The sequence below is a fragment of the Pseudomonas sp. A25(2017) genome (assembly GCF_002001065.1).
Taxonomy (GTDB): Bacteria; Pseudomonadota; Gammaproteobacteria; order Pseudomonadales; family Pseudomonadaceae; genus Aquipseudomonas; species Aquipseudomonas kilonensis.
Genome location: NZ_MUOA01000045.1, coordinates 57,025 through 111,330 on the forward strand (window position 1 = coordinate 57,025; position 54,306 = coordinate 111,330).

The 54,306-nt window shown below is 60.9% G+C and carries 57 protein-coding genes, 1 tRNA gene, 3 pseudogenes and 1 riboswitch (2 of these 62 cut by a window edge); of the genes and pseudogenes, 29 read left to right on the forward strand and 32 right to left on the reverse strand.

Annotated elements, in window-relative coordinates:
• The 6 genes from B0E42_RS06840 to B0E42_RS06865 form a co-directional block, all read left to right on the forward strand.
• Positions 1 to 405, forward strand: partial view of a LemA family protein gene (locus tag B0E42_RS06840; protein ID WP_018607006.1) — the 3' portion only. Its footprint begins 204 nt before the window's first position; the window shows 405 of its 609 coding nt (coding positions 205–609); its start codon lies beyond the left edge, outside the window; its stop codon occupies positions 403 to 405.
• 136 nt (positions 406 to 541) lie between these two features.
• Positions 542 to 1,288 (forward strand): YgcG family protein, encoded by a 747-nt coding sequence (locus B0E42_RS06845; protein ID WP_077506067.1) that lies wholly within the window; start codon positions 542 to 544, stop codon positions 1,286 to 1,288.
• Positions 1,289 to 1,315: 27 nt separating this feature from the next.
• Positions 1,316 to 1,933, forward strand: a complete 618-nt coding sequence (locus B0E42_RS06850; RefSeq protein ID WP_077506068.1) for a TPM domain-containing protein — start codon at positions 1,316 to 1,318, stop codon at positions 1,931 to 1,933.
• A 228-nt stretch (positions 1,934 to 2,161) separates the two neighbouring features.
• Positions 2,162 to 3,379, forward strand: a complete 1,218-nt coding sequence (locus B0E42_RS06855; protein ID WP_077506069.1) for an SAM-dependent methyltransferase — start codon at positions 2,162 to 2,164, stop codon at positions 3,377 to 3,379.
• A gap of 234 nt (positions 3,380 to 3,613) precedes the next feature.
• Positions 3,614 to 4,195: a DJ-1/PfpI family protein gene (locus tag B0E42_RS06860; RefSeq protein WP_018607000.1), complete on the forward strand. Its 582-nt coding sequence runs from the start codon at positions 3,614 to 3,616 to the stop codon at positions 4,193 to 4,195.
• Between the two features lie 81 nt (positions 4,196 to 4,276).
• Positions 4,277 to 4,621, forward strand: coding sequence for a YegP family protein (locus B0E42_RS06865; protein WP_018606998.1), 345 nt, complete (start codon positions 4,277 to 4,279; stop codon positions 4,619 to 4,621).
• 163 nt (positions 4,622 to 4,784) lie between these two features.
• Here B0E42_RS06865 and B0E42_RS06870 read toward each other — a convergent pair whose 3' ends face one another.
• Complete coding sequence (locus B0E42_RS06870; RefSeq protein WP_018606996.1) at positions 4,785 to 5,804, reverse strand: DUF4917 family protein; 1,020 nt, start codon at positions 5,802 to 5,804, stop codon at positions 4,785 to 4,787.
• A 140-nt stretch (positions 5,805 to 5,944) separates the two neighbouring features.
• Between B0E42_RS06870 and yiaY the strand changes: the two genes are divergently transcribed.
• Positions 5,945 to 7,093 (forward strand): L-threonine dehydrogenase, encoded by a 1,149-nt coding sequence (yiaY, locus tag B0E42_RS06875; protein WP_053178400.1) that lies wholly within the window; start codon positions 5,945 to 5,947, stop codon positions 7,091 to 7,093.
• On the opposite strand, the gene B0E42_RS06880 is transcribed toward yiaY, so the two are convergent.
• Complete coding sequence (locus B0E42_RS06880; protein WP_018606992.1) at positions 7,090 to 8,253, reverse strand: MFS transporter; 1,164 nt, start codon at positions 8,251 to 8,253, stop codon at positions 7,090 to 7,092. The genes yiaY and B0E42_RS06880 overlap by 4 nt on opposite strands.
• A gap of 13 nt (positions 8,254 to 8,266) precedes the next feature.
• Positions 8,267 to 9,502, reverse strand: coding sequence for an aminotransferase class I/II-fold pyridoxal phosphate-dependent enzyme (locus tag B0E42_RS06885; protein WP_077506070.1), 1,236 nt, complete (start codon positions 9,500 to 9,502; stop codon positions 8,267 to 8,269).
• A gap of 257 nt (positions 9,503 to 9,759) precedes the next feature.
• On the opposite strand from B0E42_RS06885, the gene fos reads away from it, so the two are divergent.
• A complete protein-coding gene (gene fos / locus B0E42_RS06890) occupies positions 9,760 to 10,176 on the forward strand; it encodes a fosfomycin resistance glutathione transferase (protein ID WP_053186356.1) in 417 nt (138 codons plus the stop codon).
• A 28-nt stretch (positions 10,177 to 10,204) separates the two neighbouring features.
• Here the strand turns inward: fos and B0E42_RS06895 are convergent, their stop codons facing one another.
• Together B0E42_RS06895 and B0E42_RS06900 are read right to left on the reverse strand one after the other, a co-directional pair.
• Entirely contained in the window at positions 10,205 to 10,489 is a 285-nt protein-coding gene (locus B0E42_RS06895; protein ID WP_018606986.1) for a type II toxin-antitoxin system RelE/ParE family toxin, read from the reverse strand.
• The gene (locus tag B0E42_RS06900) at positions 10,479 to 10,718 is read right to left on the reverse strand and encodes a CopG family ribbon-helix-helix protein (protein WP_018606984.1); all 240 of its coding nucleotides are present in this window, start codon (positions 10,716 to 10,718) and stop codon (positions 10,479 to 10,481) included. The genes B0E42_RS06895 and B0E42_RS06900 overlap by 11 nt, the downstream gene beginning before the upstream one ends.
• Positions 10,719 to 10,968: 250 nt before the next feature.
• Here B0E42_RS06900 and B0E42_RS06905 point away from each other — a divergent pair, with 250 nt between their 5' ends.
• Positions 10,969 to 12,318, forward strand: coding sequence for a diguanylate cyclase domain-containing protein (locus B0E42_RS06905; protein ID WP_077506071.1), 1,350 nt, complete (start codon positions 10,969 to 10,971; stop codon positions 12,316 to 12,318).
• A gap of 248 nt (positions 12,319 to 12,566) precedes the next feature.
• Positions 12,567 to 13,070 carry a DUF4142 domain-containing protein gene (locus B0E42_RS06910; protein ID WP_018606980.1) on the forward strand — a complete coding sequence of 168 codons (504 nt, stop codon included), beginning with the start codon at positions 12,567 to 12,569 and terminating at the stop codon, positions 13,068 to 13,070.
• 88 nt (positions 13,071 to 13,158) lie between these two features.
• Here B0E42_RS06910 and B0E42_RS06915 read toward each other — a convergent pair whose 3' ends face one another.
• On the reverse strand, positions 13,159 to 13,563 hold the full coding sequence (locus B0E42_RS06915) for a low affinity iron permease family protein (protein WP_018606978.1): 405 nt from the start codon (positions 13,561 to 13,563) through the stop codon (positions 13,159 to 13,161).
• A 176-nt stretch (positions 13,564 to 13,739) separates the two neighbouring features.
• Here B0E42_RS06915 and B0E42_RS31040 point away from each other — a divergent pair, with 176 nt between their 5' ends.
• Positions 13,740 to 13,886 (forward strand): hypothetical protein, encoded by a 147-nt coding sequence (locus tag B0E42_RS31040; RefSeq protein WP_018606976.1) that lies wholly within the window; start codon positions 13,740 to 13,742, stop codon positions 13,884 to 13,886.
• A 121-nt stretch (positions 13,887 to 14,007) separates the two neighbouring features.
• Here the strand turns inward: B0E42_RS31040 and B0E42_RS06920 are convergent, their stop codons facing one another.
• From B0E42_RS06920 to B0E42_RS06930, 3 genes and pseudogenes are all read right to left on the reverse strand, one after another.
• Positions 14,008 to 14,418 (reverse strand): type II toxin-antitoxin system HicB family antitoxin, encoded by a 411-nt coding sequence (locus B0E42_RS06920; RefSeq protein WP_018606974.1) that lies wholly within the window; start codon positions 14,416 to 14,418, stop codon positions 14,008 to 14,010.
• A 40-nt stretch (positions 14,419 to 14,458) separates the two neighbouring features.
• Positions 14,459 to 14,635: pseudogene (locus B0E42_RS06925) on the reverse strand (type II toxin-antitoxin system HicA family toxin); the annotation flags it as partial.
• Between the two features lie 294 nt (positions 14,636 to 14,929).
• Positions 14,930 to 15,559: a LysE family translocator gene (locus B0E42_RS06930; protein WP_018606965.1), complete on the reverse strand. Its 630-nt coding sequence runs from the start codon at positions 15,557 to 15,559 to the stop codon at positions 14,930 to 14,932.
• Positions 15,560 to 15,703: 144 nt separating this feature from the next.
• Between B0E42_RS06930 and B0E42_RS06935 the strand changes: the two genes are divergently transcribed.
• The 4 genes and pseudogenes from B0E42_RS06935 to B0E42_RS06950 form a co-directional block, all read left to right on the forward strand.
• The gene (locus B0E42_RS06935) at positions 15,704 to 16,186 is read left to right on the forward strand and encodes an Lrp/AsnC family transcriptional regulator (RefSeq protein ID WP_018606962.1); all 483 of its coding nucleotides are present in this window, start codon (positions 15,704 to 15,706) and stop codon (positions 16,184 to 16,186) included.
• Between the two features lie 669 nt (positions 16,187 to 16,855).
• Positions 16,856 to 17,110, forward strand: a complete 255-nt coding sequence (locus B0E42_RS06940; RefSeq protein WP_077506072.1) for a type II toxin-antitoxin system HicA family toxin — start codon at positions 16,856 to 16,858, stop codon at positions 17,108 to 17,110.
• Positions 17,107 to 17,439, forward strand: coding sequence for a type II toxin-antitoxin system HicB family antitoxin (locus tag B0E42_RS06945; RefSeq protein ID WP_053178407.1), 333 nt, complete (start codon positions 17,107 to 17,109; stop codon positions 17,437 to 17,439). The genes B0E42_RS06940 and B0E42_RS06945 overlap by 4 nt, the downstream gene beginning before the upstream one ends.
• A gap of 187 nt (positions 17,440 to 17,626) precedes the next feature.
• Positions 17,627 to 17,725, forward strand: a pseudogene (locus B0E42_RS06950) (Lrp/AsnC family transcriptional regulator); the annotation flags it as partial.
• A 300-nt stretch (positions 17,726 to 18,025) separates the two neighbouring features.
• Here the strand turns inward: B0E42_RS06950 and B0E42_RS06960 are convergent.
• Entirely contained in the window at positions 18,026 to 18,325 is a 300-nt protein-coding gene (locus B0E42_RS06960; RefSeq protein ID WP_053178471.1) for a DUF3077 domain-containing protein, read from the reverse strand.
• Between the two features lie 391 nt (positions 18,326 to 18,716).
• Between B0E42_RS06960 and B0E42_RS06965 the strand changes: the two genes are divergently transcribed.
• Positions 18,717 to 19,457: a zeta toxin family protein gene (locus B0E42_RS06965; protein ID WP_053178408.1), complete on the forward strand. Its 741-nt coding sequence runs from the start codon at positions 18,717 to 18,719 to the stop codon at positions 19,455 to 19,457.
• 5 nt (positions 19,458 to 19,462) lie between these two features.
• Positions 19,463 to 19,642, forward strand: coding sequence for a hypothetical protein (locus B0E42_RS06970; protein WP_018606959.1), 180 nt, complete (start codon positions 19,463 to 19,465; stop codon positions 19,640 to 19,642).
• Positions 19,643 to 19,989: 347 nt separating this feature from the next.
• Here B0E42_RS06970 and B0E42_RS06975 read toward each other — a convergent pair whose 3' ends face one another.
• The 13 genes and pseudogenes from B0E42_RS06975 to B0E42_RS07035 all read right to left on the reverse strand — a co-directional run bounded on the left by B0E42_RS06975 (position 19,990) and on the right by B0E42_RS07035 (position 33,771).
• A complete protein-coding gene (locus tag B0E42_RS06975; protein WP_077506073.1) occupies positions 19,990 to 20,568 on the reverse strand; it encodes a hypothetical protein in 579 nt (192 codons plus the stop codon).
• Positions 20,569 to 20,708: 140 nt separating this feature from the next.
• Positions 20,709 to 20,782 (reverse strand) — tRNA-Gly (locus tag B0E42_RS06980).
• Positions 20,783 to 20,944: 162 nt separating this feature from the next.
• Entirely contained in the window at positions 20,945 to 21,829 is an 885-nt protein-coding gene (locus B0E42_RS06985) for an alpha/beta fold hydrolase (protein ID WP_053178410.1), read from the reverse strand.
• A 311-nt stretch (positions 21,830 to 22,140) separates the two neighbouring features.
• Positions 22,141 to 22,833, reverse strand: a complete 693-nt coding sequence (locus tag B0E42_RS06990) for a pseudouridine synthase (RefSeq protein ID WP_053186375.1) — start codon at positions 22,831 to 22,833, stop codon at positions 22,141 to 22,143.
• A 35-nt stretch (positions 22,834 to 22,868) separates the two neighbouring features.
• A complete protein-coding gene (locus tag B0E42_RS06995) occupies positions 22,869 to 23,087 on the reverse strand; it encodes a cysteine-rich CWC family protein (RefSeq protein WP_018606955.1) in 219 nt (72 codons plus the stop codon).
• Positions 23,080 to 23,697, reverse strand: a pseudogene (locus B0E42_RS07000) (GGDEF domain-containing protein); the annotation flags it as partial. The pseudogene B0E42_RS07000 and the gene B0E42_RS06995, both read right to left, overlap by 8 nt.
• A gap of 251 nt (positions 23,698 to 23,948) precedes the next feature.
• Complete coding sequence (atzF, locus tag B0E42_RS07005) at positions 23,949 to 25,727, reverse strand: allophanate hydrolase (RefSeq protein ID WP_077506075.1); 1,779 nt, start codon at positions 25,725 to 25,727, stop codon at positions 23,949 to 23,951.
• 22 nt (positions 25,728 to 25,749) lie between these two features.
• On the reverse strand, positions 25,750 to 29,391 hold the full coding sequence (gene uca / locus B0E42_RS07010; RefSeq protein WP_077506076.1) for an urea carboxylase: 3,642 nt from the start codon (positions 29,389 to 29,391) through the stop codon (positions 25,750 to 25,752).
• A gap of 303 nt (positions 29,392 to 29,694) precedes the next feature.
• Entirely contained in the window at positions 29,695 to 30,336 is a 642-nt protein-coding gene (locus B0E42_RS07015) for an urea amidolyase associated protein UAAP2 (protein WP_077506077.1), read from the reverse strand.
• Between the two features lie 11 nt (positions 30,337 to 30,347).
• Positions 30,348 to 31,073 carry an urea amidolyase associated protein UAAP1 gene (locus tag B0E42_RS07020; protein ID WP_018606942.1) on the reverse strand — a complete coding sequence of 242 codons (726 nt, stop codon included), beginning with the start codon at positions 31,071 to 31,073 and terminating at the stop codon, positions 30,348 to 30,350.
• Positions 31,074 to 31,087: 14 nt separating this feature from the next.
• Positions 31,088 to 31,876, reverse strand: coding sequence for an ABC transporter ATP-binding protein (locus B0E42_RS07025; RefSeq protein ID WP_018606940.1), 789 nt, complete (start codon positions 31,874 to 31,876; stop codon positions 31,088 to 31,090).
• Positions 31,873 to 32,688: an ABC transporter permease gene (locus B0E42_RS07030; RefSeq protein WP_077506078.1), complete on the reverse strand. Its 816-nt coding sequence runs from the start codon at positions 32,686 to 32,688 to the stop codon at positions 31,873 to 31,875. Before B0E42_RS07030 ends, B0E42_RS07025 begins: the two co-directional genes overlap by 4 nt.
• A gap of 15 nt (positions 32,689 to 32,703) precedes the next feature.
• Complete coding sequence (locus B0E42_RS07035) at positions 32,704 to 33,771, reverse strand: putative urea ABC transporter substrate-binding protein (RefSeq protein WP_077506079.1); 1,068 nt, start codon at positions 33,769 to 33,771, stop codon at positions 32,704 to 32,706.
• A 60-nt stretch (positions 33,772 to 33,831) separates the two neighbouring features.
• A riboswitch (guanidine-I (ykkC/yxkD leader) is annotated at positions 33,832 to 33,933 on the reverse strand.
• 304 nt (positions 33,934 to 34,237) lie between these two features.
• On the opposite strand from B0E42_RS07035, the gene B0E42_RS07045 reads away from it, so the two are divergent.
• Positions 34,238 to 34,648, forward strand: coding sequence for a hypothetical protein (locus B0E42_RS07045; protein ID WP_074849578.1), 411 nt, complete (start codon positions 34,238 to 34,240; stop codon positions 34,646 to 34,648).
• Between the two features lie 243 nt (positions 34,649 to 34,891).
• Here B0E42_RS07045 and B0E42_RS07050 read toward each other — a convergent pair whose 3' ends face one another.
• A complete protein-coding gene (locus B0E42_RS07050; protein WP_077506080.1) occupies positions 34,892 to 36,004 on the reverse strand; it encodes an enoyl-CoA hydratase/isomerase family protein in 1,113 nt (370 codons plus the stop codon).
• 131 nt (positions 36,005 to 36,135) lie between these two features.
• Here B0E42_RS07050 and ung point away from each other — a divergent pair, with 131 nt between their 5' ends.
• Positions 36,136 to 36,828: a uracil-DNA glycosylase gene (gene ung / locus B0E42_RS07055; RefSeq protein WP_018606932.1), complete on the forward strand. Its 693-nt coding sequence runs from the start codon at positions 36,136 to 36,138 to the stop codon at positions 36,826 to 36,828.
• A gap of 100 nt (positions 36,829 to 36,928) precedes the next feature.
• Here the strand turns inward: ung and B0E42_RS07060 are convergent, their stop codons facing one another.
• Genes B0E42_RS07060 through B0E42_RS07075 form a run of 4 tightly spaced genes read right to left on the reverse strand, consistent with a single transcriptional unit; the run spans position 36,929 to position 40,969 of the window.
• Complete coding sequence (locus tag B0E42_RS07060) at positions 36,929 to 37,966, reverse strand: AbrB family transcriptional regulator (RefSeq protein ID WP_077506081.1); 1,038 nt, start codon at positions 37,964 to 37,966, stop codon at positions 36,929 to 36,931.
• On the reverse strand, positions 37,959 to 39,473 hold the full coding sequence (locus B0E42_RS07065; protein ID WP_018606929.1) for a tripartite tricarboxylate transporter permease: 1,515 nt from the start codon (positions 39,471 to 39,473) through the stop codon (positions 37,959 to 37,961). Before B0E42_RS07065 ends, B0E42_RS07060 begins: the two co-directional genes overlap by 8 nt.
• 1 nt (position 39,474) lies before the next feature.
• Positions 39,475 to 39,936: a tripartite tricarboxylate transporter TctB family protein gene (locus tag B0E42_RS07070; RefSeq protein ID WP_018606928.1), complete on the reverse strand. Its 462-nt coding sequence runs from the start codon at positions 39,934 to 39,936 to the stop codon at positions 39,475 to 39,477.
• A 55-nt stretch (positions 39,937 to 39,991) separates the two neighbouring features.
• On the reverse strand, positions 39,992 to 40,969 hold the full coding sequence (locus B0E42_RS07075) for a tripartite tricarboxylate transporter substrate binding protein (RefSeq protein WP_018606926.1): 978 nt from the start codon (positions 40,967 to 40,969) through the stop codon (positions 39,992 to 39,994).
• A 456-nt stretch (positions 40,970 to 41,425) separates the two neighbouring features.
• Here B0E42_RS07075 and B0E42_RS07080 point away from each other — a divergent pair, with 456 nt between their 5' ends.
• Both B0E42_RS07080 and B0E42_RS07085 read left to right on the forward strand, forming a co-directional pair.
• Positions 41,426 to 42,097, forward strand: coding sequence for a response regulator (locus B0E42_RS07080; protein WP_003198779.1), 672 nt, complete (start codon positions 41,426 to 41,428; stop codon positions 42,095 to 42,097).
• On the forward strand, positions 42,090 to 43,481 hold the full coding sequence (locus B0E42_RS07085) for a sensor histidine kinase (protein ID WP_018606923.1): 1,392 nt from the start codon (positions 42,090 to 42,092) through the stop codon (positions 43,479 to 43,481). The genes B0E42_RS07080 and B0E42_RS07085 overlap by 8 nt, the downstream gene beginning before the upstream one ends.
• 148 nt (positions 43,482 to 43,629) lie before the next feature.
• Here the strand turns inward: B0E42_RS07085 and B0E42_RS07090 are convergent, their stop codons facing one another.
• A complete protein-coding gene (locus tag B0E42_RS07090) occupies positions 43,630 to 44,451 on the reverse strand; it encodes an HDOD domain-containing protein (RefSeq protein ID WP_018606921.1) in 822 nt (273 codons plus the stop codon).
• Positions 44,452 to 44,486: 35 nt separating this feature from the next.
• Positions 44,487 to 45,428: a folate-binding protein YgfZ gene (locus B0E42_RS07095; protein WP_077506082.1), complete on the reverse strand. Its 942-nt coding sequence runs from the start codon at positions 45,426 to 45,428 to the stop codon at positions 44,487 to 44,489.
• Between the two features lie 149 nt (positions 45,429 to 45,577).
• Here B0E42_RS07095 and B0E42_RS07100 point away from each other — a divergent pair, with 149 nt between their 5' ends.
• Together B0E42_RS07100 and B0E42_RS07105 are read left to right on the forward strand one after the other, a co-directional pair.
• Positions 45,578 to 45,832 carry a succinate dehydrogenase assembly factor 2 gene (locus tag B0E42_RS07100; protein ID WP_003184348.1) on the forward strand — a complete coding sequence of 85 codons (255 nt, stop codon included), beginning with the start codon at positions 45,578 to 45,580 and terminating at the stop codon, positions 45,830 to 45,832.
• A complete protein-coding gene (locus tag B0E42_RS07105; RefSeq protein ID WP_077506083.1) occupies positions 45,816 to 46,268 on the forward strand; it encodes a protein YgfX in 453 nt (150 codons plus the stop codon). The genes B0E42_RS07100 and B0E42_RS07105 overlap by 17 nt, the downstream gene beginning before the upstream one ends.
• Here the strand turns inward: B0E42_RS07105 and nadB are convergent.
• A complete protein-coding gene (nadB, locus tag B0E42_RS07110) occupies positions 46,237 to 47,853 on the reverse strand; it encodes an L-aspartate oxidase (RefSeq protein WP_077506084.1) in 1,617 nt (538 codons plus the stop codon). The genes B0E42_RS07105 and nadB overlap by 32 nt on opposite strands.
• A 559-nt stretch (positions 47,854 to 48,412) precedes the next feature.
• Between nadB and rpoE the strand changes: the two genes are divergently transcribed.
• From rpoE to B0E42_RS07130, 4 genes are all read left to right on the forward strand, one after another.
• Positions 48,413 to 48,994, forward strand: a complete 582-nt coding sequence (rpoE, locus tag B0E42_RS07115) for an RNA polymerase sigma factor RpoE (RefSeq protein WP_003172477.1) — start codon at positions 48,413 to 48,415, stop codon at positions 48,992 to 48,994.
• Between the two features lie 31 nt (positions 48,995 to 49,025).
• The gene (locus B0E42_RS07120; RefSeq protein WP_053155905.1) at positions 49,026 to 49,613 is read left to right on the forward strand and encodes a sigma-E factor negative regulatory protein; all 588 of its coding nucleotides are present in this window, start codon (positions 49,026 to 49,028) and stop codon (positions 49,611 to 49,613) included.
• Positions 49,614 to 49,625: 12 nt separating this feature from the next.
• Complete coding sequence (locus B0E42_RS07125) at positions 49,626 to 50,573, forward strand: MucB/RseB C-terminal domain-containing protein (RefSeq protein WP_077506085.1); 948 nt, start codon at positions 49,626 to 49,628, stop codon at positions 50,571 to 50,573.
• 234 nt (positions 50,574 to 50,807) lie between these two features.
• A complete protein-coding gene (locus B0E42_RS07130; protein WP_018606856.1) occupies positions 50,808 to 52,238 on the forward strand; it encodes a DegQ family serine endoprotease in 1,431 nt (476 codons plus the stop codon).
• Between the two features lie 59 nt (positions 52,239 to 52,297).
• Here B0E42_RS07130 and B0E42_RS07135 read toward each other — a convergent pair whose 3' ends face one another.
• Complete coding sequence (locus B0E42_RS07135; protein ID WP_018606854.1) at positions 52,298 to 53,731, reverse strand: M48 family metalloprotease; 1,434 nt, start codon at positions 53,729 to 53,731, stop codon at positions 52,298 to 52,300.
• A 98-nt stretch (positions 53,732 to 53,829) separates the two neighbouring features.
• Here B0E42_RS07135 and B0E42_RS07140 point away from each other — a divergent pair, with 98 nt between their 5' ends.
• Together B0E42_RS07140 and B0E42_RS07145 are read left to right on the forward strand one after the other, a co-directional pair.
• Positions 53,830 to 54,069, forward strand: a complete 240-nt coding sequence (locus B0E42_RS07140; protein WP_014337032.1) for a sulfurtransferase TusA family protein — start codon at positions 53,830 to 53,832, stop codon at positions 54,067 to 54,069.
• A 29-nt stretch (positions 54,070 to 54,098) separates the two neighbouring features.
• Positions 54,099 to 54,306 carry the beginning of an AI-2E family transporter gene (locus tag B0E42_RS07145; RefSeq protein WP_018606852.1) on the forward strand. The gene runs 863 nt beyond the window's last position, so 208 of the gene's 1,071 nt are visible here — the first part of the coding sequence; it begins with the start codon at positions 54,099 to 54,101; its stop codon lies off the right edge, out of view.

Here is a 54,306-nt window from a genome sequence, read left to right on the forward strand (position 1 = left end):
CACGAACAGGACACCCTGACTGCCGTGATTGAGGCACGGGCCAAGGCGACGTCGATCCAGGTCGACGCCAACACCTTGAACAACCCGGAACAACTCAAGCAGTTCCAGCAGGCCCAGGACCAGTTGAGCGGCGCGTTGAGCCGGCTGATGGTGGTGGTCGAGCGTTATCCGGACCTCAAGGCCAACCAGAATTTCCTGGCGTTGCAATCGCAGCTCGAAGGCACCGAGAACCGCATCGCCGTGGCCCGTCGCGACTTTATCCTGGCGGTGCAGAAGTACAACACCGAAATCCGCACGTTCCCGGGGCGCCTGTGGCACAGCGTGATGTACAGCGACCTGCCGATCCGCGAAACCTTCGAGGCTACCAGCCCCAATGCCGAAAAAGCCCCTGAAGTGAAGTTCTGAAAAAACGCTGGGAGCGAGCCTGTGGGAGCAAAGCTTGCTCGCGATGAACGATAACGCGGTCATTAGAAAGACCGAGGTGCCTTCATCGCGAGCAAGCTCGGCTCCCACACCCGCTCGCTCCCACACAGGAGTTCCAATGCGCGTGTTGAAATTTGGCCTGGTGCTGTTGCTCTGGGTGTTTGCCATCACGGCCCAGGCCGAGCTGAAGTTTCCGGCATTGACCGGGCGGGTGGTGGACGCCGCGCAGATGCTCGAACCGTCGGTGAGCGCGCAACTGGAAGCGCAGCTCAAGGCCCATGAACAGGCCACCGGCGAACAGGTAGTGGTGGTCACGCTGGCGGACCTGCAAGGCAGCAGCATCGAAGACTTCGGTTATCAACTGGGGCGCCACTGGGGCATCGGGCAGAAGGATAAAAACAACGGCGCACTGCTGATCGTCGCCCGGGATGACCGTAAACTGCGCATCGAGGTGGGCTACGGCCTGGAGGATCGCCTGACCGACGCGCAGAGTTCGGTGATCATCAACCAGGTGATCACCCCGGCCTTCAAGACCGGCAACTTCAACAAAGGCATCAGCGACGGCGTCGCGGCGATGCTGGTGGTGCTGGGCGGCAGCCCGTTGGACGAGCCGGCGCCGGCGTACAGTGCGCACGGGCAGCAAGAACCGAGTGATTTCGTCGAGCGCCATCCCGGGCTGTTCATCTTCCTGGTGATACTGTTTATTTTGACGATATTGGTCTGCCAGATGCTCGGTATCCTGCCGACCGGAAGCGGTGGCTCCAGCCGTTCGGGCGGTTCCGGTGGAGGCTTCGGCGGCGGAGGCGGCGGCTTCAGTGGTGGCGGTGGCAGTTTCGGGGGCGGCGGTTCGTCGGGCGGCTGGTGATAATAATAATGAGCAGGCACTTTTAACATGGCATTACTGACTGAACACGAACAACGCAAGGTCGCCGAGGCCATCGCCCGGGTCGAGCGGCATACCGACGCTGAGCTGGTCACAGTGCTGGCCGCCCGCGCCGACGACTACGCCTATATCCCGCTGTTATGGGCCAGCCTGCTGGCCCTGGTGGTGCCCGGCGTGGTCCATTACCTCTCCGGTTGGCTGACGATGCACAGCCTGTTGCTGGTGCAGTGGGTCAGCTTCATTGTGCTGTGCCTGGTGTTTCGCATCCCCAGGATCACCACGCACCTGATCCCCCGTTCCGTGCGTCACTGGCGGGCCTCCAACCTGGCGCGCCGGCAATTCCTCGAGCAGAACCTGCACCACACCGTGGGCAGCACGGGGATGCTGATCTTTGTCTGCGAGGCTGAGCGGTACGTGGAAATCCTGGTGGACGAAGGCATTTCCAAGCGCCTGGACAACAAATGCTGGGATGCCATCGTCGCAGTGTTCACCCAGCAGGTTCGCCAGGGGCAGACCTTGCAGGGTTTCGTGACCTGCATCGAAGCTTGCGGCGAATTGCTCAAGGAGCACGTGCCGGTGACCCAGGAGCGCAATGAACTGCCGAATCGGTTGGTGGTGCTGGGCTGAAAATTCCCTGCCAGCACAAGCCTGTGGGAACAAAGCCTGTGGGAGCAAAGCTTGCTCGCGATGAACGATAACGCGGTGAGCCTGCACTATCGCGGCGTATTCATCGCGGGCAAGCCTTGCTCCCACAGAGGCTACTGCTCGCCACACCAACTTTTCCGTGCCCTCGCTGCCCATCCCCCCTAAAATACCCGCCATTCCCGATTCGCCCCGCCCCGAGGCCGCTTGTCCATGTCTGCCACCGCAACGCCCGTCCGTCCCGCGCCGGATCACCACGCCCAGTTCATCGAGCTGCTGCGCACCAGCCTTGAACAAAACGCTTTCATCAAACTGGTGCTGGCCAAGTACGTGGGTGACGAAGCGGACCTCCAGCGGCTGATCATCAAGCAGCTGACAGTCAAGGACCAGCCGTGCCTGTCCTTCGTCTACCGCTACAAGACTCGCGACATCACCAAGAATTTCCCGCTGGCCGAAGGGGTGGAAACCATTGCTGCGCTGTTGCCGGCATCGTTCAAGAACGCGCATTTGCTGGCGGTCACCGACGAGGCGCAGTTGGAGTACAGCAAGAAGGGCAAGAGCTCGCTGTTCAAGAGCAAGCCCCAGCAACTGCGGGAAGTGCCGTCTGCCGAGCACAATCGCGAGAAAAATCGCTTCCTCGACCTGAGCCGGCCATTTTTGGCCGACCTGGGCGTGACCAACCACAAGCACGAGCTGATTCCGGCGATGTCGCGCAAGTGGAAGCAGATCAACAAGTTCATCGAGGTCTTCAGTCATGCGCTGACGTCTTCGCCGCTGGCCCTGGACAAACCGGTGCGGGTCTCGGATTTCGGTTCGGGCAAAGGCTACCTGACGTTCGCCATCCACGATTACCTGCGCAACACCTTGCAGGCCGAAGGCGTGGTGACCGGTGTCGAGCTGCGCGAAGACATGGTCAAGCTGTGCAACGAAGCCGCCGCGCGTCTGGAACACCCGGGCCTGAGCTTCCAGCACGGTGACGTGCGCAGCGTGGCGCCGAGCGCGGTGGACGTGATGATCGCCTTGCACGCCTGCGACATCGCCACCGACTACGCAATCCACATGGGCATTCGCTCGGGCGCCTCGATCATCATGTGCTCGCCGTGCTGCCACAAGCAGATCCGCTTGCAGATCCAGAGCCCGGCCTTGCTCAAGCCGATGCTGCAATACGGCCTGCACCTGGGTCAGCAGGCGGAAATGATCACCGACAGTTTGCGGGCGCTGTTCCTGGAAGCCTGCGGCTACGAGACCAAGGTCTTCGAGTTCATTTCCCTGGACCACACCAACAAGAACAAGATGATCCTGGCCGTCAAACGCGCCGAACCGGTGGACCCCACCGAGCTGCTGGCCAAGATCCAGGAACTCAAGGCGTTCTACCACATCACCGAGCACTGCCTTGAAACGCTGCTGCGGGCCGATGGTTACCTCGCCTGAAGCTGGTGCCCCAAATACTGTGGGAGCAAAGCTTGCTCGCGATAAGGGCGACACGGTTTAACTGCTAGAACCGCGTCATCGTTCATCGCGAGCAAGCTTTGCTCCCACAGGACTCGCTCCCACAAGGGCAGAGGTGCAGCCCGTCAGGTAATCAGCGCTTATCCCTCATCCACCGACGTAGCGGGCTACCTTTAATGCGTTAACCACCCACGCATCCCCAAAGGAGCCCACCCCATGCCCGTCAAGAAAATCCTCATGCTGGTCGGCGATTACGTCGAAGATTATGAAGTCATGGTGCCGTTCCAGGCCCTGCAGATGGTCGGCCACACCGTACACGCCGTGTGTCCGGACAAAACCGCCGGACAGACGGTGCGCACGGCGATCCACGATTTCGAAGGCGACCAGACCTACAGTGAAAAACCGGGGCATTTGTTTGCCCTCAACCATGACTTCGCCAACGTCCAGGCCGCCGACTACGACGCGCTGTTGGTGCCGGGTGGGCGAGCGCCGGAATACCTGCGCCTGAATGAAACCGTCCTGCAACTGGTGCGCGATTTCGATCTGGCGGGCAAGCCGATTGCCGCGGTGTGCCACGGTGCGCAATTGCTGGCGGCGGCGGGCATCCTCGAAGGGCGCGAATGCAGCGCCTACCCGGCCTGTGCTCCGGAAGTCCGGCTGGCGGGCGGGACCTATATCGACATTCCCGTGACCCAGGGCCATGTCCAGGGCAATCTCGCGACCGCACCGGCCTGGCCTGCGCATCCGAACTGGCTGGCGGGATTCCTGACGCTGCTGGGCACGGCCATCACTTTGTAATAACGCTGCACAGCGGACTGGCAAGGTAAGCGCAGCGGGTCTTTACTCTCGGGGCATGTCTTCATTGCCAGGAGAAAAATCATGTCCGGATGGTACGAAATCAGCAAAAGCAGCAGCGGCCAGTTTCGGTTTGTGCTCAAGGCGGCCAACGCCGAGACAATCTTGACCAGTGAGCTGTACACCACCCGCAGCGGTGCCGACGGTGGCATTGCTTCGGTGCAGAAAAACAGTCCGTTGGCCGAGCGCTATGAACTCAAGAACACCAAGGACGGCCATCCGTATTTCAACCTCAAGGCGGCCAACCATGAAGTGATTGGCAGCAGTGAGGCTTATTCATCGGACGCGGCCCGGGACAAAGGCATCGCCAGCGTCAAGGCCAACGGCCCGACGACGGTCATCAAGGACAAGACGGTGGCTGCGCTCTGACAGGACGATAATAAGGAGAACTGTGGCGAGGGGATCTGTGGGAGCAAGGCTTGCCCGCGATGCAGGCGCTGCGATTGTGCAGGCTCACCGCGTTATCGTTCATCGCGAGCAAGCTTTGCTCCCACAAATGAATCCCCCTGGTCATGCGGGTTTACCCTGCCTTTTAAACCTCCACCGGCACCGACAATTTCGGATCACCCAGCGGATGGCTCTTCGCATCGAAGAAGCGCAACTGCACCTCCAGCCCCTGGAACACCTTGGCGTAATGCCGCTTCTGATGCTGGATGAACGCCTGGCTACGGGGATAGATCGAAATCGCCACGGTTTTCGGTGCGGCCAGGCGCAGGGCTTGCACGATGTGGTTGTCCTGCTCGCCCAGGGCATGGCCGAACAGGCACAGGTTGTCGCCATGCTGCAGCAACTGGTCGTAGCAGAACGACAGGTAATCGCTGCTGCGGATGGTCTTGAGCTTGTCCTGGCTCGGGCCTTCATTGACGAACAGCGGCACATCGTCGAGGGTCTTGATCGTGTTGTTGATGGCGAAACTGCCCAGCAAGGTGCCTTCGGTGGACGTGAGCTTGCGCGCCGTGCCGTCCTGGTTGCGCACCAGGTGCAGGCCGCCGTGCAGGTACAACAGGCGTGGTTTGTCGGTGGTCGCCTGGCTCAGGTCGAAACTGTGGTCGTCGCCGAAGAACAGGTCGCTGATGCCCTCAGGCGCCTGCTGGATCGCCCAGTAGTTGAGCAGGTCGTAGTTGGTGGTGAACACCGTGCGGTAGCGGCCCAGCTCCTGGTTGAGCGTCGCCAGGGTCGACGGTTGCACCAGGCGCCATGGGATGTGCACCGCATGCACGGTGTTGATCAGCGCTTCCTTGATCGCGTAATAGCGATTACGCGGCGCGGCGGAGCTGACGGCCAGGGCCTTGTTGACGCGACTGGTGGTTTTCAGCGCAGCGAGCACCTGTTCGAAACTGCGCGTCTGCATCGCGTCGAACACGCTCAGCTCCGACGGGCTCAGGGGTTTTTCCTCGACGGTGCGGGCATTTTCGAACAGCGAGTCATAGCCGAAATCATCCCACACCGCGCGGCTGGCGCCGTTGCCCACCAGCAGGCCGTTGAAGGCGGTGTCGGCGCGCAGGGCCTCCCAGTCTTCGAGCCGGGTGTCGTATTCCTGGAAATCGGTCATCGCAAGGATCATCTCAAAACGTGGCAAAGGCAGGGCGCGACTTTATCACGACCCAGTCTTGAGCCAGATCAAGATGCGTCATGACTAGTCGGTCATTCTGTAGGCCCTGCCGATCCGGCCTCAACCAGGAGCGTGACCCCATGAGCAGCACTTTTTTTATTCCCGCCGTGAACATCATGGGGCTGGGCTGCCTCGATGAAGCGATGATCGCTATCCGCAACTACGGCTTTCGCAAAGCCCTGATCGTCACCGACGCGGGGCTGGCCAAGGCCGGCGTCGCCACCAAGGTGGCCGAGTTGTTGGCGATACAGGACATCGACTCGGTGATTTTCGACGGCGCCAAGCCCAATCCAAGCATCGCCAATGTCGAGCTCGGTTTGGGGCTGCTGAAGGAGAGTCAGTGTGATTTCGTCGTGTCGCTGGGCGGTGGTTCGCCCCACGACTGCGCCAAGGGCATCGCCCTGTGCGCCACCAACGGTGGGCAGATTCGTGACTATGAAGGCGTCGACCGTTCGAGCAAGCCGCAGTTGCCGCTGATCGCCATCAACACCACGGCGGGCACCGCCAGCGAAATGACCCGTTTTTGCATCATCACCGACGAGACACGCCACGTGAAAATGGCGATTGTCGATCGCAACGTGACACCATTGATGTCGGTGAACGACCCGGCGCTGATGGTGGCGATGCCCAAGGGCCTGACGGCCGCCACCGGCATGGATGCACTGACTCACGCGATCGAGGCTTATGTCTCCACCGCTGCCAACCCCATCACCGATGCCTGCGCCCTGAAGGCCATCACCCTGATCAGTAACAACCTGCGCCTGGCCGTGCGTGACGGCAATGACCTGACCGCGCGGGAGAACATGGCCTACGCGCAGTTTCTCGCGGGGATGGCATTCAACAATGCATCGTTAGGCTTCGTGCACGCGATGGCGCATCAGTTGGGTGGCTTCTACGACCTGCCTCATGGTGTGTGCAACGCGGTGCTGTTGCCTCATGTGCAGAGCTTCAACGCTTCGGTGTGCGCCGTTCGCCTGACCGACGTGGCCCATGCCATGGGCACCGATACACGCGGCTTCAGCCCGGAAGAGGGCGCCCGGGACGCCCTTGCGGCGATCCGCAAACTGGCCCTTGACGTGGACATTCCGGCCGGTTTGCGTGACCTGGGCGTACGCCTCAACGACGTACCGGTGCTGGCTGCCAACGCCTTGAAAGACGCCTGCGGCCTGACCAACCCACGGGCGGCGGACCAGCGGCAGATCGAAGAGATTTTTCGCAGCGCGTTCTAAGCGACCCGGGGCGGCATGAACCTCACACAGAGCATCGCCGCCGTCCCCAGCACCGCGCACAACGCCGCCAGCGGCCAGGCCTGTTGACTCAACAACAGGCTGGCCATGGCACCGATCACCGAGGCCATCAGTTGGTGCAGGAACCCACTCAACGCCATGGCATAAGCGCCGGCCACCGGTGAGCCTTCGTTGGCCAGGGACAGGCTGATGGGGTAGTTCAACGACTGGCCGAACACCGCAAAGCAATACGGCAACCAGAAAAGCAGCGCGATGCTGCTCAGGGTGAGGCTGCCTGCCAGCATGGTCGTGCTCCCGCCCAACACCAGCGCGATGCCCCAGCCCATCATTCGCCGTTGACCAGTACGCAGTACAAAAGCGTTCACCACCAGCGCCCCAAGCAAGTACGCGGCACTGACCGGCCAGCCCAGCAGGCCGTATTCAATGGGCGACCAGTGGAAGCTCTCCTGCAGGATCAGCGGCGCCGCGGTGTTGAAGGCGACGATCACGCCGTAACCCAGTCCACCGGCCAAGGCCGGCAGCAGGAACGCGCGTTGCCGGAGAATGTGCCCGTAGATGCCCCATGCCGATTGCCCGTTGCCGGCTTGCACCAGCACCGGGAACCTGGCCCGGGACACCGCCGCTGCCATGGCCAGGCTGACGGCGCCCAAACCGTAGAAAATCGCCTCCCAGCCAAAAGCGGCCTGGATCAGCGAACCCAGGTACTGGCCGATACCGAGGGCAATCACAAAGGCGATCGATATCCAGGACAGGGCCTTGGCCAACAGGTCGCCGCTGAAACTGTCCCGAATCAAGACCCGCGCCATCACCGAGATACCGCTGGCGCCGATGCCCTGGATCAACCTGAGCGTCAGGAACGCCTCCACGGTTGTGCCCAGCGGCAGGGCCAGGTTGCCCAAACCGTATAACCCCAAGGCCGCCAGCAAGACCGGCTTGCGCCCCAGCCGCTGGCTCAGGCTGCCCCACAGCAACATCGGCAGCGCCATGCCGATCAGGTACACCGACAAGCCCCAGGAAACCCGGGACGCATCGGCGCCCAGGTCCCGGGCGATATCGGGCAGGGCCGGCAAGTAGATGCTCATGCCCAGTTGGGCCAGGAAAACGGTGGTGCAGGTGACGATCAGGGTTGTACGGGTCTTCATCGAGCGTCCTGTCTCAAGGGCGGATGTCACGCCCGTGGGTCAGCAGCAGTTCGGTGATCTTTTCGCAAAACGAGCGAATCACGTTCGGCTCCATGTCGGCGCGCAGGGTAATGCGAATGGCGGCCTTGCCTTGCGGCACCACGGGGAAAAAAACCGCTGAAGTGAAATACCCCAGTTCGGCCAGTTCGACGGCCAGGCTGTTGGCCAGGGTAGCTTCACCGCAGGGCACCATGCGGATCGCCATGGGATTGCCGTGCTGTTCAGTGCGCACGAGGCTGTCGAAGAAGCGGATATTAGCTTGCAAACGCTCCTGCAGGGCGCTGAATTCTCGACTGCGGTGCAGGCGGATCGACGCCATGCCGGCGCCGATGGCCGCTGCGTTCAGGCTCTGGGACCAATTGCTCGGCCCACCGTAACGCTGCACCAGCGCTTTGTACCGCTCACTGCCAAACATGACCAGCCCGCCACTGGAGCCGAATGACTTGGCCAATGAAGCAACGATCAGGGTACGTTCATCCACGGCCGGGACGCGCGAACGGACCAGGCCTGCGCCGGACTCCCCGACCGCAGACAATGCGTGGGAGTCGTCCAGATAGAGAAACAGGCCATAGCGCTGCTTGAGATACATCAGGCTGTCCAGGTCCGCCAATCCGCCCATGCTGTAGGCGCTGTCGGCCACGTATGCCACGTAGCGCTGGCGTTTGCACAGGTCTTCGATGAAGTCCATGTCGTTGTGCGGGCAGGTGACGACCTGGGTTTCATCGGCGCAGGCGGCCTTGCTGTGGTTCATCGAGTAATGGGCGTATTTGTCGAACACCATGACCGGCGAACACTGGTTGGTGAACGCGCCGCTGGCCAGCAACGGCAGGATTCCGGCGCTTGCCGCACTGCACGACAGGGCACTGAGGCAACTGGCCCCGAACAGCTCCGACAATTGGGTTTCGTACTCGTCCAGGATCGCCAGTTTGCAGCGATTCCTTGAGTTGGCGACCCGCAGGGTCCCGGTTTCCCACAGGGCAGTCATGGCGCCGTCCAGCAACGCGGGGTGATAGTCCAGGCCCAGGTAGGACGTGGTACAGAAGTGATGAAAGGTGCGACCGTATTGGTCGACCAGCACATTGGGTGTCTTGACCTCGACATTCAGCCCTGAGATTTTTCCGGCTTCGGTGCCCTGCCAGTTCTGGTCTGCGAGGGAAATCACCTTGCGGTAGTGGGTGAAGTGATGGGGTGCTTGAGCAGTCTGGTTCATGGTGCGATTACATTCCTTGGTGAGTGGCGCTGTCCGTGGGGTGTTTCGATAGCGGTGTGTTTCCAGACTTTACAGATTGTTGTGCAGGGCTTTGAATCGGCTGTTTCCGGCGTGCTTGAGTGTCACTGGAGATTTCTGCGTAGGACTTTGCCTAGGACCTTGGACGGGGAATCCGTCGGCGATGTCGGAGCTTGAAAGTACCCTGGGTTCGCCCCAAGCCCGCTGGGTTATCACTCTTTTCTGAAGGTTGTTTACTGATGCTCTCAGGCCTCAATCATCTGACCCTTGCTGTCACCGACCTGGATCGCAGTGTGGTTTTTTATGGCGAGCTATTGCAGTTGCGCCTCGAAGCCAAGTGGGACCGCGGGGCCTATTTGTCGCTGCCGGGTTTGTGGTTGTGCCTGGCTTTCGACCCGTTGCGCAGGCCCCTGCCGGCAGCGGACTACACCCATTACGCTTTCAGCATCGCTGCCGAGGATTTCCCGGAGCTGGTGGCGCGGCTGAACGCGGCCCAGGTGTCCTCATGGCGAGACAACCGCAGCGAGGGGGATTCGTTCTACTTTCTCGACCCGGATGGGCACAAGCTGGAAGTCCATGTGGGGGACCTGGCGTCGCGGTTGCAGGCCTGTCGGCAGGCACCGTATGCCGGTATGGTGTTTTTTACCGAGCCGTGATGGGCTGCGTCGAACCGAGTTGCTGCGCCTACCAGGCGTTGGGCGGCAATCGTCGCGTATGGAACAGTCGCAGGATTTGCACGCGCCCGTGGCGAACGCGATAGGGAATCAGGTACGGACGGTCGGGGACAACCCATTCACGGGTGCCAGCCAGGCGGCCTTCACGACCGGACGCCGGGAATTGGGCAAGTTGCTCGACGCTCATGAGGATTGCCTTGACGAAGTGCGCTGCTGCTTTTGGATTCTCCAGCGCAATGTAAGCGGCTTCGTCGTCCAGATTCTTGAGGGCAGTGCGCAGCCACTCAACCTGCATTGTTCATCCATTTTTCGGCAATCGCGTTGACATCCTCGGGACTGGCGAAGTCACCTGCATCTGCCTCATGCAAGGCTTCTTGGATTTCCTTGATCTGCCAGGCTTCACGGGCCAGGTATTCGCGTAGTGCATCGACGGCCAGGAATGACTTGCTGCGCCCGGTAGCCTTGGCCAATACCGCCAGGGTTTCGGCGACTTCATCGGGCAAGCGCAATGACATGACGGACATGATGATCTCGATGTAGTGGTTTGTAATACAACATACTACATCGTCCTTGAAGTGTTGCCAGTCCCGTTGGTCTCCATCGTTTGTGTGAATGTTCGCCCCGATATCGAGGCTCATCCTCTACAGTCTGATCCCCTGCGCTATCCTCATCGGTACTGGTGGGGCGCGTCGGTCTCGCTCGTTGTATCGGCGTCACGAACTGACCATCACCCGCTTCGCTCACCGTTGCATTATCCGGATGACCTCCAGCCCCATGGACACTCGAAGTTCCGCGCCGCTGGCCAGCTACATCGACCTTTTGCTGGACGCCGTGTGTGCCGTCGACGGCCAAGGGCGTTTCGTGTTTGTCAGTGCTGCCTGCGAACAAATTTTTGGCTACACCCCGCAGGAGCTGATCGGCCAGCCGATGATCGATCTGGTGCACCCCGCCGACCGCCAGCGGACCCTCGAGGCGGCCCGGGAGATCATGGACGGCGAGCCCAAGCTCAATTTCGAAAACCGCTACCTGCGCAAGGACGGTCGGGTGGTGCACATCCTGTGGTCGGCACGCTGGTCGCCGGCGGACCAACTGCGCATTGCCGTGGCCCGGGACATCACCGAACGCAAGCAGGCCGAGTCCCGACAGGCGGCGTTGTATGCGATTTCCGAGGCAGCCCATGCCGCGGCGGATCTGCTGGCGCTGTTCAAACGCATCCACCTGATTATTGGCGAGTGGCTGCCGGCGCTGAATTTTTCGGTGGCGCTGTATGACGAACAATGTTCGCAACTTAACTTCCCCTATCACGTCGACGACCGGGAAGGGCAGCCCGAATTGCCGGGCACGGTCACCGGGCGTTTGTGCGCCGAGGTGATTCGCAGTGGCCAGCCAATCCTGCTGACGCCCGGTTGCAGCCACTTGCCGCCGGGGTTCGACGACCTTGTGGCGCAGCCGGATGCGCCGTGTTGGCTGGGCGTGCCACTGAACTCGCAGAGCGGCACGATTGGCGCGCTGATCGTCAAGAGCGCGCCGGACAATGTGCGCTACACCGAGCAGGACAAGGAGTTGCTGCAATACGTTTGCGCGCAACTCACCATCGCCATCGAGCGCAAGCAGTTGCACGCCCGGTTGCAGCACATGGCTCAGTACGATCAGTTGACCCAGGTGCCCAACCGCGAATTGCTCCGTGAACGGTTCAAGTACGCCTTGGCAACCGCCCGTGCTGCGTCCGGGCGCATGGCCTTGCTGTATATCGACCTGGACCGTTTCAAGCAGGTCAACGACACCTATGGCCACGGGGTGGGCGACATGCTGTTGCAAGCGGTGGCCAATCGTCTCAAGGGCTGCATCCGCGACACCGACACCGTGGCGCGTATTGGCGGCGACGAGTTCGTGGTCCTGCTGCACAGCATCCAGGCCCTGGAGGATGCCCACAGAGTGCGGGAAAAAATCCGCCATGCACTGGCCCAGCCACTGCGTCTGGACGGACACTGCCTGAGCATCGAACCGAGCATCGGCGTGGCCTGTTTCCCCGACCATGGCACCGAAGATGTCGCCCTGTTCCGCCATGCCGATGAGGCTATGTACGCCGCCAAACGTCACAATCACCGGGCGTTCGGCATCTGATAGCGCGTCACCGTTCGTCGTGGCGCTGGACGTTTTTTCAACCTTTCAAGCGTGACCTTTTCAGATGTCAGGCGGGCCCCGCTCGCCGGAAACATCGTCCATGATCGAACGAAGATGTCTGGAGCGGGTCGCAGAAGGGGGAGAACCACTCAGCCGTACCTGGGTCAGACGTTTCGTTGATCATCATGGGTGGTTCTGATTCAGAGGCGGGAAACCCGTCAGAACTTTTATCAGAGGAGGGCGCGACCATGAGCCGTATGGCCAGCTTTTTTCGCACCACCAGTGTCGTCGTGCTGATGGGCCTGGGTGCCAACAGTGCCTGGGCCCAATCGCCTGCCGACTTCATCAACGATGCTTCCGCCAAAGGCATGGCCGACATCGAGGCCAGTCGCATGGCCCACGGGAAAGCCGAATCCAGGGAGGTCAAGGACTACACCATCATGGTGATCAACGACCGCACCACGGCCAATCAACACCTGGCGAAGATCGCCAAGAAGCTCGACTTGCCTGTCGCCCCCCGTGAGGAGGTGGCTGACAAGGCCAAGGCCCTGATCCCGCAGGTCAAGGAAGGCGAGTCGTTCGAGGCTGCGTATGCCGCCAGCCAGGTCAAGGCCACCGAGGAGGCCATCGCGCAGATCGAGCAGCAGGCCCAGACCACCGAAGTGCCGGAGATCAAGGCCTTCGCCGATGAAACGCTGCCTAAACTGCAGACCCATCTCGAAATGGCCAGGGCGCTGCAAGCCAGCCGCTGATCCGCTGCGTTTTTGTATTCAGGGCCGGGACGTTCGCGTCCCGGCTGATTTTTGCCCGCCAAAAGGAGAACCTTCCAGCGCATCTGCGTCAGCACTGGTTCAGGTCTACTTTGTTCTTTTCTTCCAGGCCTTCAAGGCTCCTGACTTCGTCCTGGCCCATGGCCTGGTAATGCTTTCTCAGCGCCTCCAGTTGCTTGAGGTCCAGCGACTCAAGGCCGAGCATTGCATTCTGTGCCTCCTTGGTCGCTCGTAATAACTCATCGACCTTGAGGTGCAAGATGTCGGTATCGCGGTTCTGCGTGTTTTGAATCAGGAATACCATCAGGAAGGTAATGATCGTCGTTGATGTATTGATGATCAGTTGCCATGTGTCATTGAAGTCGAAAAGAGGTCCGCTGAGGGCCCAGAGCGCCAACAACACGATGGCCCCCAGAAACGTCTTGGGGCTCCCCGCCCAAAGGGCCAGTTTTTGAGCGATTTTTGCGAAGGTCATTGCTGTGTTCCTTATGGATGCACCTGTCCTTTGTGACAGCAATGAATTGATGAAAATTCTGCTTACATTTTCAGGCGCCGCTGTTCGGCAAGGTTTTTCGTGCAACCTGAAAATCATCGCAACCAATTGCCGTGTTGGCTGGTCACTCCTTAAGGCCCTCAGCTTCGGAGTCCACCATGAACCTCGCACGCACTGTTTGCCTTGCCTGCTGTTTGTTCGCCCTGCAAGGCTGCTTCGACAATTCGGGTAACGAGACCAAGGACAACACCGATGGCACCAAGTCCTCGGTGCAGATGCAAGAGTCGGGAACGGAAAACAAATAGTCGTCTAGCTCAACCCTGTGGGAGCGAGCTTGCTCGCGATGGCGTCGGCTCAGCAATAGCAAGAGTGCCTGACACACTGCCATCGCGAGCAAGCTCGCTCCCACAGGTTATGGCGGCTTTCTTAGCGCCCTTGTTGCAACACCTTCAGCGCTGCCGAAGCCAGGAAGCCGGAACGGCTCTTCTCTTCAGGATGGTGCAACACATATTCATCAATACGATTGAGCAGGTAGCCGGGCAACGTGATGTTGAGTTTCTGCGCCTTGCCCAGGTATTTGGTCACATCGATGTCCACCAGCGCCCAAGTGCAGCCGGCATATGCCGGATTGGCGGCGTGCAAGGTGACGGTGTTGGCCGACGGAATCGGCGAGCCGTCTTCAGCCAGAATCTCGAAGTGACCCTCGATGGCCTCACGCGCCATCGCCATGGCCTCGTCCAGGTCGTCGCCTGCGGAAAAACAACCGGGAATATCCGGTACCTCAACACCCCAGGCGTGCTTGTCATCGCCCATGGAAATCGCAATCGGGTAAAGCATATTCATCGTCCTCCGCGAACGTCGCGCAACGGGCCGGCTGAAGCAGTGCCTGTTGCAAAATACTGATGGCCGTTTTCTTGAGCAGGTCTTTCTTGGGATGAGGAACCGTGACCAAGCCCGGCTTGGTCGGGTGCTTGAAATGATGGTGACTGCCCCGAACCCGTACCAGATACCAACCGTCTGCAATGATCTGGCTTATCAAAAATCGGCTATTCACAACACCTCCGTGTGGTGTGCTTGGTGGGTACTATACCTACTGAAAATGAATGATCAACACTATAACCACCGAGGGTGACCTCGGGAGGTATGCGCAGTCACTGCAACGAAGTCTAGAAGCGGCGTCGCACAAGGGCGGCGGCGAGGCGGGGCGGGTTTATTTCGGGATGTGAAGCCGGACGTAATGCTTGTGTGGCGAGGGCGCTTGCTCCCGCTGGGCTGCGAAGCAGCCCCGGATTTTCGGCTCAGTTTGCCAGGTGCTCACTCGAGAGCCCGATCAGTTTATCCACAGGAACTAGGACTGCTGCACAAACGTCAGCCGTACCGCAAATCCAATCAAAAGACTCCCAAATAACCACTGCTGCACACGCTGGGCCGAAGGCGAACGTTGAAGCCAGCGACCGAGTGCGACACCCACCAACGCGTAGGCGCTATCGAATAGCAGGCCGACGCCGACCAGCACCACGCCCAGGGTCGCGAATTGCCCCAGCACGGGCCCGCCCTGTGGATCGATGAACTGCGGCAATAACACCGAGCAAAACAGCAAGGCTTTGGGATTGAGCAGATTGGTCAGCAGCCCACGCCGAATCGCCTGGTAGCAGCGCCGTTTCCCGACCTCGACGGCGGCACCTTCAAAACTCGGCAACAAGGTGGTCCGCAGGCATTGAAAACCGATCCATAACAAGTAGGCAGCACCGGCCAGACGCACCACGTCGAACGTCCACGGCGCGGTCTTGAACAAGGCCGAAAGCCCCAACGCCGCCAATGCAACATGACACCCACGAGCAACCCCCAGGCCCACCGCCGTCGCCAGCGCCGCGCCCCTGCCCTGACGGGCACCGGTTTGCAGCAGCAGAATCATGTCCGGCCCGGGCAACACGTAGACCACCATCAAGGCCATCAGGAACAACCAGAGCTCTGCCACGTGACACCCCTTTGAGCGACGATTTGATAGCGCCAGTCTAGAGCCGAGGGGGAGGGCAGGTGGTTGCGAAGTCAGCTTCTAAAGCGTTGCTAATTGGCATAACCTGCCACTTATTCGTGCCATTAAATCGGAATCTGCCAATCCATGAAACTGGACGCCTTTGACCGCAAAATCCTCGCCGCGCTGCAACGGGACGGCCGCCTGAGCAACGTGCAACTGGCCGAAGAAATTGGCCTGTCCCCGTCGCCCTGCTTGCGCCGCGTGCGGATGCTCGAAGAAGCCGGTGTCATTCGCGGTTATCAAGCCATCCTGGACCGTGACGAAGTAGGGCTCGGATTAACGATCTTTGTCGGCGTGAAAGTTGAACGGCACAACGACGAACAAGCCGAAGCGTTTCGCCAGGCCGTCACGGCATTGCCGGAAGTGATCTCGGCGTTTCTGGTGTCAGGTGAATCGGATTTTCTGTTGCAAGTGGTGGTGCCGGATTTGCGGGCCTACGACCGTTTTCTCACTGGGCGGCTGCTGAAACTGCCGGGGGTGAGTGATATCCGCAGCAACTTTGCGATTCATACGATGAAGACACCGGGGGCGTTGCCGTTGGGGCATTTGCCGGGGACCGAGCAATGAACGACACAAGTCGGCGGCCAAGATACAAAAAGCCCCGCTGCGAAAAGCACCAGGGCTTTTTGTTTTGTCGTTAGGTGGGAGTCGGTCGGGGACTTGAGAAACCGCCGCCATCCTTTCCTAGATTCGGGTGGCGGCCGTACGTGGGCTAGGAACCGGGAATCAAGGCACCCGGCACACCTGAGGGTGTCCCACGCACAGCTGCCATAAAACATCATCGCAAACACAAAAAGCGCCTGCAATTTCATGGGGCGCTGTGCGCCTTGAATTCAACGGGTTCCTAGGCCCGGTCGCTGAATTTGCAGCGACGTCTGGAGAGTAGCCATCGAAGGACAAGGGCTGCGAGGCGAAAACTCGCCGAAAAGCAAAGTAAGCGCACCCCCTACGCAACTCTCTGATCTTGCCTACAAACGAAGCGGGAGTTACCCGCTATCCACAGCAAGGTAGATAGGAAATAGTGCCCCGCAGAACGGGACTGCACGATGAGTGATAGGCGATTAACGTCCGACATATTTTTCCGGCTTCGCGAAAAGTGGGGTTGAAGGGGAGGGCGGGTTAAAACCGAAAGGATGACCATGTCCGCATTTTGACTTTATTAATCGGTGCTACTCACACGTCGGCGACGTCAAGCGCAGGTGATAAATCTTTTTTTTGGTATCGCGGTGTAATACCATGAACAATAAGCAGCACAGCACGCTCAGCGCCATATTTTCCAGGCCGACGCCTTCAACGCTGGAGTGGGCTCGTATTGAGTCACTGCTTGGCGCAGCGGGTGCCAAGACCATTGAAGGCAGTGGATCGCGTGTACGTTTTGAATTGAATGGCGTGGTCGCAACGTTCCACCGGCCCCACCCAGACAAAGAAGCAAAGCCCTACCAGGTACGTGATGCTCGGGCTTTCCTTGAACAAGCAGGAGTTACCCCGTGAACGTTATGAATTATCAGGGCTACGCCGCCCGAATCGACTACAGCGATGAAGACGGTCTGTTTGTCGGTCACATCGCTGGTATTAGGGATGTCGTCGGGTTTCACGGCGAATCTGTCAGCGAGCTTCGAACCGCGTTTGAAGAGGCAGTCACTGATTATCTGGAGACCTGTGCCAAGCTGGGGCGAGCACCGCAGAAACCCTACTCTGGCAATCTCAGCCTACGCCTAGCCCCTGCGCTCCATGCAACAGTCGCCGTGAAAGCTCAGCTCGCCCACAAGAGTATCAACCAGTGGGTGGCCGATGTTCTTGATCGTGAAGTGCACGCTTGAAGACAGGCTGCGACAGGAAGTCAGATTTCATTTGTCTCCGTTAAACGCCGTTTGCCGACAGTCCACGGTCCACAACTGATCAAGCCGCGTCATGTTCTCCGAGTCATCATCTCCTTTCGTATTCCTCTGCCTGGATTGGTCGGCTCGCTATCCGCCTCGCCATGCCTGCGTCGCGTGTGGATGCTCGAAGAGGCCGAGGGTGGGTGATATCCGGAGCAACTTTGTGATTCATACGGTGAAGACGCCGGGGGCGTTGCCGTTGGGGCATTTGCCTGGGGCTGAATAGTTTTTACGATGGGGATTTACCCCACGTACTAATAATATTCGCTGTTTGAATGCGTCGGGATTGAATGGGTGAGGGGGGCCGCTGGACTCACCGTCTTCAAGGGCCGAGCGAATAGTCTTCAGTTCAGCCTTATGTCTCTGGATGGGCTGATTGGCCACGGTGATGGTTTTTCGAACGGTTCCCATGCTTGAGCCTCCTAGGGACGTCGTATTGCTAAGCCCCGCTGCGAAAGAAGCAGGGCTTAGCGCTGTCTATCGGATGGGGTTCCCTATGTCCCCATTCTCAGGACTTACTGTCGATCTACTGCGCCTCGGATTTTTTCTTGGACTCAGCCGCCGGCCTTGGCGTAATGACCTTCACAACGTCATCAATCACCGCCTTGCTCATCTCCAATAAAAAGTGCGCAGCCCAGGCGTAGCGGTCGGTGCTCTTTTCAAACGCCGCGTCTTCGGCAAGCCGGTGAGCGAGATGCAAAAGATCTGACGCCCGTTCCAATGCCTCTTGGATGGGTACGCCGCCGTTGACACGGAACAGCGCTCGATCAGCGGAATAGTTGAAGGGGGTGTAGCCGATGGTTTTTAGCCCAGTGTCTTCGTTCATGGCCTGCCCCCGTCGATCGAGAAACAGTAGGTTCGAGGCCTGAGCTTTGGCTGGTTTGAAAGTGATTTGATTTGCTGTGAGGTACACATTGTCTAGCTCCCGTGAAGCGCGGTTGCTTGACTCACGGGTTTCCAAGCCCGATCGCCTGATTTGCAGCGACGTCTAGAAGGGTAACCACGGAAGACAAACCCAACAAGTCGGCACACCGCCTAAAAAGCGTAGTTAGCGTGCTCCTTACGCAACGCTCGGAATTTCCCTACAAATATTCGTGAGAGCCAGAGGATACTTTATGTGACGATGTTCAACGAGACACTGATCGTCGTTGCCTTCGTCCGTATGGGTAACGATCAACGTTCTAAGTTTGGATCAAGTAAAACAGGTCGATGTCGGTATGACGCCAGAAGAATCTGCTATCGAGCACGCAGCCCTTGAATTCGCTAGAGTGAATCGAGCCTCTTTGGCTCGGCATATTGCGGACGCCGCTGTGTACCTCAGTGAGGAGGTACCATTCACGGTGTTCATGGCGGGGTCGCCTGGGGCTGGCAAGACGGAAATAGCCAAGGCTATGGCTGACGATTTGGACGAGAGAAATCTTAGCCTTTACTCCAAACGTGTTCTTCGTATCGATCCTGATGATTTTCGAAGTCTGATTCCCGGCTACGACGGAAGCAATTCATACCTTTTTCAGCGTGCGGTTACGAAGATTCTGGAAAAGGTGTTGGACCGCGCGTTCAAGAGACGGCTTTCGTTCATTCTGGATGGGACGATGGCCAACCTTGGGGTAGCGAAGCGGAATATCGACCGCGTCTTGGGAAGTGGCAGGAAAGCCCAGATTATGTATGTCTACCAGAGGCCAGAACTCGCCTGGCAGTTCGTGCAGGCTCGGGAAGTCACAGAGGGCAGGAACATTCCGCTGCAGGAGTTCGCCAGACAGTTTGTTGCCGCACGGTGCAATGTCATTGAGTTGAAGCGCATCTACGGTAGCCAGATCCACATCGATTTGCTTATCAAGGACTTTGATGGCGACGATGCTCAACAGGTTGAGCTTGATGTGGCTGGGGATACGATTGACGCTCTGATTCCCCAGATCTATGATCAGGCTCAGCTCGTTGAGCTGTTAGCAGAGGTTTGAAATCAATGAGTACAGAAAAGATCAAGAAAACCAGCGCTTTGACTGAGTTTTTCACCAACACCCCCGCCGAGACTAGAAAAGAGATTTTGATGGGCATCATTGGCAAGGCTAACGCCTCCCAACGGGATGTCGTGCAGAAAGCAGAGGCTATCAAAGCTGCGCGGGCTTCTGCTCAGGCAAACTGAGATGTTGCCGTCAAATCAGCCCAAGGTTCATTAGGCTCTGTTCCAAGTCTCGTCGAACTCGTGGTTCGTCTTGCGCGAGCTGATGGGCGAAACGCTGTCGCTATATCCGCGTTACGTTGCTGCCGTTCAGCATCGGTGCTGCGTTCGCCCTGACACTGTTGGCCGTCGTCGCTTTTGTCGCAAGGCATGTTTGATTCTTTGCCACTCATCTCAAATCATCGGTGCCCTACCCCCTACGTGTTCAGCGCTATCGCTTCTACTTTGCTGTAAGCGGATCCAAGAGGCTTGACCACCTGCCTAGCACTTTTCCTATGGCGAAGGTCTGATGAAGTTATCTCCATGAGCGCTCATTCATGCTCACTCTTCTTCAAAGCACCTGCTGCACAACGCCGCGCAATAGCCTTCAGCATGCGCCGACGAATAAGCCCGCTGACCGGACGAATCAAATACCAATACGACGTAAAACTTCGCAACGCATCCGCGTCGAGGCAATGCACCCGCGTTTGCGTGGTGACCCTCGTCAAGCCCGGTCGCAGCAACTGGCAGGTGAAGCTAATGACCAGCTTCACATTCCCCGGCTCATTGAATAGCTCGAACGCTTCGGCATCCGCGACAACGACTTGGCCGTAGTCGGCTTTCCACAGCTTGCCGGCGAGCCCGTAAGCGACCTCTACGTCGCCGTTGCGTTGAAGCAACGTGAAATTATCCATGCCGAATGAAGCGCGTTGATCAGCCTCTGGGTGCCGAGATCGACCCAGCAGGCGCATGGGGATTTCGCGAAGCTTGATTGCATACCGAAAAAAACGGTCGTCTTCGGGGCGGTGGGCGAGGATTGCCGCCATGGCATGGGAAGGGTCTACGGGGATGTCCACGGTATGCAATTCACTGAACTGATACGTAGGCAGATATGAGTCAATCAGGTGCATCCTTGCTCTCCTTCATAGGTACTCGGTGTGAACCTCAGGGGCGCAAATCCCACAAAACTCCAGACCAAAAAAAACCGGCCACCAAGAGCCGGTTTTTTAATCCCCCGCCAAAAACATACGACGCAGGACCAGAATTCGATTGGAGCGGGTGAAGGGAATCGAACCCTCGTTATCAGCTTGGGAAGCTGGAGTAATGCCATTATACGACACCCGCTCAGAGCGGCTGACTTTGTACCAGAAGTGGGCACGGATTTGAAGTTTTTCTTCACACAACGTGCGGTCAGTCGTCTACGCGAGCCTCAAACCAGAGCGGTCGTTGGCGGGCAAGCCCCGTTGCTGAAGGCGCAGGACGGGGCTTGCTCGCCAGGACTCGGTTTCAGATGGCCAGTGCATGGTAGCCCTGTACGTAGCTATAGCGCGGTCGGCTTTCGTGGTGTTCCGGTGTGAGGAAACCCATCAAGGCGTTACGGCTGTCGCGGCAGGCGGCTTTGTGTTCCATGTCCAGGAAGTGCCCGGTGGCTTGCAGCGTGCTGAAGCTGCTGTGCTGCACGTGATCGGCAAAGAGCCTGGCGTCGTCGGCCGCAGTGTATTCGTCCCATTCGCCGTTCAGGAACAACACCGGTACGTTGATCTTTTTCGCGGCGTTGACGTAGCACAGCTGGTCGCTGTGGAGCACATCGCTGATGTGGAAATGCATCTGCCCGTACTCATGCTCGGCCAAACTGCTGACATGGCGATAGTTGAAGCGCTTGAACAGCGGCGGCAAATGCTTGCCGATGGTGCTGTTGACCAAGTGCCCGACACGGTCGCCGTCCAGGCTGCCGAGGTAATCCACACCGCGTTCCAGGTAGTCGCGCATCGGCGCATTGAGCACCGGCGAGAACGAACTGATCACCGCTTTTTCGATGCGCCGTGGCCGTTGCGCCAAGGCGGTCAGCGTAGCGGCGCCGCCCCAGGAAAACGACAGCACGTGCTCGGCGGCGAAGTGGTCGATCAGTTCCAGGAGAATCTGGCCCTCGATCTCTTTCGTCAGCATTTGCTCATGTCGGTTGTGAGCTTTTGACTTGCCCGCGTAGGGTTGGTCGTACAGCACAACATTGAATTGCGGGTAGAGGTTTTTGGCGGTCTGTGCAAACGACGCGGTGGTGGCCATTGAGCCGTTGACCAGAATGATGGTCTTTTGTGCGGCGTCTGCGCGATAGAACTCCGTGTAAACCCGATACTGACCCTGTATATCCAGCACAGCGATTTCTGGCCTCATGTCATAAGACTCCTGGCAAGCGGGTATGCGCGCAATGAGATTGCACGGGCAATGTGACAGGTAGGCATACGCCTGAAAGATAAAGCCCATGTCGATCCAAAAAAAACGGTCGACGGGTATTGTTATAGGCGGGCAGTTCGCCGGCGGGACAAGGCGGAACCTGAGGGTTCCAGCCGGCAAAAAGTTTCTTGGAAGTATGTTGTGACTCATCGGTCACATTTCGGCCGACGACCTGATTCAAGCAGGGGGACGACCGTTGCGCAAGTACCTATCGGAAAATTGTTCGACACTTCTGCCCAGCGGTAGCAGGTTCAGATGAGATGGACTTCTTCAAGGCTCAAGGCGCGGTATTGGCCCGGCTCGAGATGGGCGTCCAGTGTCAGCGGGCCCATGCGCTCGCGGTGCAGGCGCAGCACCTTGTTGTTGAAGTGGCCGAACATGCGCTTGACCTGGTGATAGCGCCCTTCAACGATGCTCAAGCGCGCCGATCTCGGCCCCAGCAACGTCAGCTCTGCTGGTTGGGTGGTGAGGTCTTCGAAGGCAAAGTACAGGCCCCGGGCGAAGGTGTCGGCGTATTCGGCCGTGATGATTTGCTCGGTTTCGACGTAGTAGACCTTGGGCAGTTTGGTCTGCGGTTGGGTCAGGCGCCGTGACCAGGCGCCGTCATTGGTGATCAGCATCAGCCCGGTGGTGTTGAAATCCAGGCGCCCGGCGATGTGCAGGTCGTCCGTGTCCGGTTCGTCCAGCCAGTCGAGGACGGTGGGGTGTTGCGGGTCGCGGGTCGCACTGACACAGCCGGGCGGCTTGTGCAGCATGAAGTAGCGCGCCGGTCGGCCCGTTTGCAGCACTTCGTCGTCGACCTCTACACGGCTGAATTCACGGACTTGTGCATGGGGATCGCTGACGGTCTGGCCGTCGATCCGCACCCGGCGTTCCACCAGCAACAGACGCACTTGTTGGCGATTGAATCGCGGCAGATTACTGAGGAAACGGTCGACGCGCATGGGCAGTTCAGGCAAGGCAACGGAGGGCGGGCATCTTACGCGATCGGCTGGGGCTTGGCGCGCAACTGGGCTTCGACCTGGGCGCAGCGTGGGCACAGGCAGGACTGATCACGCAGCTCGGCTGGCAATGCCTCGAGCACGGCCGGGTCGATGCTCACGCCGTAACACCAGCAGGCCCGGTCGGCGGTTCGTGGGTCGGCCAGGGTGCAATCGTTGGCACCGCCGCAGGCCGGGCAAAGGTCGGGTTTATTCATAACTGGAGTGAGGCATTTCCACGCAGGTTCGGTTGCACCCGGTCTGTCGGGCGCGTTGCAGCGCATGATCGGTCCGCGACAGCAGGCTGTGCAAGGTGTCTTCGTCCTGCAAGGTGGTGAGGCCGAGGCTGACGGTGACCAGCAATTGTTTTCCACTGCAGAAATAGCGCTGCTTTTCGATGTGCTGACGAATTTTCTCTGCGATCTTCAGACCGGTCTGTCCGTCGGTGTCCTTGAGCAGGACGACAAAGGCTTCCGTGCTCCAGCGACACACGATGTCCGAATGCCGCAGGCTTTGTGTCAGGTCGCGGGCGAACCCGGTCAGCAGTTGATCGGTGGCGATATGACCATGGGTGGTGTCCAACCGCTTGAAATCGTCCAGTTCCACCAGCAGCGCAGTCAACGGTTTGGGCTCGCGCTGGGCTTCATGCAGGGCTTGCACGGCCAGCAGGTCGAAACCACGGCGATTGGGTAATTCGGTCAGGCTGTCGAGGGTGGCCTGGGCGTCGATGCGTTGTTGGTAGCTGTTGATCAACCGACAAAGGATTGCCAGGACTGCCAGCGTCACGAGCATGCCGATCAGCAGGTTCAGATACAGCGTCTTGAGGATGTTATCGCGTAGCGAGGCCTGGGCAGCGTAATAGCCCAGCAATGCAATGATCAGGAAACCAGTACCGAGCAGCGCCACCACGGCCAGGAGCGGCTTGCGCTGGGAATACAACGGCGAACGGAGCGACATGGCGTTTCCCTTGGCGCAGACCCAATGAAGTCAGTTTAGTGGCCTTGTGGGAAAAGACATTCGGATTTGCAGGTTTGTAGGACCATGGTGAGGGAACAGGCTCCCTCACCACAGGTTCGGCCTTATTCCAGGCTACGCAGATAAGCCCGCCATCCCCCCAGGTGACTGATGTCCCGTGCGCCTTCCAGGCCATACGACTCGCAGATGAATCCGCTTTCCCAGCGACCATCGGCCAGTTGCACCTTGCCCAGCCCCAACGGTGCGGGGATGCCGGTCAGGAATGAACCCAGTTCGCTGCTCGGCAGTTCCCAGACCTCCACCTCGATCGCCACGCCGCCCTCGCTGACCCGAAGCATGCCGGGACGCAAGGGCGGGCCACCGGCCAAGGCGTAGAGGCGGTAATTCGCTGAGCTTTGGGTGGCCTCGATCAGACGCGCCCCGCGTTGCTTGAGTTGCCCGTTCAGCGCCAACCCATCCAGGTGTGCGCCACACACCACCAGCCGCGCCCGGTCGTGGCGCGCCGGGTTGGCGGGCACTGGCAAGGCCTTGTCCTGTTGACGCTGCAAGGCATCGGCCACGCTCAAGAGGTATTGGTCGGTGAAGGCTCGACCGAACAACGTCACGCCCCAAGGCAAGCCGTTGGCCATGAACGCACTGGGAACGGCGACGGCGGCGTAGTCCAGCAGGTTCATGAAATTGGTGTAGTACCCCAGCTCAGAGTTACGCAGCACCGGTTCTGCGGCCAGTTCGGCGAGGGTCACCGGGCGGCCGATGGTCGGGGTGAGGACGCAATCGAGCGTATCCATGGCCCGGTCGCATTGGGCTTTGAGCGCTTGCAAACGGTAGCGGGCGCGGAAGGTTTGTACGCCATCCACCGTAGGCGCTTTCGCCAGGACGGCGCGGATGACCGGCAGTACGGCCTCCGGCTCACGTTCCATCAAGGGGCCGGCAACGCTGTAGCGTTCGGCCACCCAGGGGCCTTCATACAGCAGCCGCGCCGCTTCCAGGAACGGCGACAGGTCCAGTTCCACGGCTTCGCCGCCCAGGCGTTCGAGTCGCTCGATGGCTTCCTGAAACAGCTGCGGACCTTCCTGGCAGCCGAAAAATGCCAGGTCCTGCTGGCGCGGCACACCGAAACGAAAGCGCCGGGGCGCGCCGAACGCGGCGCCGTCGTTCCACTGCGGGTTGTGGCGGCTGTAGTCGTCACGAGGGTCTGGACGGGCCGTCAGTGCCAAGAGCTGGCTGGCTTCCTTGGCCGTCGCCGTGAAGGTGGTGACGCAGTCCAGCGTGCGACAGGCCGGGACCACGCCGGCCGTGGAGATCAACCCCAAGGTGGCCTTCAAGCCCACCAGGTTGTTCAACGCTGCAGGCACCCGCCCGGAGCCGGCGGTATCGGTGCCCAAGGCAAAACTCGCCACGCCCAGGGCCACGGCCAGCGACGAGCCGGCGCTCGAACCGCCGGCAGGATAGTCGGGCAACACGCTGTTGCGGCAGGCGCCGTAGGGCGAGCGAGTGCCATTGAGCCCGGTGGCGAATTGGTCGAGGTTGGTCTTGCCCAGGGGGATCGCGCCCAGTGCCAGCAACTGCTCGACAATGGTCGCCGAACGGTCTGGCACGTAGGCAAATGCCGGACAGGCGGCGGTGGTCGGAATGCCGGCCAGGTCGATGTTGTCCTTGATGGCAAACGGCACGCCGTACAGCGGCAGGCTCTCCAGGTCGTGGCCTTCCAACGCGGTCAGGTAGGGTTCCAGCTCCTCTGCCGTCAGCAGGTGGATGAACAGGTGATAGTCCGGGTTCAGCGCCGCGGCTTTTTCCCGCAGGCCCAACAGCAATTGGCGTGGCGTCAGTTCGCCGCTGCGGTAGGTGTTGCGCAGGTCGTCCAAGCGAAGAGAGAAGTTCATGGTGTTAATCCTTTGATTGAGTTCAGTCACGGTCCAGCACCACGACGCGCTGTCCGGCGCGCACCGCCGAACCGGGTTGGACGCGCACCTCGCGCACCACGCCGGCCGAGGGCGCAAGCAGCGGGATTTCCATTTTCATCGACTCCAGAATAACCAGCACATCACCGGCGGCGACCCGTGCGCCAACGTCTACCTGCACCTGCCAGAGGTTGCCGGCGATGTGGCTGTCGACACTCAGTTGACCGTCAGTCAGTTGCGAATCTTCGCTCGGTGCGATGGCCGCTTCTTCACTGTCGAAGTGCGCCTGGCCGCTGGCGATCCAACGTTCGCGCTCGGCGTCGAAGGCGCCTTGTTGCTGTTGGCGGAACGCGGCGATGCCGTCGGCTTCCTGCACCAGGAAACGCTGGTAGTCGGCGAGGTTGAGCTGGCTGTGCTCGATCTCCAGGTCGAAGCGGCCCAGGGGGAAGTCCCGACGGATGCGCAGCAGTTCGTCGGCGCTGACCGGGTAGAAGCGGATCTGGTCGAAGAACCGCAGCAGCCACGGCTTGCCGTCGAAGGCGGCGACGTCCCGATAACGGTTCCACATCTGCAACGTGCGCCCGACGAACTGATAGCCACCAGGACCTTCCATCCCGTACACGCACATATAGGCGCCGCCGATGCCCACCGAGTTTTCCGCGGTCCAGGTCCGGGCCGGGTTGTATTTGGTGGTCACCAGTCGATGGCGCGGGTCGAGCGGCGTGGCGACCGGCGCGCCGAGGTAGACGTCGCCCAGGCCCATCACCAGATAGCTGGCGTCGAACACCGTGCGTTGCACCTCGTCGAGGTTGGGCAGGTCGTTGATGCGCCGGATGAACTCCAGATTGCTCGGGCACCAGGGCGCGTCCTTGCGCACCGTGGTCATGTATTTTTCGATGGCTAGCTGACAGGCCGGGTCATCCCAGGACAGCGGCAGGTGGACGATGCGCGACGGCACTTGCAGGTCCTGCGCGGCGCACACCGCGTCCCACTCACCGGCGACGATGCTCAGCAGATCGGCCAGGGGCATTTGCTCGGGTTGGTAGTGCACTTGCAGCGAGCGAATGCCCGGCGTCAGGTCGATCACGCCGGGCAGGTGTTTGTGTTCCAACGCCTGCATCAAGGCATGGGCGCGAAAGCGCAACACCAGGTCCAGTTCGGGGGCGCCGATTTCCAGCAGCAGGTGGGTGTCGCCCGATAGCCTTGCCACCAGACGCGTATCGTCCTGGCCGATATCCAACACCACAGGCGACACCATCTCCTGTGGGAGCGGGCTTGCTCGCGAAAGCAATGGCACAGTCAACATTGATGTATCTGACAGACCGTTTTCGCGAGCAAGCCCGCTCCCACATTGATCCCATTTCAAGGCGAGAGATCGGGCGGTGGAGATATCCACCGGCACGAACCGCACCTTGTCCCCCGCCTTGAGTTGCCCCAACTGCCAGAGGTCCGCTTCGATCACCGTCACCGGGCAGACGAAGCCGCCCAGGCTCGGGCCGTCGGGGCCGAGGATGACGGGCATGTCGCCGGTGAAGTCCACGGCGCCGATGGCGTAAGGGTTGTCATGGATATTGGAAGGATGCAGCCCGGCCTCGCCGCCGTCGGCGCGGACCCATTCGGGTTTCGGCCCGATCAGGCGCACACCGGTGCGGCTGGAGTTGAAGTGCACTTCCCAGGCCGTGTCGAAGAAGGTCTGGATGTAGCGTTCGGTGAAATATTCGGGCGCGCCGTGCGGGCCGTAGATCACGCGGATCTGCCGCACGCTTGGCAGTTCCAGGATCGGCGCGCTCGTTGGCGGCAGCGTCGTGTGTTCGTCCAGCAGCGCCAGGTGCAACACGTCGCCGGTACACAGCGCTCGTCCGCCGTGGCCGCCAAACTGGCCGAGGGTGAAGGTGCTTTTACTGCCCAGGTAATCCGGCACGTGCACGCCGCCTTGCAGGCACAGGTAGCTGCGCGCCCCGGCGCCAGCGATGTTGCCAATGGCGAGGGTGGCGCCGGCAGCAATCGACAACGGTGTGTTCATCGGCACCGCTTCGCCGTCGAGCGTGAGGGCAATCACCGCACCGGTCACCGCCACCCGGGCAGCGCAGTTGAAGCGCAGCAGCGGCCCGTTCATGGTGATTTCCAATGCCGCCGCACCTTCTTCGTTGCCCAAGAGGCGATTGCCCAGGCGCAACGAACGGCTATCCATCGGCCCCGACGGCGGCACCCCCACCGCCCAGTAACCGAGGCGGCCGGGATAGTCCTGGACGCTGGTCTGGGTGCCGGGGCTGAGCACTTCAACGGTGTTGGCGCGATAGACCAACGCTTCCAGGCAGCGGGTCCAGGGCTGGCCGCTGGCAAACGGTGTGTCGAGGAGAATCTGTTGCAGGTAGTGGCGGTTGGTTTCGACGCCGTACAGCAGGCTTTCGTCCAGCGCTTGATGCAAGCCCAGGCGTGCCTGCTCGCGGGTCGGCGCCCAGCGAATGACCTTGGCGATCATTGGGTCGAAGTAGGGCGGGATCTGGCAACCGGCCTCGACCCAGGTGTCGATGCGCAACTGTTTGCCATCGGCCTGTGGAAATTTCACGGCGGTCAGCAGCCCCGGGCTTGGCTGGAAATCCCGACCTGGGTCCTCGGCATACAAGCGCGCCTGGATCGCGTGGCCCTCGGCTTTCAAACCTTGGCCGAGCTCGCTCAGTGGCGGCAGATCACCGGCCGCCAATTGCACCATCCAGCGCACCAGGTCCACGCCCCACACCTGCTCGGTGACGCCGTGCTCCACTTGCAGGCGGGTGTTCACTTCCAGGAAATAGAAGCGCCCGGCGTCGCTGTCGAACACGAACTCCACGGTGCCAGCGCTGCGGTAGTTCACGGCTTGGGCCAGTTGGATCGCCGCTGCGCAGAGTTCGTCGGCCATGCCCTCGGGCAGGTTCGGCGCCGGGGTTTCCTCGAGGACTTTCTGGTTGCGCCGTTGCACCGAGCAGTCGCGCACGCCCAGGGCGATCACCTGGCCCTGGCCATCGCCGAACACCTGCACTTCCAGATGCCGCGCGCGTTCGATGTACTTTTCGATGAACACCCCGGCGTCGCTGAAGTTGTTCTGGCCCAGGCGCTTGACCGCTTCGAAGGATTCGCTCAGGTCGGCGGCACTACGACACACGCGCATGCCGATGCCGCCACCGCCGGCGGTACTTTTGAGCATCACCGGATAGCCCAGCTGTGTGCCTGCCGAGAGCGCGGCGTCGAGGCTGTCGAGCAGTTCGGTGCCTTCGAGCAGCGGCACACCGTGGCGGCGCGCCAGGTCGCGGGCGGTGTGCTTGAGTCCGAACACGCGCAGTTGTTCTGGCGTCGGACCGATGAAGGCAATACCGGCAGCTTCGCAGGCTTGCGCGAAGGCGGCGTTTTCCGAAAGAAAGCCGTAGCCGGGATGGATCGCGGTCGCGCCGCTGCTTTTGGCAATCGCCAAAAGCTTGTCCACCGCCAGGTAAGTACCGGCCGCCGCGCCTTCGCCCAGGCAGTGGGCTTCATCGGCCTGGAGGATATGCAAGCTGGCGGCGTCGGCCTGGGAATACACCGCAACGCCTTCGACCTTCAGCTCACGCAAGGTCCGCAGGATGCGGCAGGCGATGGCGCCACGGTTGGCGATCAGGATTTTTTCGAACATGGCATTGCCCCCTCAGGCATGCGTGCTGCCTGAACTGGGATGCGGGCCGTCCCGCAGTTTTCGATGGCCGCCGGGGTCGTCCCTGGCGACAAACCTCCAAACACCACTGCCCCCCTTGTGGGAGCGAGCCTGCTCGCGATAGCGGTGGTACATCCAGCATCAATGTGACTGACAGACCACTATCGCGAGCAGGCTCGCTCCCACAGGGGATGGGTGGTGTTCATAAAATCTGTGTTTATTTGATGCACTGCCCCGACCGGCTCTGGCACAACGCGAACAACCAGCGGCGCAGGCGGGTAAGTTTCAGTTCCATATCAAGAGCTCCGCAGGCGTGGGGTTGTAGGCGTTGCATGGGTTGTTCAGTTGCGGGCAGTTGGAGATCAGGACGATCACGTCCATCTCGGCCCGCAGGTCGACGTATTTCCCTGGTGCCGAGATCCCGTCTTCGAAGGTCAGGCCGCCATCGGCGGTGACGGGCACGTTCATGAAGAAGTTGATGTTCGGCCCGATGTCGCCCTTGCCCAGCCGAACGTCGTGGGCGCAGGCCCGCAGGTAGTTGTCGCGGCAGCTGTGCATGTAGCGTTTTTCCAGGGCGTAGCGCACGGTGTTGCTTTCCTGGGCGCAGGCGCCGCCGAGGGTGTCGTGGCGCCCGCAAGTGTCTTCGACGATGGTCAGCATCGGGTGGCCGAGGTTGGAATACAGCACGCTGCCGGTGCTCAGGTAAACGCTGTTCTGCCGGCGCAGGGTGCGCTGCACGTCGTAGCGCTCCTTGGGGTTGGCCAGGCTGTAGAACAGCGTATCGACCGCCTGGTTGCCTTCCAGGTCGAGGATGCGCAGGGTCTGGCCCTTCTTGACCTCCATCAGCCAGGGTTCTCCGGCGGGAATCGTGGCGCGGTAGACGGCAGTATCGGGTTGCTTGTGTGCGGTAGCGATGGCAAGTGACATGGCAGCGATCCTCAGGCGAACAGGCGGTCGGTGTTGATGAAGCCGCGCTGGTTTTCCGGGCGCGAATGGCGACAGTGCTCGGCGACGCTGGCGTCAGCGTTCATCCAACTGAGCTTGAGCGGTTGCGGGGCGTACTGCGGGTTCGGGTCCATCGGGTGCTGCAGCGCGGTCAGCACCACCAGGGTGTCCATCGGCGCGTACAGCTCGATGTAGTCGCCGGCCTGGGAGTTGCCTTCAACGAAGTGAAAGCCTCCGGCCTCATCGACATCGACCCGGCTGAACAGGTTGAGGGTCATCAGCAGGTCGGACAGGCCCAGACCCCATTTGCCCAGCTCCACCAGCAGGTTGTCGGTGCCGTTGCGAAAGAAGCCGTTGCGCAGTTCCTGGTAGCGGCCCTGACCGTATTTTTCAGCGACTTCCTCGGCGCAGAGCACACCGCCGAGGCTATCGCTCCAGCCGCAGGTATCGGCGGTGATGGCCGCCAGCACCCGGCCCATGTCGGAGTAGAGGCAATGGCCGGTGGTGAGCTTGGCGGTGTGTTGGCATTTGAGGCTGTCGGGCAGGTTCAGGCGTTCGGTTTTTTCGTTGGCATTGAGCAGCGTCAGGCTCACGTTGGCCGCGCCGCGCAGGTCGGTCAGGCGCAGCAGTTGGCCGCGCTTGAGCACGAAGGAACGGTGGCCGCCGCCGGGCAGCAGTTCTTCGGCGAAAGGTGTAAACAATTGGGTCGAATCGGTCATGGGGAAAACTCCTTTCAAGCGATACGCAACGTGCCGGCCAGTTCGGCGGGCAGGGCGTCGACGGCGGCACGGGCGGTGCGGCGGTCGCTGTTCAATGGAATGTCGTAGGTAATGCGTGCGCCATAGGCGCCGGGGGCGTGCGGGTCGGTGCGGACCTTGTCGAACACCAGCAGGCGTGTGCCGAGGCTGAAACCTTCGGACAGGTCATGGGTGACCATGAACACCGTCAGCCGGGTTTCACGCCACAGCTCCAGCAACAGGGCGTGCATGTCTTTGCGAATGCCCGGGTCGAGGGCGCCGAAGGGCTCGTCCAGCAGCAGGACACGCGGCTTCATGATCAGTGCCTGGGCGATCGCCAGCCGCTGTTGCATGCCTCCGGACAGTTGCGCCGGGTATTTATCCAGCGCATGGCCCAGGCCGACCTTGTCCAGCAGTTGCGCGGCGTCTTCGCGGGCTTGGCGCTTGGCGCTGCCAAACAGGCGGCCCAGCAGCGGCGAGCGCGGCAGCTCCAGGCCCAGGGCCACGTTGTCCAGCACGCTCAGGTGCGGGAACACCGAATAACGCTGGAACACCACGCCCCGGCTGGCATCCGGCTCGCCGGCCAAGGGTTCGCCGTCCAGGAGAATCTGTCCGCGACTGGCGCGTTCCTGGCCCAGCAGCAAGCGCAGGAAGGTCGACTTGCCGCAACCCGAGGCACCCACCAGGGTGCAGAACTCACCCTCAGAGACGCTCAGGTTCAAACGCTCCAGTACCACCTGATCGGCATACTGTTGCCAGACGTTGTTCACCGTAATGAAGCTCATGCCTTCGCCCCCTCGTACCAGGGGAACGCTCGGCGAGTCAGCTGCTTGAGGCCCCAGTCCATCAGCCAGGCGAGCAGGGTGATCCACACCACATACGGCAAGATCACGTCCATCGCCAGGTAACGTCGCACCAGGAAAATCCGATAACCCAACCCATCCGTGGAAGCGATGGCTTCAGCGGCGATCAGGAACAGCCAGGCCGAACCGAGCATCAGCCGCAGGGAAATCAACAGGCGCGGCAGCAGTTGCGGCAGCACCACCCGCAGCATCAGGGTCCAGGTCGACGCGCCGAGGGTCTGGGCCTTGATCAGCAGCTCGGGCGGAATTTCCCGGGCGCGCTGTTCCAGGTCGCGCGCCAGGCACGGTGTGATGCCAATCACGATCAGCATCACTTTCGACAGTTCGCCCAGGCCGAAGACGATGAACAGAATCGGCAGGATGGCCAGCGGCGGCACCATCGACACCACGGTGAGCAACGGTGACAGCGGTGCGCCAAACAGTGGCAACGTACCGGCGGCAATGCCCAGGCACAGCCCGGCCAGGGCGCTGATGCCCAGGCCGATGGCCAACCGACGCAGGCTCGACACGGTGTCTTGCCAGAGCAGGTAGTCGCCGCTGCGGGCATCGGCGGTGAAGGCCAGGCGTTTCACCGCATCGGCCATTTGCACGGCGCTGGGCAGGAGCTTGTCGTTGGGGTTGTCCGTCAACCGTTCGGCCGAGCCCATGAAGTAGGCGAACAACACCAGCGCGAATGGCAGGATCACCAGCAACAAGCGGCTGGGACGATCCGGGTAGCGGTTGATCAGGCGCATGCCAGGTCCTCCGGTTTACAGCTTGGCGTCGGCGGCCAGCTGTACGTAGGTCGGGTCAAAGCGCAGCTTGAGGTTGGCCTTGTCGCCGCGGGTCACGCCATTGGCGAACGTCATGCCGACCGCGTCGGTGCTCTTGGCGCCTTCGCCCAACAAGCCGTGCTGGAACGAGAACTCGGCCACCTTGCCCATGGTGGCGGGCAGTTGCTCGCTGGTGGCGAAACTCAGGGCTTCCTTGGGTGTGGCGAACAGCTTGGTGGTGTCCAGTTGCGCCTGGAAACCTTTGAGGTCGGTGCCTGACGCTTTGGCCATGTGTTCCAGCGCCGCCTGGCTGGCGGCGTTTTTCGCATTCATCAGCGCCACCACTTCGAACCAGGCGCCGGTCAACGCTTTGCCCAGGGCGGGGTTGTCCTGGAGCGTCTGGGTGTTGACCACCATCATGTCCATGATTTCGCCGGGAACCTGGCTGGAATTGAACACTTCGCTCACACCTGGCTGGGCCTTGATGTCCGAGAGCATTGGGTTCCAGGTGGTGACGGCCTTGACCTGGTCGGTGTTGAAGGCGGCAGAGATATCAGCGTCGGAGGTGTTGACGACTGTCAAGTCTTTCTCGGCGAGACCAACCGAATCCAGGGCACGGGCCAGCAGGTAGTGGGACACCGACAGTTCCACCAGATTGACGTCCATGCCCTTGAGATCGGCGACTTTCTTGCCCTCGCCCTTGAGGACGATGCCGTCGTTGCCGTTGGAGAAATCGCTGACGATCAGTGCGGTGCTGTCCACGCCACCGGCGGCGGGAATGGTCAGGGCGTCCATGTTGGTCATGGTGCAGCCGTCGAACTGACCGGCGGTGTACTGATTGATGGATTCGACGTAATCGTTGAGCTGCACGACATCGATCTGGATGCCGTATTTTTTCGCCCATTTATCGACGATGCCTTGGCTACCGGCGTATTCCCAGGGCATCCAACCGGCGTAAATGGTCCAGCAGACGCTGAAGTGGTCTTTTTGGGCGGCGGCGGATGAGAAGCTCGCGAGGGCCGAGAGGGCGGCGAGGAGCAGGGCGGACAGACGAAGCTTGAGCATGGTGGTTCTCCAGTTGATCAAGGGCGGACAGGAGCAACGCGGCACCGCGAACGGTGGCTTGTCTCCCGGGCTTTTGTCCCGCCGTGTAACCTCAACTGGAGGTCGCCAACTCTCGGACCAGCCACTCGCCAGAAGCGAGCCGGAACCCTAGTCAGCCATTGCAAATTGTGGTGCCGCGAACCTGTGATGACTCCTGCACGGAGTTTGTTAAAGCGAGAGCCGTGCCAATTCGCGCAAAGGCCCGGGCCAGAGAGGGCAGGTGTTGGGGAGGGGGGATTAAAAGCGGATTTGTGCTTGCTTGTGGTGCTGTCGCGCACTGGAAGAGGGCGACGAGCGACATGTTTCGAGTTGTTGCCAGGGCGCACCAGATTCCGATTTGGCTGTCTGAGTAGGTGTCAGTCACACAACGTTGACTGCCGCCCATCAGCGTCGCTGATGTGGCCCATCCGCGGTCCAGGAGGCCGCCATGTATCGACGACTGCTGCTCATTGCGTTTCTCGGTTTGACTCTTTCGGCCTGCGTGCCTTATTACGACGGAGACTCGAGCTACTACCGTTCCGAGGTCTACACCTCACCGGCGCCGGTCTATTACGGTGGCGGGAGTTATTATTCGGCACCGCGTGGCTATTACGCCCCGCGGTATTACCAACCGGCGCCGCGCTACTACTCGGCACCGCGTTACTACCAACATGGCCCACGCCACTACTCGCCGCCGCGAGCGGCGTACCGGTCTTATCCGAATCGGGGTGGCTGGGACGGCCATAGCCGGGGTGGCTGGAATGATGACCGACGGGGTCGAGGCGGGCGTGATCATCGGGGACGCGGTGATTATGATCGCGGACGCGGCGATCACGATGGACGACGCAACCACCGCTGATCCCAGGGCAGAAAAAAGCGGCGCATTAAGCGCCGCTTTTTTATGCCTGCAATAAACCCGATGGGATAAGGCTTGTGGGAGCAAAGCTTGCTCGCGATGACAGGGGGTCAGTCAGCCCCTCTGTGACTGGCATACCGCTATCGCGAGCAAGCTTTGCTCCCACAGATGTCACTCCCACAGATGTCACTCCCACAGATGTCACTCTCACAGAATGTCACTCCCACAGGGTGTCACCCAGGTTCTTTATTCGTTGGACAAGTCCGCCAACGGATGCCGACCTTCCCACGCTTTGTGAAAGTGCGCCTCGACCGCCGCTTCGGGCACATGGTTGATGTCCGGCCAGTGCCAGCGGGGCTTGTGGTCCTTGTCGATCAGGCGCGCGCGTACGCCTTCGCTGAATTCCGGATGGCGGCAGCAGTTGAGGCTCAAGGTGTATTCCATCCGGAACACACCGGCCAAGGACAAATGCCGGGCCCGGGTGATCTGCTCCCAGACCAGACAAGCGGTCAACGGCGAGCCTTCGGTCATGGTCTTGGCGGCGCGGGCGATCAGGGGATCCGGGTGGTCCACCAGCAGGCTGAGGGCTTTCCAGGCGCAACGCACGTCGCTGACATCCAGCCATTCATCGATTTTCTGCCGGCGTGGCAGCCATTGGGCTTCGGGCAGTTTGCCGACCGCTTCCTGCTGCAAAGCCTTGAGCAGGCTGTTGAGCTGCATCTCGGTTTGTTCCTGCCAATTGAGTTGCAGCAGGCCCTCGATCAGGTCGTCCTGTTGTTCATCCAGCAAAAAGCGGTCGGCCAGGTCCAGGTCGATGGCGTCTCGGGCATTCATGTGGGCGCCGGTCAGGCCGAGAAACAGCCCGAGCTTGCCGGGCAGGCGCGACAAGAACCAACTGGCGCCGACGTCCGGGTACAGGCCGATGCTGATCTCCGGCATTGCCAGGCGACTGCTTGGTGTGACGATGCGGGTACTGGCGCCTTGCAGCAGCCCCATGCCGCCGCCCAGTACATAACCATGGCCCCAACACAGCAGGGGTTTGGGGTAGGTGTGCAGGTTGAAGTCCAAGCGGTATTCCGCCGCGAAGAATTGTGCAGCCAGCGGCGGCACTTCGCCGGGATGGGCACGGCAGGCTTCCACCAGGCTGCGTACTTCACCGCCAGCGCAAAATGCCTTGGCGCCATTGCCGCGCAATAACACACAAACAACTTGCGGCTCCCGGGCCCAGGCATCGAGACGATCACGCAAGGCGTTGATCATCGGCAGGGACAGGGCGTTCAGGGATTTTTCGGCGTCCAGGGTGGCGATGCCAATACGGGCCCCGTCGATGCCGGTGAGCTCTTCGAAGTGCAGATTCATCGTGACCTCGATCAGAAATTGGAATGATCAGTATGACCGCTGCGTAGGAAAGTGCCGGTTCTGCGTCAGATCAATTGACAAGCCATGTAGGCTTTCCTAGGGTGCGCCCATTGTTTTTACCGGATGCAACCATGACTGCCGACGACCGTATCAAACTCGAACCGAGCTGGAAGCAGGCACTGCGTGCCGAGTTCGACCAGCCCTACATGGCAGAGTTGCGCGAATTCCTGCGCAGTGAATACGCCGCCGGCAAGGAAATTTACCCACCGGCTCCGCTGATTTTCAACGCCCTCAATTCCACGCCGCTGGATAAGGTCAAGGTGGTGATCCTCGGCCAGGACCCATACCACGGCCCGGGCCAGGCCCATGGTTTGTGCTTCTCGGTACAACCGGGCGTGCCGGCCCCCCCCTCGCTGGTGAACATCTTCAAGGAATTGAAGCGCGATTTGAACATCGACATTCCAAATCACGGCTACCTGCAAAGCTGGGCCGACCAGGGCGTGTTGCTGCTCAACACCACCATGACCGTGGAGCGCGCCAACGCCAACGCTCATGCGGGCAAGGGCTGGCAGCATTTCACCGACCGGGTCATCGAAGTGGTCAGCGAACACCAGCCGAACCTGGTCTTCCTGCTGTGGGGCGCCCATGCCCAGGGCAAGCAGAAGCTGATCGACGCCACCAAGCATTTGGTGTTGACCTCGGTCCACCCGTCGCCGTTGTCGGCTTATCGTGGTTTCTTGGGCTGCGGGCATTTTGGCCGGACCAACAAATTCCTCGAGCAACATGGCGAGGCGCCTATCGATTGGCGATTGCCGCCGGTTTAAATGGTCGGCGATAAGGGCCCCATCGCGAGCAAGCTCGCTCCCACATAGGGGCACACACCCTCCTGTGGGAGCTTGCTCGCGATGAAGACAACTCGGTCTATCAGGCCGAACCCGGCTCGCGCGTCCAATACCTGAACAACGGCTCCGCCAGAAACAGCACAAACAGCAATCGCATCACCTGCAACGCCGTCACCAATGGCACCGACAGTTGCAACGTCTCGGCCGTCAGGCTCATTTCCGCGATGCCGCCGGGCATCATGCCGAGGGTCAGTGAACGCAGGTCCAGCTGGGTCAGGGTGCTCAGGCCCAACGCCGCGAGAGTGGCGATCAGCATCGTCAACACCGTGCCGACCAGGGTGCGCCCCATGAACGACGGCGCCCGACGAAAGAACTGCCGGTTGAAATGACAACCCAATCCGCTGCCGATCAACCATTGGCCGACCTGGCTGGCACCATTGGGCAGGCCGATGTGCAGGTCCCAACCGACGCTCACCGCCGCACTGACCAGCAATGGCCCGAACAACCAGGGATTGGGTTGGCGCAAGCGCTCCCAGAGCCAGGCGAGCAGGGCGCCCGCCGGGAACAGCATCGCCAGCCACAGCCAGTCCACCGTCGTGGCGTGTTGTACCGGGGCGCCTTCGCCCAACAGGTACTTGAAGGCCGCCGGCACGCACAGCACCACCACCAGCACCCGCAGGCTCTGGCCCGCCGCAACACGGCTGAGGTCCGCGCCGTTGCGGGCGCCGAGGTTGACCATTTCGCCGGAACCGCCCGGCATGCTCGAGAAGAAAGCTGTAGCGCGGTCCTCGCCGGTGCGCCGCATCAGCCAGACACCCACTACGCTGGACACGCTGGTGATCAGCGCGCCGAAGAAGATCAGGCCGAAGTGGCTCAGGACCTGCTCCATCACCACCGGGGTGAAGTGCAGGCCGATGCCGATGCCCACCACCCATTGGCCGCCTTTACGGCCGCCGGGGATTTCCATCAATTGCCACGGCGTGAGACAGCGCACCAGGATGATCGCCAGCAACGAGCCGACCATCCAGGGCAAGGGCCAGCCGATCAGGCTGGCCAGGTAACCGCCGGCCAGACCGACCAGCGGTGTTCCCCACCATTGTCTGAAGGTCGCTTCAGACATTGGCCAGGGCGCGACGTTGTGCGGCGCGGCGACGCCAGATCCGCAGCAATGGCATGAACAGCATGATCGCCGTCAGCACCCAGCAGCCGAAGGTGATCGGACTCGACCAGAGGATCTCCAGTGCACCGTTGGAAATCGACAGCGCACGACGCAGGTTCTGCTCCATCAGGCCGCCGAGGATGAAGCCCAGCAGCACCGGCGACAGCGGGAAATCCAACTTGCGCAGGATGTAACCGAAGATGCCGATACCGATCATCAGGAACAGGTCGAACGTGGTGGCATGCACCGCATAGACACCGATCCCGGTGATGATCGCTATGACCGGCACCAGCGCCCAGTTCGGCACGGCCAGGATCCGGGTGAAGACGCGGATCATCGGGATGTTGAGGATCACCAGCATGATGTTGGCGACGAACAACGACGCGATCAGGCCCCAGACGATGTCTGGCTGCTGCTGGAACAGCAATGGACCCGGGGTGATGTTGTACAGCGACAGCGCGCCGATCATCACCGCCGTGGTACCCGAGCCGGGAACGCCGAGGGTCAGCATCGGCACGAGTGCGCCGCAGGCTGCGCCGCCGATGGCGGTTTCCGGTGCCGCGAGGCCACGCTTGTCGCCTTGGCCGAACGTGCCACTGGTGCCGGCGATGCGTTTTTCAGTCATATAGGCCACGGCACTGGCCAGGGTTGCGCCCGCGCCAGGCAATACGCCCATGATGAAACCCAGTACACCGCAGCGGATGTTCACCCAGAACACCGAGGCCGCTTCCTTGACGTTGAACATCATCCGCCCGGTGGCTTCCACCGCTTCCTGTCCGCGATGGGTTTTCTCCAGCAGCAACAGGATTTCACTGATGGAGAACAAGCCCAGCACCAGCACGACAAACTGAATGCCATCGGTCAGGTGGATGTTGTCACCGGTGAAACGGTAGACGCCGCTGTTGGCATCGATCCCGACACTGGACAGAAACAGGCCGATCAGCGCCGCAATGAATGTCTTGAGCGGTCGATCACCGGCCATGCCGCCGAGGCAGACAATGGCAAACACCATCAGGACGAAATACTCCGCCGGCCCGAAGGCAATCGCCCATTTGGCCAGCAACGGTGCAAACAACACCATGCCGCAGGTGGCGATGAACGCGCCGATGAACGAACTCCACGCCGACAGCGACAACGCCACACCGGCCAGACCTTGGCGGGCCATCGGGTAGCCGTCGAGGGTGGTCATCACGGTGGAGGCTTCACCCGGGATGTTGAGCAGGATCGAGCTGATGCGTCCGCCGTATTCGCACCCCAGGTACACCGCCGCCAACAGGATCAGCGCCGATTCCGGTGGCAGCCCCAGGGCAAAGGCAATCGGGATCAGCAGCGCCACGCCGTTGATCGGGCCCAGGCCCGGCAGCAGGCCGACCACGGTGCCGATCAGGGTGCCGGTCAGTGCTGTGACGAGGTTGTAGGGGGTCAGTGCAACGCCAAAACCCTGGCCGAGATAATTCAGGGTATCCATATCAATTCTCCAGGACGTCGAGCAGGCCCAGGGGCAGCGGCACGTCCATCAGCTTGTCGAACAACAGATAAAGACCGATGGCCATCAGGCTGATGATCACCACGCTCGGCACCCAGCGACCGCCGTAAAGGCGCGCCATCGGCACGCCGATCAGGATGCTGGCGACGATGAAGCCCAGGGGTTCGAAGGTCCCGGCGAAGACCAGCAGCAGCGCCACGCAGATGCCGATCTTCTGCAAGGTTTCGCGGTCCAGGTGCGGGTCTTCGTCGCTGTGCACGATGGGCGTAGGGCGAAACAGCATGTACAGCAATGCCAGCCCCATCAGCCCGAGCATCAGCAAGGGAAAGGCGCGGGGACCGACCGGTTCGTAGGAAAAGGCGGCCTGATAGGGCCAAGCCATCAGCGTCAGGCCGATACAGACCAGCAGCAGCACCGCGGCAAAAATACGTTGGATGGTGAGCATGACTAACTCCTGGGCGGCGCGGACAGTGCCAGCGCCGCCGCGAGAACAGAGACGGTTACTGGATCAGGCCGAACTCTTTGGCCAGCACCTTGTAATCAGCCACTTGCTTCTTCACGTAGGTGTCCAGTTCCGGGCCGGTCATGGCAAACGGGAACAGCTCGCGCTGGTCGCGCAGCTTGGCGAACTCTTCGGAAGCCAGCAGTTTGTCGAAAGCGTCTTTCCACCAGGCGTAGTCTTCGTCGCTGACCTTCGGCCCGAGGTAGAAGCCGCGGACCACTGGCCAGACGATGTCGTAGCCTTGTTCCTTGGCGGTCGGAATGTCTTTCATTTCCGGCTCGTCGATGCGCTTCTCGGCAAACACGGCGAGCAGGCGCATGTCGCCGCTCTGGATGTGCGGCATGGAGTCGGAAATATCCGTACTGCCGACCTGGATGTGTCCACCGAGCAGTGCGGTGGCGATTTCGCCGCCGCCTTCGAGGGCTACGTAACGCAGGTCGCGAGGGTTGATGCCGGCGGCCTTGGCGATGAGGGCGGTCTGCATCCAGTCCTGGCTACCGACGGTGCCGCCGGAACCGATCACCACCGAGCCCGGGTCTTTCTTCAGGGCCTGGACCAGGTCGTCGAGGTTCTTGTAGGGCGAGTCGCTTTTCACGGCGATGGCGCCATAGCTGGTGCCGACGGCCGCCAGCCAGCGCACCGCGCTTTCATCGAAACGACCGAACTTGCCCTGGGCCAGGTTCAGTAGCGAACCGCTGGACCAGGCCACCAGCGTGCCGGCGTCGGCCGGGCGCTGGGCGACCACTGCGTTGTAGGCCACCGCGCCGACACCGCCGGGCATGTAGGTGACGCGCATCGGCTTGGTCAGCAGCTTCTGGTTGACCAGCGCGCTTTGTACCAGCTTGCACGTCAGGTCGAAACCGCCGCCGGGGGACGCCGGGGCGATGCATTCGGGGCGCTTGGGCTCGGCGAGCAACTGCCCGGCGAACATCAGGCATCCGGCGGCCAGGGCTACTTTACGCAGTGATAGGTTCATTATCGTCTCCACAGGAGTTGTTGTTGTGTGTTGTAGATTGGACATTACAGGCTTGAAGCTGTAGCGGACCTGCGCAGCGTTTTCAAAGAAGCGGCAGGTCGCGTTGCGCGCATGCACCTTGTCGTCGATGCAAATCGGCCCAGGCGGCGGCACAGACAAGGGTAGTCTGGTTGGGACGGGAGAGAGGGGCGGGCGTGAAGGCCTGGGGCTGCATGGACAGCATGGTGGTACTCCGCTTTATTGTTCTTATTTGGCGAAAACGCTTCGAGGCGTTTTTCGTTCGCGATGTGCGTCGCGACGGCAGTCGAAACTGTCCGTGGGAGGACTCTAACGGCTCAACCTTTCGCTAACCTTTCAAAAGCTTTCAGCGTGTTTTTTGGCTTCACAGTGGCAGATGCGGCTGTAAACTCCGCGCCAAAGAATGGCGTCGGCCATCCCTGAATCGAGGATTAACCCATGCGTGTCCTGCTCGTCGAAGACCATCTTCAGCTCGCCGAAAGCGTTGCCCAGGCGCTCAAGAGCACCGGTTTGACCGTGGACGTGTTGCACGACGGCGTCGCGGCCGACCTGGCCTTGAGCAGCGAGGAGTACGCCGTGGCGGTCCTCGATGTCGGGCTGCCGCGCATGGACGGTTTCGAGGTGCTGGCGCGCCTGCGGGCTCGCGGCAAGACCTTGCCGGTACTGATGCTCACCGCGCGCAGCGACGTCAAGGACCGCGTCCATGGCCTGAACCTCGGTGCCGACGATTACCTGGCCAAGCCATTCGAGCTCACTGAACTGGAGGCCCGGGTCAAAGCCCTGTTGCGCCGTAGCGTACTGGGCGGCGAACGCCAGCAGCGCTGCGGTGGGCTGGTCTATGACCTGGACACCCGTCGTTTTACCCTCGACGACGAACTGCTGACCCTGACATCCCGCGAGCAAGCCGTGCTGGAGGCGTTGATTGCCCGGCCAGGGCGGGTGATGAGCAAGGAACAACTGGCGGCCCAGGTGTTCGGCCTGGACGAAGAGGCCAGCCCCGACGCCATCGAAATCTACGTCCATCGCCTGCGCAAGAAACTCGACGGCCATGCGGTGGCGATCGTGACGTTCCGCGGCTTGGGCTACCTGCTGGAAAACCGCAATGCATAAGCCCGACAGCCTGCGCTGGCGGCTGCTTCGCAACCTCGCACTGCTGCTGGTGGTATTGATGCTCGCCAGCGGCTTGAGCGCCTATTGGAATGGTCGCGAAGCAGCGGACACTGCCTATGATCGGACCCTGCTGGCCTCGGCCCGGACCATCGCCGCAGGCCTGTCCCAGCGCGACGGCAGTCTCAGCGCAGATGTGCCCTACGTGGCCCTGGACACCTTCGCCTACGACAGCGCCGGGCGCATTTATTACCAGGTCAATGACATAGACAAGAAGCTGATTTCCGGCTACGAAAACCTCCCTGGCCCGCCGCCCGGGACGCCGCGCACGGACGATTACCCGGCCCTGGCGCGCTTTTACAACGCTCGCTATCAGGGCCAGAACGTGCGGGTGGTGAGCCTGCTCAAGGCCGTGAGCGAGCCGAACATGAACGGCATGGCGGAAATTCGCGTGGCGGAGACTGAAGAGGCGCGGGTCAGCATGGCTCGCGGGCTGATGGCCGACACGCTGTTGCGCCTGGGCATGCTGGCCGTGGGTGCGCTGCTGTTGGTGTGGTTTGCGGTCAGCGCGGCGCTGCGCCCGCTGGAGCGCTTGCGCACCGCGGTGGAGGAGCGTCAGCCGGACGATCTGCGGCCGTTGCCGTTGGTGGAAGTGCAACACGAATTATGGCCGCTGGTGCGGGCCCTCAATCATTTCACCGAGCGCCTGCGCGGACAATTCGAGCGTCAGGCGCAGTTCATCGCCGATGCCGCCCATGAGCTGCGTACGCCCTTGGCCGCGCTCAAGGCTCGCTTGGAACTGGGCTTGCGCGCCAGCGAACCGGCGACCTGGCGTGAAACCCTGGAAACCGCGGCCCAGGGGACGGATCGATTGACTCACCTGGCCAATCAGTTGCTGTCCCTGGCGCGTGTGGAAAATGGCGCCCGGGCCATTGCCGAAGGCGGCGCGCAGTTGCTTGATCTCAGCCAGTTGGCCCGCGAATTGGGCATGGCCATGGCCCCGCTGGCTCATGCCCGAGGGGTGGCGCTGGCCCTGGAAGCTGACGAGCCGGTGTGGCTTCGAGGTGAGCCAACCTTGTTGAACGAGCTGTTGAGCAATCTGGTGGACAACGCCCTGGCCCATACCCCATCGGGCGGCAATGTGATCCTGCGGGTTTCTGCGCCGGCCGTGCTGGAGGTCGAGGACGATGGCCCTGGCATTCCGCTGCACGAGCGGGATCGGGTGTTCGAGCGGTTTTATCGACGCAACCAGCAAGTGGCCGGTTCGGGGCTGGGATTGGCGATCGTCGGCGAAATCTGCCGTGCCCACCTGGCGCAGATCACCTTGCACGATGGGCAGGAGAGCGGGTTGAAGGTGCGGGTGAGTTTTATCCCAGGCGCAGACTGATCCTGTGGGAGCAAGGCTTGCCCGCGATGATGGCGACACGGTCTTTATACGAGGCGCCTGTTTCGCGAGCAAGCTTTGCTCCCACAAATCCTGTTGCCACAGGTCACAGATTCAGGCCTGACTACGAGTTCATAGGTGTCCGACCTGTTTAATAGAACATCGCCCGCGCTTCTTCGATATCCGCGCAGCGGGCCTGGTTCTCCAGGTCGATGCCCAGTTTCTTGAAGGCTGGAACGCCGAACACGTCAATCTTGCTCAGGGGATGCTCGGTGTCCTTGTAGCAATACAGCGCAGCGACCTGCACCAGATCGACATAATCGATTTGCTGGGAGTCCCGGGTGAAATCCAGATACAACCCCGGCAGTTTCACCAACCGCTCCGGAAACTCCCAGACGCTGAGTAGTTTGTCCCCCAGCACCGGGTGAATCGTTTCGATGACGTGGTTCAGGCTGACCGGGTCCGAGAGCAATTCATTATTATCTTGTGCATACGTCAGGATCGGTAGCACGCCGATCTGGTGCACCAGCCCACCCAGCGCGGCCTGGTCGGGCTTGAGTTGGGTATAACCGCGACACAGCGCATAGCTGACGCCGGCGATCTCCAGGCTCTTGCGCCAGACTTCGCGCATCTTCAGTTCCACCACCTCGGAGCGGGCGTGGAAAATCTGCTCCATGACCAGGCCGATGGCCAGGTTGCTGCTGTAGTTGACGCCCAATCGAGTGATGGCCGTGTGCAGGTCGGTGACTTCCTGGGTGGCGCGCAGCAGCGGGCTGTTGACAACTTTTATCAGGCGTGCAGAGAGAGCCGTGTCGCGGCCGATCACTTTGCTCAGGTTGCTGACGCTGATTTCCGGGTCTTCGGCGGCCCGGCGAATCTGCAGGGCCACTTCCGGTAATGTCGGCAGAACCAAGTCATCGTTGTCGATGGCCTGTACCAAATCCCGTTGGACCTTATCCGCCAAATCGCTCATTTCGGTTCTCTAGGGTATTGCGGCAAATGCTGCGATCAGCGCTGGATTTCTCGATCGCGATCCAGTTCGTAAGGCAGGTCCAACTGTTGAAGGCCTGGGCCTTCCAAGGTGCCGAGGTGCAAATTGTCGTCTTCTGCTGCTTCGGCCTGCAATACCGCCAGCAGTTCGATATTTCCTTCGCCGCGGGCAGCCATCACCACTTCGCCGATGGAACTGCCATGCGTGGGGGAGAACAGCGCCGTGCCGGGTTCCGGTAGTTCGCTGGCGTCCAGCTGCAAGCGGTACAGGCGTCGCTTGAGCTTGCCCAGGTATTGCATGCGGGCGACGATTTCCTGGCCGGTGTAGCAGCCTTTCTTGAAACTGACGCCGCCGACGGCTTGCAGGTTGAGCATCTGTGGGATGAACAGTTCGCGGGTGGCCGGCATGACCTGGCCGATCCCGGCGCGGATCTGGCCCAGCAGCCAGGGGTTCAGGTCTGTCTCGGCCAATTCTGCGCCCAGGCGGGTTCGCAGCTTCTGTGCCTGTTCGGCGGGTGCCCACAATTCGGCGCGACCGGGCGATACGCGGAGGGCGATCAAGGTTTCATGGCGTGCCACGCTGTCGGTGTCGCTCGGCAGTTCGAGGCCCAGGCCGGCCAGCGCCTTGTCAGCGTTTTCCAAGCCGAAGCGAACCCAGGCCGCGCTTTCGTCGGTGAGCTTGGATTTGGAGAACACGGCGTATTTTTTCAGGTCGGCCAGTTGCGGTTCGAGCAACTCGGTGGCCATGGCCATCAACACGCCGTCGCCTTCGAGCAGGATGCGAAAGCTCGATTGCATCCGGCCTTTCTGGGTGCAGCGGGCGCCGAGGCTGGCCCGGCTGTCGCTCAGGTAGTCGAGGTTGCAGGTCAATTGGCCTTGCAGGAATTTGCTGGCATCCACGCCGCGGACCGCGAGGACGCCTTCGTGGGACAGGGTGCAGAAAAAAGCGGAATCAGCCATGGGTCATCGCAGGGTAAAAAGTCTGGTAGACATCATAAGGGGGCGCCCTTGAAATGGGTAGTTCACAAAGGATCGGTGGTGGCCGACCAAAGCTGTCTGTTCCACTGCGGCGGGGCCTGTATACTTGCGCTCTATTTGAGGAGCGCTCCATGGTCGAAGATGTTGAACTGAATCGCCTCTACTGGCACAGCCGCCGCGGCATGCTTGAGCTGGACGTGTTGCTGGTGCCATTCGTCAAAGAGGTTTATCCCCATCTCAATGAAGTGGACCGTGCGTGCTATGTCCGCCTGCTCGAATGCGAGGATCAGGACATGTTCGGCTGGTTCATGGAGCGCAGCGAATCCGAAGACCCTGAGTTGCAGCGCATGGTCCGGATGATCCTGGACCGTGTCCAACCCAAGTAATCGCTTCGAATGCCGCTGGCAGGCCTCCGGGCAACTGCTGGCGGCCTATCTGCTGGCCCAGGTGTTTGCCCTGGGTTCGTTGTTCCTGTTGTCCGTGCCGTCCTGGTGCGCAGCGCTTGGCGTCATAGTGTGCCTGGCCCATGGCGCTTGGGTGATCCCCCGGCATTTACTGCTGACCCATCGCCGGGCCTTCTGCGGGTTGCGGCGTAGTGCCGCGGGTTGGCAGCTCTGGAGCCGGGCCGATGGCTGGCGCGCTGTGCAACTGCGCCCCGATAGCCTGGCGCTGCCGATGATCATCGTGCTGCGTTTTCGCGTGTCGGGTGAACGGCGCGTCCGCTCGCTGTGCGTGCCCCGCGATGCGCTGGCGCCGGATGTCCATCGGCGCCTGCGGGTGCGGCTCAGGTTCAGTCGGCGTAGGTGGGCGGCACCAGGATAGTGTCCAGAGCCTCGGGCAGCAGGTTCGGGTAGTCGAGGGTGTAATGCAGCCCCCGACTTTCCTTGCGTTCCATGGCCGAGCGAATCATCAGTTCGGCTACCTGGGCCAGGTTGCGCAGCTCGATCAGGTCGCGGCTGACTTTATAGTTGCTGTAGAACTCGTCGATTTCATCCAGCAGCAAGCGCACCCGATGTTGTGCCCGTTGCAGGCGCTTGTTGGTGCGCACGATGCCCACGTAGTCCCACATGAATCGCCGCAGTTCGTCCCAGTTGTGGGCGATGATCACGTCTTCATCCGAATCGGTGACCTGGCTGGCGTCCCACGAGGGCAGGGTGGCTGGAATGGCGATCTGCGGCAATTGCGCCAGGATGTCCGCCGCCGCAGAGCGGGCGTAGACGAAACATTCCAGCAGCGAGTTGCTGGCCATGCGGTTGGCGCCGTGCAGGCCGGTGAAGCTGGTTTCGCCAATGGCATACAGCCCAGGCACGTCGGTGCGGCCCTGTTGGTCGACCATCACACCACCGCAGGTGTAATGCGCGGCCGGCACCACCGGGATCGGCTGCTTGGTGATGTCGATGGAAAACTCCAGGCAACGCTCGTACACCGTCGGGAAGTGGCTCTTGATGAACGCTTCGGGCTTGTGGCTGATGTCCAGGTAAACGCAATCGATGCCCAGGCGCTTCATTTCATGGTCGATGGCCCGGGCGACGATGTCGCGCGGTGCCAGTTCGGCGCGCGGATCGAAGCGCTGCATGAAGCGCTCGCCGTTGGGCAGCTTCAAGTGTGCACCTTCGCCACGCAGGGCTTCGGTGATCAGGAAACTCTTGGCTAGCGGGTGATAGAGGCAGGTGGGGTGGAACTGGTTGAACTCCAGGTTCGCCACCCGGCAACCCGAACGCCAGGCCATGGCGATACCATCGCCGCAGGCGCCGTCGGGGTTGCTGGTATAAAGGTAGACTTTCGCTGCGCCGCCGGACGCCAGGATGACGAAGCGCGCGCCGTAGGTGTCGACTTCGCCGGTGCCGCGATTGAGCACGTAGGCGCCGAGGCAGCGATCGCCGTCCAGGCCCAGGCGTTTTTCGGTGATCAGGTCGACCGCGACGCGCTGCTCCAGCAATTCGATGTTCGGCCGCTGTCGCGCTTGGGCGAGCAGGGTCTTGAAGATCGCCGCACCGGTGGCGTCGGCCGCGTGGATGATGCGCCGATGGCTGTGACCGCCTTCGCGGGTCAGGTGGAACTCGAAACCGCCGTCTTCGGTGCCCGATTGTTCGTCACGGGTAAACGGCACACCCTGGTCGATCAGCCACTGGATGGCTTCCCTGCTGTGTTCCACGGTGAAACGCACCGCTTGCGGATTGCAAAGGCCACCGCCGGCATTAAGGGTGTCGTCGACATGGGATTCGATAGTGTCGGTATCGTCCAGCACGGCTGCGACGCCGCCCTGGGCCCAGAAGGTCGAACCGTTGGCCAGGTCGCCCTTGCTCAGGACTGCAATGCGCAAATGCTCAGGCAAGGTCAGTGCAAGGCTCAATCCGGCGGCTCCGCTGCCGATTACCAGAACATCGTGTTGAAACTGTTGGCTCATTCGAATGGTTTCCGCTCAAGGCGACCCGGGTCGGGGTTGGCGCAAGACACCGCTTCAACGGGTCAGGCAGCCACGCAGCCCACTAGTATATAGAGGGGGGGATCGGCACAATAGCCGGGCATTCATGGCAATGTGAAACCAGCGTGACAGAAAAGCGACACGCTTCGTCGGATCGCTGGTTTTGGTTCAAGGTCGACAAGGCTACCGTTTCGAGGACAGAACGCAGTTTATCTCGTCACGGTTGCCTGATATTCAGTGCATAGCACTATAAATAGAGGGAACTTTTGCCAAGCGCCTACGTTCAATAGACGGTTGTCTGCAAAAGGGAGCAGCATCGGGTGGGTGCAGGATTTCGATTGGAATCGCTGCCAGCAGGCCCGGTGACAGATTATTCGCGCAGCCGGGGAATCTCCTGCTGCGTTTTTCGTGCGTGCCGAGATCAGAGCGCGCCGGAAACTTGCTTGAAAGGGGGAGAACTTTTGCGAAAAGCCCGAGTCTATGTTTGCAAGCCCGGTCAATTAGTAATGCAAGCCTCCTTCGAGCTTATCGAGGAGTGTTCATGCTAACCCAGGAAGAGGATCAGCAGCTGGTCGAGCGCGTCCAACGCGGCGACAAGCGAGCTTTCGATCTGCTAGTGCTGAAATACCAGCACAAAATTCTCGGGTTGATCGTGCGTTTCGTGCACGACACCCATGAAGCGCAGGATGTCGCTCAGGAAGCCTTCATCAAGGCCTACCGCGCACTTGGTAATTTCCGCGGGGATAGTGCGTTTTATACGTGGCTTTACCGCATCGCCATCAACACGGCGAAAAACTATCTGGTTTCACGCGGCCGTCGGCCGCCGGATAGCGATGTAAGTTCTGAAGATGCCGAGTTCTATGATGGCGATCATGGCCTCAAGGATCTCGAATCACCGGAACGTGCGTTGCTGCGGGATGAGATTGAAGGCACTGTCCATCGAACCATCCAGCAACTGCCCGAAGATTTGCGTACGGCTTTAACTTTACGTGAGTTCGACGGTCTGAGTTACGAAGACATTGCGAGCGTCATGCAATGTCCTGTAGGCACCGTGCGCTCCCGGATCTTCCGCGCCCGGGAGGCCATTGATAAAGCCCTGCAACCTTTGTTGCAGGAAAACTAGAGACAGCGGCGACAGCCAAGAGAGGAACGCCATGAGTCGTGAAGCCCTGCAGGAATCGCTGTCCGCAGTTATGGACAACGAAGCGGACGAACTGGAATTGCGTCGGGTATTGAATGCCTTCGACGATGTTGAAACCCGTGAGACCTGGGCTCGTTACCAGATCGCCCGGGCTGTGATGCACAAGGACTTGTTGCTTCCACGCCTGGACATCGCTGCGGCCGTTTCTGCTGCCTTGGCTGACGAAGCCGTACCGGCAAAAGCTTCTCGCGGACCATGGCGCAGCCTGGGTCGCCTGGCAGTAGCCGCTTCGGTCACCGTGGCCGTACTGGCCGGTGTGCGCCTGTACAACCAGGATGAGATTGCCGGCGTGCAGATGGCGCAGCAGTCCAACCAGCCTGGCCTGGCCGCTCCACAGGTCAAGGGCCCAGCGGTACTGGCCGGTTACAGCGAAGGCTCGGAAACCGCAGGCCCGATGGTCAACGGTGTTCTGCAAGGCCAACCTGGCTGGCATGATCAGCGTCTGCCCAGCTACCTGCGTCAGCATGCTCAACAAGCAGCCCTGAAAGGTACTGAAAGCGCGCTGCCTTACGCCCGTGCAGCCAGCCTGGAAAACCGTTAATAAGGAAAGCCATTGCGCGCCATACCTCTATTCACGCTTCTGCTTGGTGGCTGGTGTGCGATTCCAGCCCATGCCGATGAGGCTCAGGACTGGTTGAACCGCCTGAGTCAAGCCGAGCAACAGCAGAGCTTCCAGGGCACTTTCGTTTACGAGCGCAACGGTAGTTTTTCTACCCATAACATCTGGCATCGCGTCCAGGATGGCAAAGTCCGCGAGCGGTTACTCCAGCTCGACGGCTCGGCACAGGAAGTCCTGCGCATTGATGGGCATACTCAATGCGTCAGTGGCTCCTTGATCGCGGGGCTGGGCAATACACCTGACGGCACCTCACGTACACTCGATCCGCAAAAACTCAAGAATTGGTATGACCTGGCCGTCATTGGCAAGTCGCGCGTGGCCGGGCGTGAAGCGGTCATTGTTGCGTTGACGCCCAAGGACCAGCATCGCTATGGCTTCGAGCTGCACCTGGACAAAGAGACCGGCCTGCCGCTCAAGTCCCTGCTGCTCAATGACAAGGGCCAGCTACTCGAGCGTTTCCAGTTCACTCGCTTGAACGTCGCCGCGCCGACCGATGGTGAGCTGCAAGCCAGCGCCGAATGCAAGGCTGTCGCCCAGGATCCTGGCAAGGCCGTCGCGGCGAAAACCGCCTGGCACTCGGATTGGCTTCCGCCGGGTTTCGAACTGACCAGCAGCGCTGCACGCAAGGACCCGGACACCCAGGTCCAGGTCAACAGCTTGATGTACGACGATGGCCTGGCGCGCTTTTCGGTGTTCCTGGAGCCGTTGAACGGTGCCAACGCCACCGATACTCGTACTCAGCTAGGCCCGACGGCTGCCGTCTCGCGCAGGCTCACGACGCCCCAGGGCGAAATGATGGTCACGGTGGTCGGTGAGATTCCTATTGGTACGGCGGAACGGATTGCGCTTTCCATGCGCTCCGACGTCACGGCGACTCAATAGCCTGCTGACTGCATGGGTGGTTCGATTGTGCGAGAGGCTGATGACGCCAGGGCTTGATCGAAGTGCCGAAACTTCCTGTCAGCATTTTCATTTGCAAAAACCCAGCTTTTTTTCTATAGGTCAGAGCCGCACGGCCCTGGCCTTGTCTGTTCCCGGAACAAAAATACCGGCGTATCTTTCCCTGGTATTCCTTGCTCCATATCGCTTAACCATGCTCGTCGTAACGGGAGCCGTATGTCGATACCACGCTTGAAAACCTATCTCTCCATCTTTGCCACCGTGCTTGTGCTCGGCCAGGCCGTTCCTGCCGTGGCGGTCGAATTGCCTGATTTCACGCAACTGGTCGAGCAGGCTTCGCCCGCCGTGGTGAACATCAGTACCACCCAGAAATTGCCGGACCGCCGTGTATCGGACCAGCAGATGCCGGACCTGGAAGGTCTGCCGCCGATGCTGCGGGAGTTCTTCGAGCGCGGCATGCCGCAACAACCACGGTCCCCTGGCGGTGGTCGCCAGCGCGAAGCGCAATCCCTGGGCTCGGGCTTCATCATTTCGCCTGACGGCTACATCCTGACCAACAACCATGTAATCGCCGATGCCGACGAAATCCTGGTGCGCCTGGCCGATCGCAGCGAGCTCAAGGCCAAGCTGGTCGGAACCGATCCACGTTCCGACGTGGCGCTGTTGAAAATCGAAGGCAAGGACCTGCCCGTGCTCAAGCTGGGCAAATCCCAGGACCTGAAAGCCGGCCAATGGGTCGTGGCCATCGGTTCGCCGTTCGGCTTCGACCACACCGTGACCCAGGGTATTGTGAGCGCCATCGGTCGCAGCCTGCCGAACGAAAACTACGTGCCGTTCATCCAGACCGACGTGCCGATCAACCCGGGTAACTCCGGTGGCCCGCTGTTCAACCTCGCGGGTGAAGTCGTCGGCATCAACTCCCAGATCTATACCCGTTCGGGCGGCTTCATGGGCGTGTCCTTCGCGATTCCGATCGACGTTGCCATGGACGTGTCCAACCAACTGAAAAGCGAAGGCAAGGTCAGCCGTGGCTGGTTGGGCGTGGTCATTCAGGAAGTGAACAAGGACCTGGCCGAGTCGTTCGGGCTGGATAAACCCGCCGGTGCGTTGGTGGCGCAAATCCAGGACGGTGGCCCGGCTGCCAAGGGCGGCCTGCAAGTGGGTGACGTGATCCTGAGCATGAACGGTCAGCCGATCGTCATGTCCGCCGACTTGCCACACTTGGTGGGTGCCCTCAAGGCTGGCGCCAAGGCCAATCTGGAAGTGATTCGCGAAGGCAAGCGCAAGAACGTCGAATTGACCGTCGGCGCCATTCCTGAAGAAGGCAAGGAGCTGGATTCGCTGCCCAAGTCTGGCGTCGAGCGCAGCAGCAACCGTCTGGGCGTGGCTGTGGCCGAGCTGACCGAAGAGCAGAAGCGCACCCTGGAGCTTCAGGGCGGCGTGGTGATCAAGGAGGTACAGGAGGGGCCTGCCGCGCTGATCGGCCTTCAGCCGGGCGACATCATCACCCACCTGAACAACCAGGCCATCGGTTCCGCCAAGGAGTTCACCGACATCGCCAAGGCGTTGCCGAAGAATCGTTCGGTGTCGATGCGCGTCCTGCGTCAGGGGCGTGCGAGCTTCATCACCTTCAAGCTGGCCGAATGATCGGTTAGCCGCTGAAAAAAAACGCCTCGAAAGAGGCGTTTTTTTTGCCTGGCGAATACTCAGCCCATCATGTCCTTGACCATGCGTTCCTGCTCCATGAGCTCCCGCTGCCGGGCATCGATGCGTGACGACAGGGGGAAGTTGGTGCCGGCGCGCCGTTTGGCGAAGTCCAGTTGCTGGATGGCCTGACGGTAGTCGCCTACCAGTGCGAAGTACTCGGCACGAGCCTGATGCAGGCCGATGATATTGCCCGACAGCCCGCGGGTCTCGGCCACCATGTACCAGACGTCCGGATCGTCCGGGCGGGTCTTGAGCAAGGATTCCAGGGCCTTCTCGGCATCGGCGGGGCGGTTCTGCTTGAGCAGCAGGTCGACGCGTACCTGGTTGAGCGGATAGTTGCCCGGGTACTGGCTCAGCATCCGCTCGACGCGCGATTGAGCGTCGGCCAGTTTGTTGTTGGTGATGTCCAGGTCCACCTGGGCGAGGTTGTAGATGATCTCGTTGGGCGATTTGGCCAGCAACGGCTTGAGGTTTTCCCGTGCTTCGTTCAACTGGCCGCCCTTGATCTGCGCGATTGCCAGGCCATAGCGCGCCACGTCGTTCTTCGGGTTCTCATCCAGCTGCGCCCGGAAGCGCTTGGCGGCCAGGCCCGGGGTTTCTTCGTAGGTCAACTGGACCCGAGCGCGAATCAGTTGATAGCGCACGCTGTCCTCGATACCGCCCGGCTTGGCCTGTTCGGCGCGGTTGCGGGTGTCGGCGATCCGGGATTCGGTTACCGGGTGAGTCAGCAGGAACTCCGGGGGCCTGGCGTCGAACCGGTACTGGCGCATCAGACGCTCGAACATGGTCGGCATGGACCGCGGGTCGTAGCCGGCCTTTTCCAGGTTTTGGATGCCGATGCGGTCGGCTTCCTGTTCGTTCTGGCGCGAGAAACGCCGTTGTTCCTGGATGGCCGCGGCCTGGGTCCCGGCGATAGCTGCGATCCCGGCGTCACCGCCACCGGCGGCGGCAATCACGATGCCGGCCAGCAGCGCGGCCATCATTGGTACCTGCATGCGCTGCTGGGCTTCGACGCCGCGGGCGAAGTGGCGTTGTGACAAATGCGCCAGTTCGTGGGCCATGACCGAGGCGTATTCGCCTTCGGTCTGTGCATTGAGGAACAGGCCGCCGTTGACCCCGACGATTCCGCCTGGTGCGGCGAAGGCGTTGAGCTGCGGGCTGTTGATCAGGATGAACTCCAGGCGCCGGTCGTTGACCTGGCTGGTTTCCACCAGTTTATAGACGCTGGATTCGACGTAGTCCTTGAGCTGTGGATCGTTGAGCTGTGAAACCTGGCTGCGCAGCAGGGCCAACCAGGCGCGGCCCAGTTGGTGCTCCTGTTCTGGCGAGACGATGGCAGAACTGGCGTCGCCAAGTGACGGCAGGTCGTCGGCGAAGCCCGGTGAGGCAAGCAGGCAAGCGAGCGTCAGCAGGGTGGGGCGCAGAAATGTCATGCACGAAGCCTTAGTCGACAAAGACCTTACTGTAGCCGGACACCGGGCCCGGGACCAGATATTCTAGGCCGCTCAACGATCTGCCGCGGAGTGAACCCATGACTGATGCTGTAGCCCACGATGCCGAACTGGACGCCAGCGGCCTGAACTGTCCGTTGCCGTTGCTCAAGGCCAAGCTGGAACTCAATCGCCTGGCCAGCGGCAGCGTGCTCAAGGTGATCGCCACGGATGCGGGCTCCCAGCGTGATTTCCGCACCTTCGCCCGATTGGCCGGTCATACGCTGCTGCGTGAAGAAGACGATAACGGCGTCTACCGTTACTGGCTGAAAAAGGCCTGAAAACCGACAGCGTCTCTTAAGGATTTTTAATGTTCAAAGTGTTACGCGACTGGATCCAGCGCTACTTCTCCGATGAAGAGGCTGTAGTCCTGGCAGTGCTGCTGTTCCTGGCCTTTACCGCCGTGCTCACCCTGGGCGGCATGCTGGCGCCGGTGCTGGCGGGGATGGTGCTGGCGTACCTGATGCAAGGGTTGGTCACGACCCTGGAGCGCTTGCGGTTGCCGGGTGCGGCGGCGG

Excerpts from the sequence above, each read along its gene's own strand:
- B0E42_RS07090 (WP_018606921.1), bottom strand. The coding sequence starts at position 44,451 with ATGAGCGATTTGGCGGATAAGGTCCAACGGGATTTGGTACAGGCCATC.
- B0E42_RS07095 (WP_077506082.1), bottom strand. The coding sequence starts at position 45,428 with ATGGCTGATTCCGCTTTTTTCTGCACCCTGTCCCACGAAGGCGTCCTC.
- B0E42_RS06975 (WP_077506073.1), bottom strand. The coding sequence starts at position 20,568 with ATGCACCTGATTGACTCATATCTGCCTACGTATCAGTTCAGTGAATTG.
- B0E42_RS06965 (WP_053178408.1), top strand. The coding sequence starts at position 18,717 with ATGACGCCAGAAGAATCTGCTATCGAGCACGCAGCCCTTGAATTCGCT.
- B0E42_RS07025 (WP_018606940.1), bottom strand. The coding sequence starts at position 31,876 with ATGAGCTTCATTACGGTGAACAACGTCTGGCAACAGTATGCCGATCAG.
- B0E42_RS06895 (WP_018606986.1), bottom strand. The coding sequence starts at position 10,489 with ATGCAGGTTGAGTGGCTGCGCACTGCCCTCAAGAATCTGGACGACGAA.
- B0E42_RS06970 (WP_018606959.1), top strand. The coding sequence starts at position 19,463 with ATGAGTACAGAAAAGATCAAGAAAACCAGCGCTTTGACTGAGTTTTTC.
- ung (WP_018606932.1), top strand. The coding sequence starts at position 36,136 with ATGACTGCCGACGACCGTATCAAACTCGAACCGAGCTGGAAGCAGGCA.
- B0E42_RS06845 (WP_077506067.1), top strand. The coding sequence starts at position 542 with ATGCGCGTGTTGAAATTTGGCCTGGTGCTGTTGCTCTGGGTGTTTGCC.
- B0E42_RS06995 (WP_018606955.1), bottom strand. The coding sequence starts at position 23,087 with ATGAATAAACCCGACCTTTGCCCGGCCTGCGGCGGTGCCAACGATTGC.
- B0E42_RS06870 (WP_018606996.1), bottom strand. The coding sequence starts at position 5,804 with ATGACCGATTTCCAGGAATACGACACCCGGCTCGAAGACTGGGAGGCC.
- B0E42_RS06885 (WP_077506070.1), bottom strand. The coding sequence starts at position 9,502 with ATGAACCAGACTGCTCAAGCACCCCATCACTTCACCCACTACCGCAAG.
- B0E42_RS06915 (WP_018606978.1), bottom strand. The coding sequence starts at position 13,563 with ATGACCTTCGCAAAAATCGCTCAAAAACTGGCCCTTTGGGCGGGGAGC.
- rpoE (WP_003172477.1), top strand. The coding sequence starts at position 48,413 with ATGCTAACCCAGGAAGAGGATCAGCAGCTGGTCGAGCGCGTCCAACGC.
- B0E42_RS06850 (WP_077506068.1), top strand. The coding sequence starts at position 1,316 with ATGGCATTACTGACTGAACACGAACAACGCAAGGTCGCCGAGGCCATC.
- B0E42_RS06985 (WP_053178410.1), bottom strand. The coding sequence starts at position 21,829 with ATGAGGCCAGAAATCGCTGTGCTGGATATACAGGGTCAGTATCGGGTT.
- B0E42_RS06960 (WP_053178471.1), bottom strand. The coding sequence starts at position 18,325 with ATGAACGAAGACACTGGGCTAAAAACCATCGGCTACACCCCCTTCAAC.
- B0E42_RS06865 (WP_018606998.1), top strand. The coding sequence starts at position 4,277 with ATGTCCGGATGGTACGAAATCAGCAAAAGCAGCAGCGGCCAGTTTCGG.
- B0E42_RS07070 (WP_018606928.1), bottom strand. The coding sequence starts at position 39,936 with ATGCTCACCATCCAACGTATTTTTGCCGCGGTGCTGCTGCTGGTCTGT.
- B0E42_RS06920 (WP_018606974.1), bottom strand. The coding sequence starts at position 14,418 with ATGCTTTACCCGATTGCGATTTCCATGGGCGATGACAAGCACGCCTGG.
- B0E42_RS07130 (WP_018606856.1), top strand. The coding sequence starts at position 50,808 with ATGTCGATACCACGCTTGAAAACCTATCTCTCCATCTTTGCCACCGTG.
- B0E42_RS06935 (WP_018606962.1), top strand. The coding sequence starts at position 15,704 with ATGAAACTGGACGCCTTTGACCGCAAAATCCTCGCCGCGCTGCAACGG.
- B0E42_RS07100 (WP_003184348.1), top strand. The coding sequence starts at position 45,578 with ATGGTCGAAGATGTTGAACTGAATCGCCTCTACTGGCACAGCCGCCGC.
- B0E42_RS07075 (WP_018606926.1), bottom strand. The coding sequence starts at position 40,969 with ATGAACCTATCACTGCGTAAAGTAGCCCTGGCCGCCGGATGCCTGATG.
- B0E42_RS07050 (WP_077506080.1), bottom strand. The coding sequence starts at position 36,004 with ATGAATCTGCACTTCGAAGAGCTCACCGGCATCGACGGGGCCCGTATT.
- B0E42_RS06900 (WP_018606984.1), bottom strand. The coding sequence starts at position 10,718 with ATGTCCGTCATGTCATTGCGCTTGCCCGATGAAGTCGCCGAAACCCTG.
- B0E42_RS07030 (WP_077506078.1), bottom strand. The coding sequence starts at position 32,688 with ATGCGCCTGATCAACCGCTACCCGGATCGTCCCAGCCGCTTGTTGCTG.
- B0E42_RS31040 (WP_018606976.1), top strand. The coding sequence starts at position 13,740 with ATGAACCTCGCACGCACTGTTTGCCTTGCCTGCTGTTTGTTCGCCCTG.
- B0E42_RS07045 (WP_074849578.1), top strand. The coding sequence starts at position 34,238 with ATGTATCGACGACTGCTGCTCATTGCGTTTCTCGGTTTGACTCTTTCG.
- B0E42_RS06990 (WP_053186375.1), bottom strand. The coding sequence starts at position 22,833 with ATGCGCGTCGACCGTTTCCTCAGTAATCTGCCGCGATTCAATCGCCAA.
- B0E42_RS07065 (WP_018606929.1), bottom strand. The coding sequence starts at position 39,473 with ATGGATACCCTGAATTATCTCGGCCAGGGTTTTGGCGTTGCACTGACC.
- B0E42_RS06855 (WP_077506069.1), top strand. The coding sequence starts at position 2,162 with ATGTCTGCCACCGCAACGCCCGTCCGTCCCGCGCCGGATCACCACGCC.
- B0E42_RS06880 (WP_018606992.1), bottom strand. The coding sequence starts at position 8,253 with ATGAAGACCCGTACAACCCTGATCGTCACCTGCACCACCGTTTTCCTG.
- yiaY (WP_053178400.1), top strand. The coding sequence starts at position 5,945 with ATGAGCAGCACTTTTTTTATTCCCGCCGTGAACATCATGGGGCTGGGC.
- B0E42_RS07060 (WP_077506081.1), bottom strand. The coding sequence starts at position 37,966 with ATGTCTGAAGCGACCTTCAGACAATGGTGGGGAACACCGCTGGTCGGT.
- B0E42_RS06910 (WP_018606980.1), top strand. The coding sequence starts at position 12,567 with ATGAGCCGTATGGCCAGCTTTTTTCGCACCACCAGTGTCGTCGTGCTG.
- B0E42_RS07020 (WP_018606942.1), bottom strand. The coding sequence starts at position 31,073 with ATGACCGATTCGACCCAATTGTTTACACCTTTCGCCGAAGAACTGCTG.
- B0E42_RS07085 (WP_018606923.1), top strand. The coding sequence starts at position 42,090 with ATGCATAAGCCCGACAGCCTGCGCTGGCGGCTGCTTCGCAACCTCGCA.
- B0E42_RS07120 (WP_053155905.1), top strand. The coding sequence starts at position 49,026 with ATGAGTCGTGAAGCCCTGCAGGAATCGCTGTCCGCAGTTATGGACAAC.
- B0E42_RS06860 (WP_018607000.1), top strand. The coding sequence starts at position 3,614 with ATGCCCGTCAAGAAAATCCTCATGCTGGTCGGCGATTACGTCGAAGAT.
- atzF (WP_077506075.1), bottom strand. The coding sequence starts at position 25,727 with ATGAACTTCTCTCTTCGCTTGGACGACCTGCGCAACACCTACCGCAGC.
- B0E42_RS07015 (WP_077506077.1), bottom strand. The coding sequence starts at position 30,336 with ATGTCACTTGCCATCGCTACCGCACACAAGCAACCCGATACTGCCGTC.
- B0E42_RS07035 (WP_077506079.1), bottom strand. The coding sequence starts at position 33,771 with ATGCTCAAGCTTCGTCTGTCCGCCCTGCTCCTCGCCGCCCTCTCGGCC.
- B0E42_RS06905 (WP_077506071.1), top strand. The coding sequence starts at position 10,969 with ATGGACACTCGAAGTTCCGCGCCGCTGGCCAGCTACATCGACCTTTTG.
- nadB (WP_077506084.1), bottom strand. The coding sequence starts at position 47,853 with ATGAGCCAACAGTTTCAACACGATGTTCTGGTAATCGGCAGCGGAGCC.
- B0E42_RS07080 (WP_003198779.1), top strand. The coding sequence starts at position 41,426 with ATGCGTGTCCTGCTCGTCGAAGACCATCTTCAGCTCGCCGAAAGCGTT.
- uca (WP_077506076.1), bottom strand. The coding sequence starts at position 29,391 with ATGTTCGAAAAAATCCTGATCGCCAACCGTGGCGCCATCGCCTGCCGC.
- fos (WP_053186356.1), top strand. The coding sequence starts at position 9,760 with ATGCTCTCAGGCCTCAATCATCTGACCCTTGCTGTCACCGACCTGGAT.
- B0E42_RS07140 (WP_014337032.1), top strand. The coding sequence starts at position 53,830 with ATGACTGATGCTGTAGCCCACGATGCCGAACTGGACGCCAGCGGCCTG.
- B0E42_RS07135 (WP_018606854.1), bottom strand. The coding sequence starts at position 53,731 with ATGACATTTCTGCGCCCCACCCTGCTGACGCTCGCTTGCCTGCTTGCC.
- B0E42_RS06940 (WP_077506072.1), top strand. The coding sequence starts at position 16,856 with ATGAACAATAAGCAGCACAGCACGCTCAGCGCCATATTTTCCAGGCCG.